The organism is Carnobacterium sp. 17-4 (genome assembly GCF_000195575.1).
Taxonomy (GTDB): Bacteria; Bacillota; Bacilli; order Lactobacillales; family Carnobacteriaceae; genus Carnobacterium_B.
Genome location: NC_015391.1, coordinates 900,858 through 958,528, shown reverse-complemented (window position 1 = coordinate 958,528; position 57,671 = coordinate 900,858). Strand labels below are relative to the sequence as shown.

Here is a 57,671-nt window from a genome sequence, read left to right as displayed (position 1 = left end):
TTCTAATTCCTTTGTTACGCTAATATTTTCTTTTATCGTTTTGATGGCTAGAGAATCTCGGTCAATTAATACGGCACTATCCATACCGCGGGAAACTGCTTCAATAGCTAATCCTCCACTTCCAGCGAATAAATCTAAACAATTTCCACCGTCAAAATAAGGTCCTATGATATTGAAGATAGATTCTTTTACTTTATCTGTTGTGGGTCTTGTATTGTTACCTGGGACAGCTTTTAATTTTCTGCCTCCATATTCTCCTGTAATGATACGCATACTTACAACTTCCTTTCAGTTTAACTTCACGTTTGAGAAACCCTTTTACACTATAAAATGCTAAATAAGCCGATGAATTTATGGTATCGACTTATTTAGCATTTATGATTAGAATACAGTCTCTCTAGACCCTTTTTCTTCTATTTGTTCTTTAGTAGCGTCTCTTTTTTCTTTTCCAAAAAAATCTTTAAAATCTAAATTAATAAACGGTCTATAGGATAACTCTACTTTTCGAACAAAATGTAAGTCAGCTAATTTTTTTTGCGTCATTTCTACGTCAGATTGATTGATGTACATCACAACATATTTCATTCGTCTAGAAGCATAATGAATCAACCCAAAACGCTTAAGTGTTTTAAAATGTCTTAAACTATAAACCCAAACAATGATTCCTTGTCTCTCATTTGTGGTTAATTCCATATCTTCCCTCCTTAATTTAGTAATTTCAACCGTATTGTTTCTTATTATTTAAAAAATGTCTTACTTATTTAATGGAGGATAAGCAACATATCATTAGCACGATAAAATAATCCTATTTCTGTCATACTAGCATCCATTAAGAAATTTCGTTCAATTTCAAGACTGAACCAATTGGTTGCAAGCCATGCGACATCTGTTTCTTGAATCGAATACAGCACTCGGACTTCATTTAACTCCAGCTCGGTTTCTTGTAAGGTACGCTCTATTTGCTCACTTGTTAATGTTTGATAGGGTTGATTTGTCTGTTCATCAATAGAGTCAGAGTTGTCATCCAAAATAAACGTTTCAATGGAAGAATTTTGATTCTTAATTGCATTGTCGGAGGTTTCCGTTTCTGAAAAACTACTTTCCTTATCGGCTTGACGATCTGCAATAATTTGTTCTCCTTGATTTGTAAAAATAGTTTCAGCTACTCCAGTTAAAGCATCACTCGGAGTTAGCGCAGAAAGTTCATATCGTTGTCGTAAGATATTTAATATCTCATACGCTTGTTTTTGATTAGCTTCGTTAATGGCATCTTGTCTTATTTCATCTACCTCAAAAGAGGGAATTAAGTGTTTTTTTGAACCATCATCATAAACTCCCAAACGAATCAGCGATGGTGAGTCTAGATAACGAACAGCAATAATTTGATTTGTTGAACGATCCATCATTAATACAGCAAATGTTTGGTTGTCAAAAGCAATTAAAGGGCGGTAGTTTAAATCACTTTCTGTTAATTCTAAGGTAAGTTGTTCCCCTTGATTCTCTACAGAATAAGTTGGATAAAAACTTGCCAATTGAAATACCTCAGTAATGGACATGCCAATTTTAAATGGAGCTACATCTAATTCAGACCCCAATACAAATAAGTCTGTGATTATGCCATTTTTTACTATTAACTGTGCATAATCTGTTTCATCTTTTCCAAATATCCAACTCTCTTCTTCATAAACAGTTGGATCGATTCGCTTTGGATTGCCAAATTTTTCGGTGAAATTTTCAATTTTTTGACCGACATAACTGCCTAAACCTGCAACCGGAAGCTTTTCAGGCTCTAAATCTGTTGTTTGATAATCAAAAGATTCAGATTGAATAATTTCACTTTCTTCTTTTGGCGTGATGATGTCTGCCGGATTTCTTGAAATGACTTCCGGCAACCAATAAGTAGCCAGAAGCATAATGAAAATCAGCGGCAAAGATCTTAAAAATGTCTTCACTCATTTAGCCTCCTCAATTTGGTAGCTAAATCATTTTAATTGAACCTTAGTGCTAGTTATCATCATTAAAATGAGTATTAATTTGTCCTTTAATCTATTCTGTTCTAGTTAGCTTTCACTTCAATTAGTAAATCTCCTGTTTCAATAACATCCTCATCTGCAACATAAATCTGATCAATTATACCTTCGACATTGGCTTTAATCGTTGTTTCCATTTTCATTGCTTCTGTGATAATAATAGGCTGGCCTTGAACTACACGATCACCCTTTTGTACCAATACTTCAAGTACAGATCCTGGCATAGTAGCTCCAATATGCTCTTTATTTGTAGGTTCTGCTTTTTTACGTACAGCTTTTGTACTTGTGATGCTGTAATCTTTTACAACTACTTCTCTTCCTTGACCGTTTAGATCAAAGTATAAAATACGCATCCCTTCAGAATTGGGTTCACCTATTTGATTTAATTTTATAATCAATGTTTTCCCTTTTTCAATCTGAACTTCGATAGATTCTCCAGTTCGCATACCATGGAAGAATGTCATCGTATCTAAAAGAGTTACTTCTCCAAAAGTTTCTAGATTATTACGGTAATCTAAAAATACTTGAGGGTACATAATGTAGCTAAGAACATCTTCTTGAGTAGGCTCTGCTTGAATTTTTTCAGCTAGCTCTTTTTTGACTTCGTTAAAATCAACTGGTGCTGCTAAGCTACCTGGGCGAACGGTAATTGGCTCTTTGCCTTTTAACACAATACGTTGAAGTTCTTTAGGGAAACCACCAGTCGGTTGTCCTAAATCCCCCATAAAGAAACTGATAACAGACTCAGGAAAATCGATATCCATTCCTTTTTCATATACATCTTCTTCAGATAATTTATTTTGTATCATAAATAAAGCCATATCTCCAACTACTTTTGATGAAGGTGTTACTTTTACAATGTCTCCAAACATTCGGTTAACTGTTGCATACATTACTTTGACTTCATCCCATTGCTCAGCTAATCCAATTGCTTTAGCTTGTTGTTGCAAATTGGTGTATTGTCCACCTGGCATCTCATGTTGATACACTTCGGTAGAAGGTGCGCTGATCCCTACTTCAAAGTCACTATAATGTGCACGAATATCTTCCCAATAATGATTAATTTGTTGCACGTTCTCAATAGTAATATCAGGAGCTCTATCTGCATTTAACAACGCATAATACAGACTGTTCATACTTGGTTGACTAGTCGCTCCACTCATTGCGCTCATAGCCACATCCACAATGTCCACACCAGCTTTTACAGCTGCAGCATAGGTAAAGATCCCATTACCGCTTGTATCGTGTGTATGCAAGTGAATTGGAACATTTACTGTTTCCTTTAATTCACTAATTAAGCGATAAGCAGCTTGCGGCATCAATATGCCAGACATATCTTTAACGGCAATAATGTGTGCACCTTGGTTTTCTAATTCTTTAGCCATATCTTTATAGTAGTCGACTGTATATTTATCTCTCTTCGGATCATTGATATCTCCAGTATAACAAATAGTTGCTTCTGCAATTTTACCAGCATCACGTACACTTTGAATGCTCTTTTCCATTTGTTGGATCCAGTTCAAACTATCAAAAATACGGAACACATCAATACCATTTTTAGCCGCTTGCTGAATAAATGCTTCAATAACATTATCCGGATAATTTTGATATCCTACAGCATTAGAGCCTCTAAATAACATCTGGAATAATGTATCTGGCATTTTTTTACGTAATTTCTCTAATCTTTCCCAAGGGTCTTCATTCAAAAAGCGATAAGCTACGTCAAATGTAGCTCCTCCCCACATTTCAGAAGAAAATAACTGTGGAATACCTTTTTGAGTTTCTTCAGCAATATTTAAGAAGTCTTGTGTTCTCACGCGAGTAGCTAATAAACTTTGGTGTGCATCTCTAAAAGTTGTATCTGTCAGCAACACTTCATTTTTATTTTTGATCCATTCTACCACAGCATCGGCACCACTATTGTCTAGGACATTTTTTGCACTTACATAGTCATTATCTAATGTTAGTAATTTTGCAGGCTTTCTTGCAGGTTCAAAGAATTTTTTCTCTCTTTGTTCAATGCCAGGAAATCCATTGACCGTAATGTTTCCGATATAATGCATCGTTTTATTTCCACGGTCTCTAACTTTTGAAAATTTAAACAATTCAGGTGTAGTATCAATGAACGTTGTTTTAGCTTCACCAGATAGAAAAACTGGATGTGAAATAACGTTTTGCATAAAGGGAATGTTAGTTTTTACTCCTCGTATACGAAACTCTTTTAACGAGCGAGCCATTTTTTGTACCGCCAACTCAAATGTTGTGGCATGGACACAAGCTTTAACCAACAATGAATCAAAGAAAGGTGTAACTACAGTTCCTTGGAATCCATTTCCTGCATCAAGACGAATACCAAATCCACCTGGAGAACGGTAAGTATTGATTTTACCTGTATCAGGCAAGAAATTATTCATTGGATCTTCAGTAGTGATACGGCATTGAATGGCAGCACCAATCAACGGAATATCTTTTTGTTGTGGAATCTGAATATCTTTGTGCAAATCTTTCCCTTGAGCAATTAGAATTTGAGCTTGAACAATATCTATACCAGTAATCATTTCAGTTATGGTATGTTCAACTTGTACACGAGGATTTACTTCGATAAAGTAAAAATTCTCGCCTTCTAATAAGAATTCAACTGTCCCAGCATTTACATAACCAACATGTTCCATCAATTGAACAGCAGATAGACACATTTCAGCTCTCAACTCTTCTGAAATAGACACACACGGTGCAACTTCTACAACTTTTTGGTGACGACGTTGAACAGAGCAATCTCTTTCATATAAATGAACGATATTTCCATGAGTATCCCCTAAAATTTGTACTTCGATGTGTTTTGGATCTTGGATATAACGCTCTACATAAATCTCGTCGCTACCAAATGCTGCTCTAGCTTCACTTTGTGCACGTTCAAAACTATCTTTTACATCTGCTTCGCTATTGGCTACACGCATTCCACGTCCGCCTCCACCAAGAGCAGCTTTAATAATAATTGGATATCCATATAGGTTTCCGAACTCTTTTACGCCTTCTAAATCCGCAACTGGACCATCTGATCCTGGAATAGACTGAATACCCGCCGCGATTGCAGCTTCTTTTGCTTTTATCTTATCTCCAAAAATATCTAAATGGTGTAGTTTAGGTCCAATAAAAATGATTCCTTCTTCTTCACAACGTCTAGCAAAATCAATATTTTCAGATAAAAAACCGTATCCCGGATGAATGGCATCTGCTTCCGAATCTTTAGCGATACGAATCAAGTCTTCAATATCTAAATAAGCATCGATAGGTTTTTTTCCTTTTCCTACTAAATAAGCTTCATCAGCTTTAAAACGATGAACAGATCCCTCGTCTTCTTGTGCATAAACAGCTACTGTTTCAATAGATAACTCTGTTAGAGCTCTAAAAATACGAATGGCTATTTCACCGCGATTTGCTACTAATACTTTTTTCATCATATCACTCCTAATCTTCGTATTCTTTTCTTCCTATCTAATAGGTAGGATGCAACTTATTTTTAAAAAAGACAGCACTGTAAACAAGTTGTTTACTACATCCAGTAAACTCATTTAATTTTTGTTGTTTTTTTCTAAAATTTGTTGATTGTGCTTTTTATCTGTTGCACTAACATTTAATACCAAGCCAATAGAAATCGTTAAAACAATCGTGCTGGAACCTCCATAACTAATAAATGGAAAGGTTACTCCTGTGATAGGCATTAATCCAATAACCCCACCTAAATTAACAAGTCCTTGTACTAATAACATTGTTGCGATTCCGATGCAAATTAATGATCCAAATGAATCTTTTGTTCGAATACCGACTAAGTAAATACGTAAAATCAATAAACTAAAGAGTGCAACAATAACCAGTATACCAACCAATCCCATTTCTTCACCAATAATAGACATAATAAAGTCTGTATAAGGTTCAGGTAAATAACCAGTTTTTTGAATACTTTCACCAATTCCTACTCCAAAAACCCCTCCACGTCGTAGCGCATAATAGGAATTCACTAATTGAAGCCCGGCACTTTCAGATACAGCAAAAGGATCCCAAAAAGCTAAGAATCGATCGTATTGGTATTTTTCTAAAAAAGGCAGACTCATACCAAATACACGCACAAGCGCAAGTATACCTCCTATTAAAGCAACTCCCACTGCTCCAACAGCCGCCGTTAATTTTGTCGAAACTCCACTTGCTAAGATCATGATGGTTCCTGTAACAAGTAAAATGGCAGCACCACCGACATCGGGTTGCAAAAGGATCAACACTAAATAAAAACCAAAGAGTGTTAGTGGTGGAGTAACTGTTTCCTTAAAATTATGCACGAGTTGATTTTGTTTTTTTGAAAAAATATAAGCAAAGTACCAAATAACTACTATTTTTGCAAACTCTGCAGGTTGAAAACCAAAACCAAAAATGAATAGCCAACCTTTTGCTCCGTTTGTAATTTTACCAAAAAAGAATAAGTAAACAAGTAAGATTGCAACAAACCCACTTGCACCTACTAAAAAGCGCTTGTTTTTTAATAGTTTATATTTGAATAAAAAAACAATCATACTTGTAATTAAGCCCAAAATAACAAAGGCGGCTTGTCTGGTAAAATAAAATTGAGAATTGTTGTACTGACTAATAGCAACATAACTACTAGCACTATAAACCATTAGGATCCCTATTATAGATAAAACTAAATAAGGGATAAAGATATAGTAATCAAGATATTTAAATTTTCTCATGTTTACGGCTAAAAGAAGCCTTTAGCCTCCCTATTCTATAATTTTAATCCTGTATTGATTAGATTTCAATCCAGTCTTAATCCATCGTTCTTTAGTTGCAAATTACGCAACACTTTTATTATAGCAACAAACTATCCATCCAACAATAACAAAGGACACTAATTTGGTTCAATTCCTCTTTTGGTGAGAATGAGCTATAAAAAAAGACAGTTCCCTAAAAATGAACCAATCATTTTTTTGGGAACTGTCTCTTTAGTTTTAGTTTTGTGAAGCTTTGTTTTTCTTAGCTGATTTTTCACGTTCGTTTTTATTTAAGACTTGTTTACGTAAACGCACACTCAATGGAGTGATTTCACAGTACTCATCATCACCTAAGAACTCTAATGATTCTTCAAGTGTTAAATGACGAGGCGCTTTGATTACGTTAGTTTGGTCTTTATTAGCAGAACGTACGTTAGTTTTTTGTTTAGCTTTCGTGATATTAACAGTGATGTCATTTTCACGAGAGTTTTCCCCAACGATCATTCCTTCATAAATTTCAGTAGTTGGTTCAATAAAGATTGTTCCACGGTCTTCAACACCCATGATACCATAAGTTGTTGCTTTACCCGTTTCAGTTGAAACTAATGCACCATTACGACGTCCACCAATTTTAGTTTTTAGACGAGGCAAGTATTGATCAAAAGTGTGGTTCATAATTCCATATCCACGAGTCATTGAAAGGAATTCTGTAGAATAACCGATCAAACCACGAGCTGGAGCTAAGAAAGTCAATTTAACTTGACCATTTCCATTATTGATCATATCTGTCATTTCACCTTTACGAGCACTTAAAGATTCAATAATTGAACCCATGTACTCTTCTGGTGTGTCAATTTGAACTAATTCAAATGGTTCACATTGAACACCATTAAAGTCTTTTAAGATAACTTCTGGACGAGAAACTTGTAATTCATAACCTTCACGACGCATGTTTTCAATAAGAATTGACAAATGCAATTCTCCACGTCCTGAAACGACCCATGCATCTGGAGAATCAGTAGGATCAATACGTAATGAAACATCAGTATGCAATTCAGACATTAAGCGTTCTTCAATTTTACGTGAAGTAACCCATTTACCTTCGCGACCTGCGAAAGGAGAATTGTTAACTAAGAATGTCATTTGCAATGTTGGTTCGTCAATATGAAGAATTGGTAATGGGTCAACATGATTAACTGGTGTAACTGTTTCTCCAACGAAAATATCTTCCATACCTGATACTGCAATTAAATCTCCTGCTTTAGCTTCTTCGATTTCTAAACGTTCTAGACCAAAGAATCCAAAAAGTTTTGTTACACGGAAATTTTTAGTTGATCCGTCTAATTTACTTAAAGTTACAGAATCTCCAACTTTAATTGTTCCACGGAATACACGTCCGATACCAATACGACCAACATAATCGTTGTAATCCAATAATGATACTTGGAATTGTAAAGGTTCATCAGAATTATCAATTGGAGCAGGGATCTTTTCAAGAATTGTATCAAAGATATGAGCCATTGTTGGTTCTTGATCATTTTTGTCATCTGATAAACTAGACGTACCGTTCATAGCAGAAGCATAAATGACTGGGAAGTCCAATTGATCGTCATCTGCACCTAATTCAATAAATAATTCAAGTACTTCGTCAACTACTTCTGCAGGACGAGCTGAATCTTTATCAATTTTATTTACTACAACAATAGGAACAACTTTTTGTTCCAAAGCTTTTTTCAATACAAAACGAGTTTGTGGCATTGTTCCTTCATAAGAGTCGACAACTAAAACTACACCATCAACCATTTTCATAATACGTTCAACTTCTCCACCGAAGTCAGCATGGCCTGGTGTGTCCATGATGTTGATGTGAGTATCTTTGTATTTTACGGCTGTATTTTTTGCTAAGATTGTAATTCCACGTTCTTGTTCTAATGCATTTGAATCCATTGCACGTTCCGCCAATTGGCTACGCGCGCCTAATGTGTCTGATTGCTTTAATAATTCATCAACTAAGGTTGTTTTACCGTGGTCGACATGGGCAATTATGGCAACATTTCTAAGATTTTCTCTATTTTTCATTAATGTATTCCTCCAAGATTCTTCTTGTTATTTCAATGCTACTGAATCGCTATCTACGAATAAAAAAATTGTTCAATACATTTTTCGCACTTGAACTATTCATAAGTTTTTTGCAATTCTTTAATGAAAACGCATTGAAAACTTATGAAGACAACTATCAACTTATCCATTCTAACACTTATATAAGGAATTGAAAAGAAAAAAGATAGGTTATTTTTAACTTTTTCGTTGTAAGCGATTTATTTATTAGACGATTCACAGATAACTTTTTGATTGGACAGTCAATGATTACTTATTAAAGGAAAGTGATCATTTTTTGATCCTCAAACTTTGTTTTCGGCACTCAAAAGACTAATAATTTCTTTGTGAGCTAGAGGTGCGGCCACAAGAGAAGCATTTTTTTTCAACAAATCAATGCTATCTCCATTTAACTTGGTATAGACTAGACCTACTTCTTCAGCAATCACTTTACCAGCTGCGATGTCCCATGGTGCAAGCGATGCGGCAAGGTACCCTATCAGCCTTCCAGAAACAACATGAGCGGTTTCAATGCCTGCTGATCCAATTAAACGAACGCCAGAACTTGCTCTACCAACTATCCTTGCCAAACCTTCTTCTTTAGACATCAATGCACTACTTATAGCCACGAGACCTTCTTTTAATGGTTTATCATCAACTACCGGGATAAGGGTTTGATTGCAATAGGCGCCGCTACCCTTTTGAGCAGAATACAGTTTATCCTGCATTACATCATAGATATAACCCATTTGACCCTTTCCATTTTCATAAATAGCTACCATAATCGCAAAATCAGACTGTTGTTTAATAAAATTTAATGTTCCATCGATTGGATCTATAATCCAGACCACACCATCTAAATTTTGAACGTCATCTCCAAAACCTTCTTCTCCCAAAATACGCTCTCCAGGAAAATACTGCTGAATTTTTTCAATAAACAGTTTTTCTATGGCTTTATCCATATTGGTGACTAAATCATTACGATTTGATTTTTGTTGGATATCTAATTCAACATTAAATGAAGTTTTTATTGTTTTAGCAGCATCATAAATCCATTCTTTAATTAACTGGTCTCTTTCTATAAACTGATTCAAAAAATTCACTTCCTTTCAAGAAATAATTTAATATAATTTATCAAAAAAGACAACTAAAATACAAAGTATTTATTTCTCAGTTAAGTGAATCATTTTTCTAGTAGAGGTCTGTGCTTCCTTTACCACACGATAAAGAGAATAATTTGAAATTTCTTCAAATTTTTTACCCCATCTTTTTTCCTCACCAATAGCAGGAATAACTTTTTTAAACTTTTTGTATTTCATTAAAAACTCTTCACGATCGATTCCCTTTTCATAGGCCAGCTCTACCATTCGCCATACATTCACTACATCTTCCATTTGCTCTTTGGTCCAATCGTAATCAATTGGGTAACTATAACTTTTTTCCATTAGTTTGACCTCCATAATTATCCTTGCTCAACCCAATCCAGTTGGATTCTTATTTCATTAGCACTGATTAATAAACTTTTTTGTTCTGTTTCAGAAAAATTCAATCCAGCAATTTGTCTTATACCGCTCTCTCCTAATATAACAGGTATGGATAGAGGTATATCTTTCAATTCACCTATATCCATAAGGTGAACAAGTGGTACGATGGCTTTTTTATTTGTTAAAATATACTGGATCAGTTCAAGTAAAGCTGTTGCAGTTGTTAATGTCAATTCTTTATTTTCGTTCATTCGATTCCGTTTAGCTATCTTTTCTTCTATTATGCTCATATTATCTTGGTTAAAATTAGTATTTGGATCCATTGTTAAACCTAATACTGAATTTCCTCCCATACTTGAACGGCTCCATGCAACTGTTTTTTGCAAAGGGCTGCTTCCTCCGATAATATACCCTTTAACTTCATTAAAAGAAACATCTAACGCTTCACTTAATAATTTTTGGAAATAAATTGTGTCAATGTATGTTCCTAACCCGATAATTTTATTTTTTGGCAAGCCAGAAAATTTCCAAACTAAGTATGTAAACAAATCATCTAATTTATTCGCGACAACAATTAATCCACTAAAACCTGAAGCCATTGCTTGGTTAATAATTTTACGTACCAATAAAATATTCCTTCTAAGGTATTCTGAATCTGGTTCATTTTCTAGTCGATTCTCTCTTGCGGTTAAAATTAAAACATCAGCATCTGCATAATCTTTTTCATTGCCTATTTTTATTTTGCTCATAGGGAATAGCTCGGAAGCATACTGCAAATCATTCGTTTTATCTTCTTGTGGAATTGGAAATGGATACAGATAAACTTCTTTTAAATTTAATGTTGTCATGCTTAAAAAACAAAAATGATAGGCGATATCGTCTGATCCAACGACTATAATTTTTTTATCACTTTTCATTTAATCTCCCCCAACTTTATATATGCGATTCCCTTTATTTATTATGATAAACCCTAACTCTAACATGCTTAGTATACCAAACTAAATAGTTAAAGTGGGTATAATGAACTTTCAACTAGTTAAAAAAGTAAAAAGAGCTTCTCATTCCAAATCAGAATGAGAAGCTCTTTTTCAGTATGGACACGTCTTAATTGGAACAATTAGGACGACTACAAAAACAGTAGATTTTTTAATAATTACGCGTGAATTGGTAAACCTAAAGCTAATTCAGCAGCATCCATAGATACTTCAGCTAAAGATGGGTGAGCATGAATGGTTGAAGCAATATCTTCTGCAACCATTCCTGATTCAACTGCTAAAGCAAGTTCAGCAATTACATCACTAGCACTAACACCAGCAATTTGAGCTCCTACAATAACACCTTCATCTTTAGTTGTAACTAAGCGAACAAAACCTTCAGTAGCATTTAAAGACAATGCACGTCCGTTACCAGCTAATGGGAATTTAGAAGTTTTTACATCTAATCCTTTTTCTTTAGCTTCTGCAGCTGTATAACCAACAACCGCTAGTTCAGGATCTGTAAAGGCAACAGCAGGCATAGCTCTGTAATCAATAGCTACTTTTTTACCAGAAATTGCTTCTGCAGCAATTTTTGCTTCATAACTAGCTTTGTGAGCTAAAGCTGCTCCTGGAGTGATATCTCCGATTGCATAAATGTTTTTCACATTTGTGCGACCTTGAGCGTCAACTTTAACAAGTCCACGTTCATTCATTTCAACACCAGTTGATTCTAAACCTAGTTCATCTGTATTTGGACGACGACCAACTGTTACCATTACATAATCAGCTTCAATTGTTTTTTCTTCGCCTTTCACTTCATAAGTGACAGATACGCCATTTTCAGTTTCAACGGCTTCTTTAGCCATTGCATTGTTTTCAATCGTAACATTTTTCTTTTTAAAGTTATCTGTTACTAATTTAACCATGTCTTTTTCGAATGTTGGTAAAATAGATGGTGCAAATTCAAGAATTGTTACTTCAGCTCCTAAGTTTGCATAAGCTCCAGCTAATTCACTACCAATATATCCGCCACCAACTACAACAAGTTTTTTAGGAACTTCTGGTAAAGCCAATCCACCAGTTGAGTCGATTACACGTTTGCCGAATTTGAACCCTTTGATTTCAATTGGACGGCTACCAGTTGCAACGATTGCATTCTTAAATGAATACGTTTGTGCAGCTGTTTCAGTCATCACACGTAAAGTATGTTCATCGTTGAAGTAAGCTTCACCTCGAAGAATTTCCACTTTGTTTTTTTTCAATAAACCTTCAACACCTTTAGTTAAAGATGCTACAACTTTATTGTTTTTCCACTCTTGAGTTTTGGCAAAATCTAGAACCACGTTTTCAGCAGTTACCCCAAAAACAGATGAATCTAATGCATCTTGATAGTGGTGTCCAGCACTGATTAGTGCTTTAGAAGGAATACATCCAACGTTAAGACAAACCCCACCGATATATTCTTTTTCCACGATTGCAACTTTTTGTCCCATTTGAGCAGCGCGAATGGCTGCTACATATCCTCCTGGGCCAGAACCGATGACAACTGTGTCTAACTCTATTGCGAAATCTCCTACTACCATTTTGAATTCACCTTACCCTTCCATTAATAATAATTCTGGATCAGCAAGCAATGTTTTCAATTCATTCATTGCTTTTTGTGCAGTTGCTCCATCAATGATACGGTGGTCAAAGCTTAATGACAATTGCATAACTGGTGCTACAACGATTTCGTCGTCTGCGTTAACAACTGCTTTTTTAGCGATACGGCCTACACCTAAAATAGCAACTTCAGGGTAGTTGATTACTGGAGTGAACCAGCCGCCGCCGATTGAACCAATGTTACTGATTGAGATTGAACCATTACTCATTTCATTAGCTGCCAATTTACCTTCTGTAGCTTTACCAGAAAGTTCAGTGATTTCGCCAGCGATAGAGAAAATGCTCTTAGCATCAGCATCTTTGATAACTGGAACAAACAATCCACGATCAGTATCAGTAGCAATACCAATGTTGAAGTAATGTTTGTAAACAATTTCGTTTGTTAAATCATCAATTGATGCATTCAATGCTGGATATTTACGTAATACTGAAACGATAGCTTTAACAACGTAAGGCAAGAATGTTAATTTAACGCCTTTGCCTGCTGCGATATCTTTAAAGTGTTTACGGTGAGCCATCAATTTAGTTGAGTCTACTTCATCAAACAATGTAACATGTGGAGCAGTCGCTTTGCTGTTTACCATTGCTTTAGCGATAGCTTTACGCATTGGAGTCATTGCTTCACGAGTTTCAAGTTCAGCTTGGTTAGATTTGAATGCTTTAGCTGGAGCAGCTTCTTTCTTAGCTGCTGGAGCTTTAGCTTCAGTTGCTTTTTCAGCTGGTGCTGCAACTTCAGTTGCTTTTCCACCATTTTTCTTGAAGTTTTCAATATCTTCTTTAGTTGTGCGACCATTTTTACCAGAAGCAGCAACTAAAGTGATGTCAACATCGTTTTCACGAGCAAATTGACGTACAGATGGCATAGCTAAAACATTTTTATTTGAAGCTGATGCTTCTGTTGAAGTTGATGTTACAGCTGGTGCAGCTGTAGCTTCTTGAGCAGCTGGTGCTGAACCTTCAGGGTTGTGCTCTGGAGAGTCAATTTCGATTAATACTTGACCTACCATTGCTACAGTTCCTTCTTCAACTAAAATCTTTTTGATTGTTCCAGAAACTGGAGTTGCAATCTCTTCTACAGATTTATCGTTTTGGATTTCTGCAACAGAATCTTCTTCATTAACGGTATCACCTTCAGCTACTAACCATTTTACGATTTCGCCTTCAGCCATTCCTTCTCCAACGTCTGGCATTTTGAATTGGAAGAATGAAGTTCCTGATGCAGCTGGTGCTGCTGCAGGTTCTGGAGCAGATGCAGCTGGTGCTTCTGGTGAAGTAGCTGGAACAGATTCCTCGTCTTCGTATCCAGGAGCGTCAATTTCGATAATAACTTGTCCAACTGTTGCTACAGTTCCTTCTTCAACCATAATTTTTTTAACGGTTCCAGAAACTGGTGTTGCAATTTCTTCTACAGATTTGTCGTTTTGGATTTCTACGATTGAATCTTCTTCTTCAATTGTATCGCCTTCAGCTACTAACCATTTTACGATTTCGCCTTCAGCCATTCCTTCTCCAACGTCTGGTAATTTAAATTTAAATGACATGTTATTTTTCTTCCCTTCTATGTTTAGCTATTCTTTTAGAAATATTATTTTAGTTTTTTAATACTAGAACAGACAAATGCAATAGACTTTATAAGCTTTATCGCATTTATCATTTCACATATGAATAGATTAGAAATTGTAAATTTCTTTAACTTTATCAGCAATATCAGTTGCATTTGGTAACCATGCATTTTCAGCTAAACCAAACGGGAAAACTGTATCTGGTGCTGCTACACGTCCGATTGGAGCTTGTAGTGAAAGGATAGCACGTTCAGAAATTTCAGACATAACCATTGCGCCTACACCTGCTTGACGTTGTGCTTCTTGAACTACTACAACGCGTCCAGTTTTTTCAACTGAAGCTACGATTGTTTCAATATCTAATGGAGAAATAGTTCTTAAATCAACGATTTCTACAGAGATACCTTCTTTTTCTAGTTCATCAGCAGCTTTGATAGCTTCACGTACCATAGCTCCGTAAGTGATAACAGAAACATCTTTACCTTCACGAGTGATAGCAGCTTTTCCTAGAGGAACAGTATAAATTTCTTCTGGAACTTCATCACGGAATGAACGGTATAACTTCATGTGTTCCATGAATACTACTGGGTCATTGTCACGCAATGCAGAGATCAACAAACCTTTTGCATCGTATGGGTTTGATGGAATAACTACTTTGATACCTGGAGATTGAGTAAGCAGACCTTCAAGGTTATCTGAGTGCATTTCTGGAGTATGAACTCCACCACCAAATGGCGTACGGATAGTAATAGGCATGTTACGAGTGCTACTCATACGGTAACGAGTACGTGCAGCTTGTCCTACGATTGAATCTAATACTTCAAATAAGAATCCAATAAATTGGATTTCTGGAACAGGACGGAAACCTTGAAATGCAAGTCCAATAGCTAATCCACCAATACCTGATTCAGCAAGTGGCGTATCTGAAACACGTTCTTCGCCGTATTTTTCTTGAAGACCAGCAGTTGCACGGAATACTCCGCCGTTTTTACCTACATCTTCACCGAAAATCAAAATATCTTGATCGCGTTCCATTTCTTGGTCAAGCGCTTCAGTGATCGCTTGAATCATTGTTTTTTGTGCCATGTTTATTTACTCTCCTTTGCTTCGAAAGTTGCAATTTGTTCAGCGATAACTTGAGTTGGTGTTTCATACATATTTTTCAAGAAATCAGAAACTTTTTGTTTTGGTGCTTGGTCAGCTTCTTTAACAGATGCTTTAACTTCTTCTTTAGTTTTTTCAATTATTTCATTTTCTTTTTCTTCAGACCATAAACCTTTTTCAGTTAAGAAGTTACGGAAACGAATCAATGGATCGCGTTGTTCCCAGTAATCAAAACTATCTTGGTCACGGTAACGTGTTGGGTCATCTCCAGATGTTGAGTGAGGACCAAAACGTGAAGTGATTGTTTCAATTAAGACAGGACCATTTCCAGCTACAGCCCATTCTCTTGCTTGTTTAGTAACAGCGTAAACTGCTAATGGATCCATACCATCTACTTGGACTCCTGGGATTCCAGCTGCTACAGCTTTTTGAGCTAATGTAGTTGCTGCAGTTTGTTTATGACGAGGAGTTGAGATTGCGTATCCGTTGTTTTGAACAAAGAATACTACAGGAGCTTTATAAGCACCAGCAAAGTTCAATCCTTCATAGAAATCTCCTTGAGATGAACCGCCATCACCAGTGTAAGTGAACGCCACGTTTTGTTTGCCACGTTTTTTAAGACCGATACCAGCACCCATAGCTTGGATGATTTGAGCACCAATAATAATTTGTGGTGGTACAGCATGTAAATCTTCAGGATATTCGTTTCCTACTGAATGTCCACGAGACCATAAGAATGCTTTTGATATTGGCAATCCATGTTGGATCAATTGAGGGATATCACGGTATCCTGGGTATAATTCATCTTCTTTTTCAAATGCATAATGACTTGCTAATTGAGAAGCCTCTTGTCCAGCTGTAGGAGCGTAGAAACCTAGGCGTCCTTGACGAGCTAAAGCCATTGAACGTTCGTGTAAGATTCTAGACCAAACCATTTTTTCCATTAATTCAACAAGTTGGTCGTCAGACAAATCAGGCATAATATCTTTATTTACGACTTTACCGTCCTTATCTAAGATTTGTACCATTGGGAAAGCAGCATCAATTGTGCTTAACAATGCTTCAAAATCTACTGGTTGTTTCTTGTTAACCATGTATAACCCATTCCTCTCTCGTTTACAATATTGTTTTTCAAAATTCTGTTTTATACCATTAAAGAAACTGTATTACTCAGAATTTTTTACAGTTTAAATTTAACACGCTTTCAACTTAGATGCAAGTAAACATACTGTTGCTTCCTTATAAAACAAGTTATTCCATTAAAATTCTGCTCTTTTTGATCTATTGTAACATTCCGTAAGTGAATTCATTCACTAATGCTTTCGTCACTCTTTTGTTATATAGCATATAAGTTGTACATTCGTTGACGGTTTAGATTACTATCTACCTTTATTAAACTGTTATATAATTCATTTTAAACTGTATTACTTTTTTATAAATTTTAACGCTATTTCTTTTTTTGCGCTTTTTTCACAAAAAAATGATAATTTGATTAGAATTAGTTAAAATTTACCTTTTTCGTTTTATCAGCTTACTTTTCTTTCAATTTTTTAAATTTTCTAATTTGTTTTCCTCAATAAACACAAAAATGTTTTTTATAAACCAAAAAAAAGAACCCAATTAAAATTGGATTCTTTTTTTATCTTAGATGACACCTTGACTTAACATTGCTTTTGCAACTTTTGTAAAACCAGCAATATTCGCTCCAGCTACAAAATCTCCATCTAAATTATAAGACTTAGCTGTATCTTTTATTTCTTTATAGATGTTTTTCATAATTTTTTTCAATTCATCATCTACTTCTTCAAAACTCCAATTTAGTCTTTGACTGTTTTGGCTCATTTCTAATGCTGAAACTGCTACACCACCAGCATTGGCTGCTTTAGCTGGACCATATACGATTCCAGCTTTTTGAAACTCTTTAACAGCCTCTAAATTACATGGCATGTTGGCTCCTTCAGCAACAGCACCAACTCCTTGGCTAATCATTTTTTGGGCTGTTGGTCCATCAATCTCATTTTGTGTTGCACATGGAAGTGCGACCGTATATCTTTCATCTAGGTCCCAAATATTGCCGTTTTCATAGGTTGCGTTAGGACGTTCCGTTAGATATTCAGAAATTCTTTCTCTTTTTTCTTCTTTGATTTTTTTAACAAGTGCTAAATCAATTCCTTCTGGATCAAAAATATAACCATCTGAATCCGAACAAGCAATAACCGTTCCGCCAAATTCTTGAACTTTTTCAATTGCATAGATGGCTACATTTCCACTTCCAGAAACAACGACCTTTTGATTTTTGAAAGATTTTCCAATATCATCTAACATTTCTTTAGTAAAGTAAACTAATCCGTAGCCGGTAGCTTCTGTTCGTGCTAAACTACCACCTAAGAAAATTGGTTTTCCAGTTAGAATTCCCGCTTGAAAGCCATTCAACTTTTTATATTGGCCAAATAAAAATCCGATTTCACGTGCACCTACTCCGATATCACCAGCTGGTACATCGATATCTGGTCCTATATGACGTTGCAGTTCTGTCATAAAACTTTGACAAAAACGCATAACTTCATTGTCAGATTTCCCTTTTGGATCAAAGTCACTACCACCTTTACCGCCACCAATAGGCAATCCAGTTAGACTATTTTTGAAAATTTGCTCAAATCCTAAAAACTTCACAATACTTTGTGTAACAGATGGATGGAAACGTAGTCCACCTTTATAAGGTCCTATAGCAGAATTGTATTGCACTCTGTATCCACGGTTTACATTTACTGCCCCTTGATCATCAACCCAGGGAACTCTAAATTGTAGAATTCTTTCTGGTTCCACTAAACGTTCTAATATATTTTTTTCAATTAATTCTGGATGAGCTGCGAAGACTGGTTCGATAGTACCAAAAAATTCTTTTACTGCTTGCAAATATTCCGGTTGATCCGGATCCCGTTCTGAAACTTTAGTATAGACTTCATTAACATAACTTTTTGCATCTATCATATTTTAATCTCCTCTAACTTTTGATTTAAAAACACTTTCTCTTTTCATGTTCACCATTATCCCATAATCTATTTATGAAAAATAGTTTTTTTTCAACTTTTTATACATCGTGCAAAATGTTGAGTTTACTGATAAAATAAATAAGATGAAATTGATAAGGATTTTCCCTATGTGGAAAATGACTATTATGAAACATATATTAGGAGTGAACATTTATGATTACAATGGAAGACATTATTAGAGAAGGCCATCCTACACTAAGAATGGTTGCTAAAGAATTAACATTACCTATTAGTGAAGAAGAAAAGCAATTAGGTAACGACATGCTTCAATTTCTAAAAAACAGCCAAGACCCTGAAATTGCTGAAAAATACAACTTACGTGCAGGAGTAGGACTTGCAGCACCTCAATTAGACATTTCAAAACGTTTGATAGCTGTGCACATCCCTGGAATTGAAGAAGGAATTGACGAGCCTATCATTAGCACTGTAATGGTCAATCCAAAGATTATCAGTCATTCAGTTCAAAGCGCTTGTTTAACTGAAGGTGAAGGTTGCTTATCTGTGGATCGTGAAGTTCCAGGTTACGTGCCTCGCCACAGCCGTATTACATTAACTTACTTTGACTTAGAAGGAGAACTTCACAAAACGCGTTTGAAAAACTATCCAGCGATTGTTATTCAACATGAAATTGACCATATCAATGGCATCATGTTTTATGATCACATCAATAAAGAACATCCTTTTAAAATCGATGACGATGTAAAAGTTATTTCTTAATCCTGAAAAAGCAGAGGCCAGAATCTATCGATATGCTCCCCCTAAAGTAGACTCTAAAAAATCAAACTACTTTAGGGGGATTTTTTGCGTTCGAATAGTAAACATACAAATACAGAACTAGAACAATATATTCAACTGTATCTCAACGAAGGTTTAGAAAAAGACATTGAGAGATATATTAAGTTTTATAATATCAAAAAAAGTAACATTAAAAATAGGTTTAACCATTCCAACATAAAAAGCCCTGCATGATTTTTATCATACATGGCTTTTTATGTTTATTTACCTGTCTACTTGACAGAGGCAGTTCAATTTAAGTCTCAAGCTATCTTTTTAACTATCTTATAGGTCTTTTCCATTCGATTCAATGACTTTTTTGTACCAGTCAAAGGAATCTTTCTTACTGCGTTCCATTGTTCCGTTACCTTCATTATCACGGTCGACATAAATCATACCATAACGTTTTTTCATTTCTCCAGTAGTGAACGAAACGATATCAATGATGCCCCAAGGTGTATACCCCATCAATTCAACACCGTCGCGATCTATCGCAATGCCCATTTGTTTGATGTGTTCACGCAAATAAGAGATACGAGCTTCATCATGGATGCTGCCGTCTTCTTCAACAGTATCAATCGCACCAAACCCATTTTCCACAATGAATAGCGGAATTTGATAACGATCCCAAAAACGATTCAACGTGTAACGTAACCCTACAGGATCAATCGTCCAACCCCAGTCACTAGCTTTTAGATATGGGTTATCTACTTGATAAGGAATCTTACCATGCACGTTAGCAGCTTCATCATCATTATTTTCATCTTTATGATCCACCACATTAGACATATAGTAACTGAACCCTAGATAGTCCACTTTACCTTGTGCTAATATTTCAGCGTCGCCCTCTCGAATAGGAATATTCAAGCCATCGCGCTCAAATTCTTTCAGCGTATAGTTTGGATAATACCCACGTACTTGTACATCCGGGAAGAAATAACGCAAATGCATGGATTCTTCAGCCAACATAGCATCTTCTGGATGAGCCGTTAATGGGTAGATCGGTACATGAGACACCATCGCCCCAATTTGGAAATCAGGGTTGATTTGGCGACCAACTTTCACTGATAGAGCACTTGCCAATAACACATGGTGTGCTGCAGTATACATCACTTCTTTAGCGTTTTCGCCTTCTTCAACTCGTACTCCTACGTTTGTCCATAAGAAGATTGGGTTTGTGTAGTCCATCATATTGTTGATTTCGTTAAACGTCATCCAGTATTTCACTTTATTTTTGTAACGTTCGAAAACTACTTCGGCAAATTTAACAAAGAAATCGACTACTTTACGGTTTCTAAATCCACCATAAGTTTGTGCTAAGTGAAGCGGCATTTCAAAGTGAGTTAGCGTAATGACCGGCTCAATACCATTTTTCAATAATTCATCAAATAAATCATCGTAAAATTGAAGTCCAGCTTCATTTGGTTCAGCTTCGTCACCTTTCGGGAAAATACGTGTCCAGTTGACAGATGTACGTAAACTGTTCAATCCCATTTCAGCGAACAACGCCACATCTTCTTTATAACGATTGTAAAAATCAATAGCTTCGTGATTCGGATAAAATTTACCCTCTTCAACAGTTTTGGTGATTTCGCGTGGCTTACCAGCTGCACCAGCTGTCATCACATCAGCGACGCTCGGTCCTTTACCACCTTGGTCCCAGCCACCTTCGAATTGGTGTGCGGCTAAAGCTCCGCCCCATAAGAAATCTTTTGGAAATTTAGACATTTGACATCCTCCTATTTTTTAATGGTTACTATTGTGCCTAGTGCTTCTTTTAATTGAGAGACCAATACATCTGCGTAGTCATCATTATTCGTTACAATGACTATTGTAACAGTCGGCAGATTAGCTGCTTTGATTTGATTGATATCCAATTCTACTAGCAAATCGCCCTTCTCAATTGATTGTTCTGTTTTGACATGAACGCTAAAGGGTTATCTTCTAACTCAACGGTTTCCATTCAATATGGATCAACACTTCGATATCTTCGTCAGAAGTTAAACCAATACCATGTTCAGTGCCTACTACTAATATCACTTTACATTAAATAGTGCGATTACTCTAGCTTCTACAGGTTTAATTGTTACTCCTTTGCTTATTGCTCCTGATGAAAACACAGGACCTGGTACTTCATCTAACGGTACAAGCGCTCCGTTGATTGGAGATTGAGTCTCAATTTTTGAAGTACTATTTACAGTTTAGTTGTTGCCTTCAGCATCCAATTCTGTTGTACTCAATGGTACATCAGCTGCTTCTTCTACAGCGTCATCCCCATAACCAAAGATTTGAACCAATACGATTGGCAAGATAAGAGCAATAACCGTTCCAGTTAACACTCCCCAGAAAGAAGATGGATGATCAGCACTGTACGTATTGATGATGGTTAGAGGCCCTGGTAATCCTGTATATACAAATGAGAAAGAATTAAAGAAACTAGTTACCAATGAAGCAACTGCTCCCGTAACAATTCCAATAATAAATGGTTTCTTGAAACGTAAGTTAACCCCATAAATTGCTGGCTCAGTAATTCCGAATAAACCAGTAATCGCTGCAGATAAACTGACACTGCGAACTTCTTTTTTCTTTGTTTTTAAGAAAACGGCTAAAGCGGCTCCTACTTGAGAGATAACCGCAATCGTTTGATACACTTGGAAAGTGTCCATTCCATATTGTTCATGGTTTGCTAGAATGACTGGTGTAATTCCCCAGTGGACTCCCAGCAATACAAACAACTGCCATGCTCCCCCAATAATGATACCAGCTAAGGCTGGGAAAGAAACCGCTAAGGCTGTATAGCCTGCTGCCACTACATTTGCTCCGGCTGCAGACAACGGTCCTATGACGATAATGGTTAACGGAACCGCAATCAAAATACTAAATAATGGCGTAAACAAGCGCGTTACAGCCTCTGGTAAAATGCGTTCTAAGATACGTTCCAAATACGATAACAACCATACCAGCAAAATAGCTGGGATAACCGTTGAAGTATAAACGGTTTCACTTAATGGCATACCGAAGAAAGAAATGGCTTCTCCTGCACCTGCGCGTTGCGCCAATTCTGAAAATCCTGGCGCTACCAAGGCAGCGTTTGCAAAAATTGCCGTATACGTATTTGTTTTAAAATGTTTAGACGCTGTTACCGCAATAAAAATCGGTAAGAATGTAAATGGTGACCAAGATACCACATCAAATACTTGATAAGTGCCTGTTTCTACAATGCTTGGCCAAATCTGAGACAAAATGATCAAAGCCCCTTGAATCGTTCCGGCAGCTGCCAATACATAAACAAATGGTGCAAAAACAGCTGACATTGTCGCGATCATCCGGCTAAAGATATTGCCTTTCTTCGTATCTTCTGTCGCTTCTTTCTTCTCTCCTCCAGTTAGTTCACTAAATTCAATGTAAACTTTATCTACTGTGTTTCCAATAACAACTTGGAATTGTCCACCTTTACGAACTACGTCAATAACCCCTGGTAGTTTTTTCACAGACTGAACCATCTCTTCGTTTTCTTCTTTCAGCACCAACCGTAAGCGTGTGGCACAGTGAGTCGAATTGGATATGTTTTTTTCTCCACCAATCTCTTCCAAAATCCGTTCAGCTAAAACGCGGTTTTTATTTTCTTTCATGTTCTTCCTCCTTTTCACTTAAAAAGCGTATGGGTATAATTTCGGTTGTATGACTACATCATAAATTATACCCATACACTTTGTCAATACCCTTACAATTTAAAATATGATATAATTATAAACAAAGGAGCCAAAGTGATGAATAAATACCATGAAGTCGCCAATAAAATCAATATCTACATTCAAGAAAATAATTTAACACGCGGCCATAAATTGCCTACTCTCACTGAATTAGAAGGTATATATGAAGTCAGTAAAAACACGATTATTAAAGCATTGGAAGTTTTAGAGACAAATGGTGTGATTTACCAAGTAAGAGGCAGCGGTACATATGTACGTGGTCGTCACCGCAAAGGATTTGTGAATTTAACTGATGTTCAAGGATTCCATAGCATTTTTAGAGAATTCAATTTGTCTTCTGAAGTCATTGAATTAAAAGAAATCGAAGCACCTTCAAATGTCGCAGAGATACTTGAACTCACAAACCAAGAAACGATCTATTACATTAAACGCGTCCGCTACATTGAATCACGTCCCTTTTGTGTGGAAGAATCCTATTACCTCAAGACGGTCGTGCCTTATTTGAATGAAGAAATTGCCAGTCAGTCTATTTTCAACTATTTAACTGAGGACCTAAAAATAAATATTCGTTTTTCAGATTTATTTATGCGTATTGGAAAATTAACTCAAGAAGAAGCGGCATATTTACAGTTGGAAGCACACGACCCTTCTTTAACAATCGAAAGTATCTATTATTTAAGCAGCGGGCATCCATTTAACTATTCCAATATCAAATACCATTACGAAGAAGCTCAATTCTTTGTGCAAGGGAATAATTTTTAAATCAAGTATTAGTTCAGATGAATTCATTAAAATTAAAAAAATGTCAGATTAAAGCAAACAGCTTTGTTAGCTGAATTGTTTTGAACTGACATTTTCTCTTTGTTACATATTATTTGATACTTACTTAAATTGTTTTTATAAAAGTAATATTCGCAAGCATATCTCCTCTGCAGTGGATAAGTTGCTACTAAACATAGGAATCTTACTATTTGATTTTTGTGATTCCAATTGAATTTACTTTTAAGTAATTCGTTTAATAATAAATTCTTAGCGTCTGTCACTTTATTTAGTGCGTTATGCACCAAAGTTTCTTCTGATTCATAATTTTTAGCAAGCATGGTCATTTCATTCTTTTCTTTTGCATGCTGAACTTCAGCGTATCGGTTTAAATCGAAATTTCTATTTACACGATCTATTTTTTCACCCATTACGTCTAGTTGTCGGGTGATTTCTTCTACCTAACAAAAAAAAGGTGAGTCGCTATAACACAGCGACTCACCTTTTTATTAAACTATAACTTATCTATCAGAAAATTATTTAGATACTTTAGATTCAAGACCTTCAGCTTTTAAGAATTCACTAAATGGTACCAATTCTTCAGCTTCATATTTTTCTTTGTAAGCTTTAATTTCTTCTGCACTATACAATTTAGAATCTAATTTCAATGTTTCCACTGGAATTGGACGTTCTTTTGTAATTTTAGCATCAATGACTACTGTTTTACCTTCTTTAGAAGCTTTAACAGCATCAGCCATTACTTGGTCCATATCTTCAATACGGCTTACTGTGAAACCAACTGCACCTTGTGCGTCTGCAATTTTTGCGTAGTCTACATCAGTAAATTCAGTACCAAAAGTATTTTTGTTTGTATCTTCATATTTGTTCTTGATGAATCCATATTCAGTGTTTGTGAATACTACGTTGATAACAGGCATGTTGTAACGTACGTTAGTAACAACATCTGGGTAGTTCATTGAAAACGCACCATCACCCATTAAGTTAAATGCTTGACGATCAGGATATACGTTCTTAGCAGCAATACCACCAGGAAGTGCAATACCCATAGAAGCAAACAATGGAGAAGTTCTCCACATATTCTTAGGAGTCATGTGTAAATGACGGATAGATGTTTGAGTTGAGTTACCAACATCAATTGAATAGATTGCATCTTCGTCAGCGTGATTGTTGATAGCATTGTATACTTGATAAAGTTGTAATGGACCATTTTCTTTTGTTTCCAACTTAGTCATGTAGTCACGCCAGTTTTGAATGTTTTTCAAGTTAGCATTCCACCAAGCTGATTCTTCAACAGGTGCTACTTTTTCAAGTAATGAATGAACTGCTTCACCAGCATCTCCAAGAATAGCAACATCTGCATTATGGCGTTTACCAAGCATTGTTGGGTTGTTGTCGATTTGGATGAAGTTTTCAACATTTGCGAAAGTATTTTCTACTTCAGCAAATGGGAAGTTTGAACCAACGAAAAGAACGGTATCTGCTTCTTTAACAGCTTCGTTAGCTGGTTTCCAACCAACACGGTATGTTGAACCAGTTAATCCTTCAAAGTTGTAATCGAAAGTTTCAAAGTTTTTACCAGTTGTAATAACTGGAGCTTTAAGTTTACGAGATAATTCTTGAACCGCTGGACCATGTCCCATAGTTCCGATACCTGCATAAATAACAGCACGTTTAGAATTGTTTAATACTTCAACAGCTGCGTCAATATCTGCTTCGTTGATTGCAGAAGAAACGTAGTCACGGAAGCTGTGGCCTGAAGAGTAGAATGCATCGTTATCGATTTCATGGTAACCGAAATCACCAGGTACTTCTAATACAGCTACTCCACGTTTAGAGATAGCTGTACGAATTGCGTCGTCTATCAATTTTGGTAATTGTTCAGCGTAAGCAACACGACGGTTGTATACTGCGATATGATCAAACATTGGATTTTGGTTTAATTCTTGGAACGCATCCATGTTAAGTTCTCTTTGAGGGCGAGAACCTAAAATAGCTAATACAGGTGTATTATCCATCGCTGCATCATAAAGACCATTGATTAAGTGAGAAGCACCAGGGCCACCTGATCCAACACAAACACCCAATTTTCCACCGAATTTCCATTGCATTACAGCTGCCATTGCTCCAACTTCTTCATGTTTTACTTGAAGGAATTTGATATCTGTTTCTTGTTGATCACCTAAAGCTTCCATTAAAGGGGCTAAAGTTCCTGAAGGGATTCCATAAATTGTATCTATTCCCCATCCTGCCATCACTTTTAGTGAAGCTGTACTAATATTAGTTTTACCTTTTGTCATTTTGATAATCCTCCTAGATAAATTTCACAATATTAAATGCAAATCCAATTCTATCACGTTTAAATTAAGAATCAAGTTTTATTTCCCATTAAATTACATTTCTGTGAAAAAATGCACAGATTTTTTAATGTAATCTAACTAACCATTCAAAAACCCTTCATTTCTTCTACATATTTACAAATAAAAATAATAACTCAGTCAATTTTCGTAGTTAGAAATTAGTACCTAATCTGTAGAACGAAAAAAGTTATGCTTATTTTCTTATTACACAATTACATGGACTTTATCGCTCTTTATGACTAATGAAGTAGTTTTATTGTTTAAATGAAGACTAAATAAGTTCCCACTTTACTAATAAAATACTTTTATTAGTCAAACGGATTCCAAAACAAGATTCATTTGATTAATAATGCAAATCTATCTATTAAGAAAGTCCTAAATTACAAACTGAAAAGCATCACAAGCAAAAGGCATTGATATAAATCTTTTATATCAATGCTTTAACAAACAACTATTAAATTTAAGTATGGAGTCTACGGGTTTATAAAGGCAATATACAATAGAAGAAAATAGCTTAAAAAGTATAGCAATATCAACACTTTCAGCTTTTTCTAATAAAATGATATCTAATAGAATTCATGTAAAGGGTATTAATGAGGGTATTAATTTTAAGAATATAATTTGCTAGGTCAGGGGAAATTTTAAATAAACTATTTAATAATTAATCTACTTTCTTAAAGTTCTCTTTTTGTTTTTCAATTTCTCTTTCTTCAGCAGAGCGTTGGAAAACAGCAAAAACTTTATCTGAAAATTCTTTTGGAAGCACAAAACCTTCCATAGAATCTAAACGAGTACCATCTTGTAAAATGTTGATCACTTTGTAGTAAGCCATTATTTGAATTCCTCCAGGGTATCGTGTTTTGCGACCCCCTTATTATAACAACTTTTCAAATAGTTATCATTAATTAATATGTTTTTTATATTTGTCGACCTATTCTTAACATAGACCCTTTCACCAGGAGCATTCTAAGCTCATTTCAATTTAGTTTGCTATACCTTATACGTTAAACTGTTTTCACACAGAGGTGAGTAAAGGAATAGATCAGCCGAATTTTCAGCAACCCCTAAATAAAACATCTCTCCAAAATTGGAGACTTCTGTCTAATTGGATGGACGACTAATGGGGTAGCGATTCGCTAGGTCGGCCTTTTTTTCGGCTGACCTACATACTTTTATTTTAAATATAAAATTGCTACATTTTAGGTGTAGAGCATTTACCCCTATACTTTTCAGACAGCGCACAATTGCGCCCTCCTATTCCAAGCGCATTGTTGCTCTCGGCTATTCATAAAACATCTCCTCAAAATTGAGGACATCTTCTTAAACTAACTATAATTCACAAATTATTATATACTTCAACAAGGAAGGAGGGTAAGATTATAATTCACTTGGATGATGAACTGGTAAAAAAAGAAATTCGAGATCAGCTTCATAATATCTTAAAAGATACTCATGAGCTATGGCTTTGGGATGTTGATATGTTATCAAAGAAAACTTGTATGTCTCAAACGTTTCTTGAAGAAGAGTTTCTAACTGATCCTCGCATGAAGAAAATCGAGATTAGAAAAAGTCGAAAACGCTGGTATCCAGTTGATGCTGCTAAAGAAGTTTTAATGAATATTATGAGTGAATGGTAAAAAAATTCGAAAGGATAGTCTGGTGGGCTACTTATATATAAAAAAAGAAAGGTCTCCAATTTAATTGGGTCCTTTCTTTTTAGTTCTATCACATACTTTCATAATTGATATTTATAATAAAAAAAGCAATCTCTATGTAAAAATCATTTTAATAGAGAAATTCCAGAAATTAATAATCCTACAAATGTTATTATAATACTTAACCTATCTTTACTATCGGGTATTGTTTTTACATAAATAAAAATAATTGCTTGGAAAAATTTAATTATTTCATCTAATACAATTGATACTGAAAGAAAGTTAAATAATAATACTATTACAAATAAACGATCATCATTCAAAAAATGTTCGATAATTAAGAAACCGTTTAAGTAAAAAGCTAAAAATATTCCAGTAATTAAAAATTTGACCAAAAAGTTTACTAGTCTAGTCTTTCTGTCTTTATGAGGCTTCTTATTCAATCGATCTAGACTCTGCCTAAAAGCTATAGCACCTTCTAAAATAAAAAAAATTCCCGAAACAAAGAAGTATGAGTATATTTCACTTAAATTTAAATACAAAGGAACTAATATATCCAAATTGTTTTGTAAAAACATCGTAAAAACCGCAGATATAATTAAACTAATTCCTATTCTTAAAGTTTTTCTATATATTCTAGTATCCTTTTTATCTTCCAATATTTGACCTCTTTTCTAATATGGAAATATAATATTTATGTTAACAAAAGTATTTTTAATCAAGGCGACTTACATCTCTACAATAGTTCCATGAGCTTCTAGTTTTATTCTAAACTTATTGTACTAAAAATAAAATATTTCAATTCACTATTTGTTTCTATCTAGCCCAAGTGCATTTTCGCTTCGGCTCTATAACGTAAAAGAAACAGCACTCTATTATGAGGCTGTTTCTTTATTTACTTTAGATAAAGATCTATTAAGGCTAAGTAATTCTATTTCGTTCATTAACTCATAAAAAAAAGAATCATGTTTTATTTTTAATGAGATCTCTTCATAGAGTTCCTCACAAACATCTCTTCTTTTTCTAGCAAGTAAACTACGATCAACATGGATGTCTTTCATCTCAAATGCATAATCACAACCAATTAACGTTGGCCACGTAAATGGATTTCGATTAATATTATTACTTTCTTCAATGTATATGTATGGCGGGACATCTTTAAGAATATTTGTAGGTTTTCTAGTTTGACAAGATAGAAATTTCTTATCAGTCCCGTCCTCGATACAAATATACATATGAGGTCTTAGTGCCAAGTTCCCTGTAATATTAGGAAAAGGAACTTTCATAGTGATAACATCTTTTACCCTAGTCAACTAATAACTCCCCTTCATCGCCAATTGATATATAAACTGGATTATCTAATTCTTCATTAGATAATAATTCTAGAGTATCTTTTTGAATGCTATTTAACTTATAAAAATCTTCTTTGCTTACTACAAAACTCTTATCTGCTATATTTATAACATTTACTGAATTTATAAATTCATTAGAATACAAATCTTTCAAATTCTTTGTAATATACTCATCGTTATCGTTGAAGTCTTCTTCATCCAAAGGAACATTCTTTATCCCTTTTTCAATATCCTTCTCTTTGGCTTTCCATATATTCATTTCATGAGTCAGATTTGACAACTCTTTTTTTGTCAAAATTTGAGCTAAGAAGCTTGCTTTTTGAGCAATATCTTTTTCAATTTCTAGATTACCATTAACATCAACATTGGGTTCAAATTCATCAATGCGATATGTGTAATCCCCATAAACCTCACTAAACACTGGACCATTTTCATATCCCTTAAGATAATCCAAAGAATAAGATTTCCCTTCTACTTTAGAAAACAATTCATAGAAAAACAAATATTTTTGTAATTTCAAAGGCTCATAGAATTCACTAGGATTATTATCTTTGAGCCACTTGCTAATAGATAGTCTTCGCTTACTAGTATTAAGCATACTCACCACCCCTTTAAAGTAATCATACTTGACACGATATCCTTTTTCAACTATTTTCTATTTTTTTTCTAATTTTCAAATAAAAGCCACTCGATTAAGTGTTTTAAATGTAATTTTCTATTTCTTTATACTCTTTTTTCGAATAGTCCTTAGCAGCTGCATCAAAATCATCCAATAAATTAGGCAATTCAAGCATATTTTCAGTATTAATTATATTTCCTTCAAATAAAATTAACGCTTGTATAAATTCTTTGGAATGCTTTTCTTCCCGGTACAATAAAGCATAGATTTCGTTTTTATGAATTGTGAATTTTTCCGGTATTTTTACCATATTTTGTCTTTTATTTGCAAAATCTTCCATATATTGAAGGTTATGTAATGAATTCACTATTTCACTTACATTTTTCCGCACTTCTTTTAATTCATCAATTCTTAGTGCAGCAAGACTGCTAGTTTTTCTATTTTTTTCTCCTTGTTTAATAGTTATGGATATAGATATAAGTGAAGTTACAAACGCTAATGACGATATCATAGCTGCAATGCTAGCCCATTGAAAATTTCCTAAATTATCAAAAAATATTTTTTCTATCATTTATAGTCTCCTTAGTCTTTACTAGATTATAACAATGATTAAGTTTTGTTTCTCTGTTTATTTTAAATGCTTTGTTTAAGTGATATAATCAGGATATTAAAATATAAGAAAAGAGGTAAAAGATGACTTACTATGTATGGTTACAAAATTATATTAATCACAAATCTCCAATTGGTGATTTGGCAAATGATGCTAAAAATGATTCTAGTTTTCCTATAGACCTTACCTCTCTTTCCGAACTAAAAAATCATCTTAGAAAAATGAATGCAGTTCCTGAAGCAATGAAAATTGCTGAAAGTTCATTTGAAAAATATAAAAAGGAAAACCCCATCTCTTAATTGAGATAGGGTTATTTTTTTGAGTTTATTATTAGTCGCCAAGCAGCATAGTTTGCTTTCTTATACCTTTGTGGTTTGCTGAAATTAAGTAAGTTATTTGATCATGGTTCTCAGAAGTGCCTTCTTCGATTACGAAATGATTAGCTCTCATTCCTAAAAAGTAATCATCGTTTTCTTCAAGCATGTGGACTTTTTCAGGATGAAAAGAATTAAGTTCGCTCATATCTTTTTCAGTCAATTCATCATAAGGCTTAGCTTCAAATAGTACTTTTAAATTTAATAAAGCATTTTTAATTCTTTCTTTCATTTTATGATCTCCTCCTTCTTGACTTAAATCTAAATCAAATCAATGTAAATAGATACATAAACTTTTTCTAAAACATAGTTTTCTTAAATGGCAGTCGCCTTCCTTTATAATCCCACAATTGACCCAAAAGAGTAGGTTGACTGTCAAGTTTATATTCTTGAATAATTAATTGCTTACGTTCGTTAATTGTACATTCAACCGTTAAACCAGTACCGTTTTCAATCTCGTAAACAAATTTAAAAGCTTTTCGTCCAGCAATCAAGCAGTTATGAATTTTTTCATTCACTTCTAAAGCAATGTAGCAAAACGGATAACCGTGTTTAGTATTAATCACCTTTACATCCGAAACTACTTTCCCAGTCATCATAGCAGCGTTCATGATCTTCATCCTCCTCATTTAGTAGTTCATCTAGTTTATCCTCAATAAGCAGCAGTGCCGATTCACTCAAACCCCAAATATCATCCATATCTATCACTTCATCACTATAGTAATGATGAAAGCATTGAATCCGTATGGAACGCCATCCAATCTATATCTGCCAATTTCGCCCATGCGAATTGTCTGTATCATAGCTGAATACTCAATGTTATATTCTTTAATTTCTGGATGGTCAACCTTATCCGTTATATAATCGAACTGTTCCTTTTCTGGATACTCATAAATAAATGTCATTTCTTTTTCATCTATCATCATATAGTCCTGATTAAATTCTTGAATCTTCATTTTTTTCATATCGTTCACCTCGTGTTTATTATACGAACGTATGTTTGTTTTGTAAAGAAATAAATACCCTCATAAAATGAAGGTATAATTTATTACATGTTATCAAACAACATATTTATATGCTCTATTCTTTGGCAGTATTCTGCTATAAAGATTGATGAAACTTTAACAGCCATCAGTTGATTACAACAAGGGTATATAGTTAAATCTTCTTCGTACGATATAACTACATAACTTTGATAAAGAATATCCGCGGATGGTCCAAAACTTATCACTTTAAAACCTTCATCTTCAAAATAAATCATCATTGTATCCTCTTGCATTTTCATTCTCCTCTAAACGTGATACTTATAATATATGCAAAGTATAGCTGTTAGATTTATTTACTTCTAAATATCTTTTGAACTTCATATTTCACACAAATAATTATCCTCTTCTATCTAAACGATTAAGACGTTCTAACAAAGCGATTTGTCTTTCAATTGGAATAACTACTTTTGATAAATCTTCAATAACTTTACCATTTCTGTCGTAATTTGTTACAATAAAATTTCTTTCTTTCTTTTTATTAACCAAAATTAATCATCTCCTGTATCTATTTTTTTCCAGCCATCTAAAGTAATCTTCAAAAGTATCTAAGTGTATTAAAACAATTTTATGCGTAGGATTAACAACACCATGCGCAAATTTAGGATTGTTTCTCATGTCCTTTAACCAAGTATTCAGAGTTGATTTGTTCATGCTGTACATTTTGCAGATCACTTCTTTATTTCCGTATTTAATTTTTGCACGTTCGGGATTTTGACTCACTTCGTTAATATTAATAGTTATTGGTTTTCCCAATGCGTTCACTCCTTTCATATCACTAACCTTTATCTTGTCCATCGATTGCCGATATTCTTCTTTAGTTAGAACAATAAAGTTTTCAGGTACATTAAATGTTATTTGTTGGACCATATTCACACCTCATTTTATTTCAATTATACTTTATAAAAATAATCCAAGTGTATTTTCCCTTCGGCTCTTAACCAAAAAAAACCATCTCAATTAAGAGATGGCTTTTGCTATTGTTTTATTCCGGTACTCCTCCTGTTGCAATCATGGCCATATCAGATGCTCGTTTCATTCGTCTATCTAGTTTAGCTAATTCGCTTGGACTATTTGTATTAATTTGACCGTAATGAACATGCATTTCAACATTCCGGCCACCTTTAGAAGCTCCAGAAATCCCTTTAGCTTTTTCATCACTAGATAATGGTGTAACTTTCGTTCTACCATTCATACTTGTCACTAATTCGGGACCTGCTTCACCAACGATTGCTTGGCCATTTAAGAAGCTACCTCCTTCAGCTAAGAATGGAATTTCAGAAATGCTGAATCCTTTTCCGCCTATTCCAGGAACCCATTTAGGTATTTTGATTCTACTCAAACCACGAATGAATCCATTAATTAAACCGATCATTGAGTTCAGTGGAGCTTTAGCCATAGCACCTAGTCCCTCGAATATTCCACCAAATATATTAGTCACGCCTTTCCAGGCTCTTGACCAATCTCCGGTAAAAGCTCCAGCGATAAAATCAGTGATTCCAGAAAAAATTCGTTTTCCAGCACTAGCAAAATTACTAAAGTTTTGTTTGATACCTTCAAAAATCCCACTAATGTAACCACCTAAAAATTTAAACGATTCAACTCCGACATCTTTGACACCTCTAAAGAATGCATTGACTCCGTTTCTAAACCACTCTACTTTTTTGTAAGCTACTACGAAAATAGCAATGAATGCGACAATTGCTAATACTGCCAAACCTATTGGAGTTCCTAATAATCCTAGTATAACTCCCAGCGCTTTAATACCTGATATAAGGAGTCTAGCTCCGTTGTATATCTTAGTCATGCTTCCCATCAGAGTTCCTAAAACGACTAATAAAGGGCCAATCGCAGCGGCTATCATAGCAGTTTTAACAATGAATTGTTGCTGTTCAGGACTCAAAGCAGTGAACCACTCTTTAAATTGGTTTAAAAGTTCCGTCAACTTCTCGAATGCTGGAAACAAGGTTATTTGAATTGCATCACCTAGACCAGCAAATGCAAAAGTTGCATTATTCATAGCTTCTTGAGCTTGATCAATAGGATCCCTAGTTTCATCAAATGTGTTACCAACTGCTCCAACACTGTTTTTGGCAATTTCTCCAAGCTCTGTTAAATCAAGAGTTCCTCTTTTAATGGCATCAAACATAGCATCTCCACCTCTAGAACCAAATACTTCACTGGCCATTGCAAGCGCCTCTGTATCACTGGTGGCATTCTTCATGTTTTCTTGTAGATCACCTAGACCCTGGGTTAAAGTCTTTCCATCTTTAGCAAATAGTACTGAAGCCTTGGACATAAAACCTAACATTTTCCCTGAATCAAGTCCGCTTTGTTCAAATTTACCAATCATTTCAACGCCATCTTCAAAAGAAAGACCTAGTGCTTTAATTTGTGGTGCACCTGTTATTGCTTTATCGAACAACATGTCAACAGACTGACCGGTATTTTGCGATACTTTAGTAGTAGCATCTAATACTTTGTTTAAATCATCATAGGACATTTCATATGCTTCAATTACTTTACGGGAATTAATAGCAGATTCAGATACATCAGTATTATTAATTTCAGCAAACTTAAGCATATAGTCAGTTGATTCTTCTAGCTTCTCGTCCATAAATCCAAATTGAGTATTCATTTCTCCTATTGCTTCACCAACTGTTTGTATTTCTAAATGAGTATTTCCAGCGACGTTTTCAAGAGATTGAGTCAAGCTGTCCGCTGCATTCCCAGTGGCTCCCGTCTTCATGATAATGGTATCCATCGCTTCATCAACTTCACCAAAGGATTTTATTGCAACTGCACCAATGGCCAATATTGGAGCTGTAACACCAACGGTCATTCCTTTACCTACGTTCTTGACTTTCTCGCCTGATTCTTCTAACTTAGCTAACTTATCAGCCGCTTCAATAGATAGGTTTCCTTGTTCCTTCAAAGAGTCGTTGGTAGCATCTAATGCACTTCGTAACTTGTTTTCACCTGTTTCAGACTGAAGCAACTGATCATATAGTTTTTTTGATTCATTTGAATACTCACCGGTTTCTTTTACGGACCGCTCGTATTCTTCTCTCAACATCTTAGAACGCTTTTCAGCACCCTCTAATTGAATTTCAAGTTTACCTTTAGCAGCTTGAAGTTTCTCGGTTTGAGTAGCATCTTTTTTCATTGCTGACACATGGTTGTTGTATTCTTTACCAGCAGTATTCATAACTCCGTTTATTTCTTTTATGGTCTGAGCATATTGCACTTGCCCATCCATTTTGAAATTCAGTACTACATTACTTTCTTCAGTTTTCGCCAAATAGTTTCACCTCCTATTATAAATATTTTTTTCTATACTTATCTAACAAATCGGACTTATATCCGCCTTTATATGCCCAGTCTAAAGACTCACTTACTAAGCTATTCCCTAGTTCAACTATTTTAGTGACTTCATTTAAACTATGGATTATGTGATCTGATAACTTGTTTTGCTTAATCATTGTCATAGCTTGTATTCTAGTATTGATAACAGCTGCAACAAGCTCAACATATTGTTTAAAGTCTGGATTCTCTCTCAACAGATCATTTACTAGGAGTGAATTTCTTAACCTCTGATATTTCCTAACGCCTTTATCAAAAGAATGAATCAATTCATGTTCATTTAATTGTCGTTTCATAGGTCGAACGTAATGCTTTTTCCAGATCCTGTCTATACTCCTATAGGAACCCTCAATTATTTTATCTGTTTCAGTTTTCATTTTAATCACCTCACTTATTAAAATAACGGGTTGATTAATCATATAAACCAATATTTCAAACCCGATATATTTATTTTATTTTTGATAAAAAACAGCCTGTTTTTAGCGTTTATTATAATTGATACAGTAAACACTCATAAACGTTGATCGGTGGCTATTCATATAGCATTAAATTAATATTTGCTTTTATTAGAAATTTTATAAATTGTTTTAAAACACTGCTATATTAGCTTTTTGAAATTATTTCCACTTTTTATTTTTACACCCCCCTTTCTTTTTTTATTTTTTTGTCCAGCGACGGCCGTGCCTCCCCCTAACCTATCCCCCGAAATAAAAATAAAAAAAATTTGGTAGGGGGGGCCTATCCAAAACTTTAACGATCCAACTCTTTTTTATCTTTATTCAAAACATCTTTTTAATTCTGTTTTAGAAAGATAATATATATTTGTGTATTAATCATCACTGAACTTATCTCGCCACCTTTCATCTGGTTAATAAAACTAGTTTGGCATTCCCCCCTTATAAATGGTGATTTAAAATTCAAATTTGTAAAGTTTTCAATCAACCACTCATTTGAATTCTGAATAAAATTCTAGTGTATTAAGGTTTGCAGTATTAATCTTGTCGATATGACTTTTTGAAATTCCTAAGTCATGAGATATGACTTTTGTTGTTTGATTTTTTATGTGTTTCCTAACAAAAACTTCATGATCTATATCTGTAAACATGGTAGATATTTCTTTGAGTGCCAGAAGCTGGTCTTCTTTTTTTATTAATGTTTTATTAGTTTCATTAAGCATCAGGTTTAATTCATCAACAATGGCTTGTTTAGCACAGTCTGTAGAGATGTTAATACCTTGCTTTATATGATAATCAAGTACGTCTATTTCATTTGTAATGCGCTGATAATCTTTAACCCACTCATGCAATGAATATCACACTCCATTTTTAATATTTTTTTATTTGTTTAGATCTTTTATATTCTCTGTTGTATTCCCTTTGTTTTTCTAGTGCACCCTGTTCTTCTTCTTGTTCTTTAGTGATTAAATACTCACTATAAAGAGGTGTTTTTTTATAAGGAAATTTATTTAACAAAATATCATTGTTCAATCTTTTCATAATGGAAGGATGTTTTTTAGCGACTACTCCATGATTAATGCTCAAAAGTGAAGCTATATTTTCTAATATCATTCCATCAAAATAATAATGTTTTAACAATTGGCTATCCGTATCTGCGAGTTCATCAACCCAGTCAAAAATTAAGTTTAAATGTTGTTTTTTTAATTGGAGTAGATCTTCATCTGTTTTTTTTTCATTATTTAAAAGTTTTAATTCTTCAGTTAAATAATTTTTTTTGAGAGTTAAGTAAGATGCTTCAATATTTGTTATCTGGTAATCAATAAATTCAATCAACAATCTCCACTCCTAAAATTAGATTTAAATCTATTCTTTCTTCTTCTTTTGGCTTCAATTCTTACTGCTTCATTTAGTTCTTCTTTAAGCTTTTTTTCATTTTCTAAAAAATATGGAATTAACTTAATTCCGATTGCATTCTCTTTTTCTTTGTACTTGTATAGTGAAACAGCTCTTAATGAAGCAGCCTCTTGAGCAGTTATCTTTTTTAACTCAGTAAACCTGTACCTCTCAGACAAAAATTTTATCTCGTCTTCATTTAAGTTTTTCAAGCTAGCATAAAGAATCTTCATTTGAATCTTTTCAATATCTGATAAATAAGCAATGTTAACGTCAAAATACTTCCATTTTCGTAAGTAAAAATTTAACAACTGCATCCCTCGATTGCTGTCATTCATTCGTATTCACACCTTTAACATTTCAGCTATTGCCTTAAAATCATCTAAAAAATTTCTTTGGTCGGATATGATAAACTTATTTTCTTCATCCGGAGGATAACCATATTTATAGCTGATAGCTTCATTTATTTCTAAAATTTCTGCATATAAGTTTATGTCCGTTTGTGTCGTGTTTCCTTGTACTCCTTGTAAAGAGTACCTGGTTAATAAATATTCTCTCTCTTGTGATTTAAGCTCTTTTAGATAGTCGTTTAAGTAACGCTGCTTATCCTTTAGCATTTCAATTACTTTTAAAGTAGCTCGCTCAATATCAATGTATTCAATAACGTTGTATTCAATATTAAAACCTCTAACTTTTAAATCTGAATTGTTTTTAGCATCAATATCCTTTTGTGAAGGGTATTCAGTATGTAAAAACATATTTTGAGAGTAAAAACTTTCTCTTCTGTAATCTAAGCGTTCATAAATTTGTTTAATTTTTTCATCTAACACGAAATACTTATGCATCTCTTGTTTTTCAAATATTCCTAATTCCATACTTCACACCCCTTCACTAAAAGAATTTACTTTAGTGCTCTTCTAATTATTTTTTTTACTTTTTTTGCTCTGCCATTGAACAAAATTAGATCTCTATACCTGTATTTATTAAAATAATCTTGTAGCAGTTCTGAAGAAAAGTGCTTACTGTCTTCATCAATGTCATATTCATCAAAGTAATCTATTACATCTTTTATAAATTTTTCTCGCTTTTTAGTTAGTCCTACATCCATCTGCTCTTCTTTTCCCATTGATCTTTCTCCTTTTAAATTCCTGCAATACGCTTATCGCTAGTGTTTTTAAACCTAAACATTAAACCGGTAGAATTATTCATCATTCTGGAAAGGATTCTTTCTCCATAGGCTTCTTTAATTTGAACTGACGTTAAGTTTGTATTGAATATAGTAGCCTTGTTTTCCCTCGCCTCAGTGATTGCTGTCAATGTATCTAGGTTATAAACGCTGCCTCTTGCCTCATCTTTAATGGTCCCTAACTCTGCACCTATATCATCCAGGACAATCAAGTCAGCTAGTTTTATTTCTTTCATAACGGTTCCTGTAATTTTCTTTCTTACCTCGGCATCATTCATAGCAAATTTAAGTTGTTCTAAAAGTTCACGATAATTAATGAAAAGACATTTTTTATCATAATTTGATTGAACTAACGCTTCTTGTAAAATCCCGACTGATAAACTCGACTTTCCTGTTCCAGTTGATCCGCTGAATATTACGTGTACTTCTTCACCGTTTTTAAATTTATCTAAAGCACTCATAGCAACTTGTTTAGCGTTAATGGTTTCTAAATCGATTTCTTTATACTGGTCTAATCTGAATTCGAGTAACTTTTTATTTGTAATGATTGATCCGTAATTTAAATAATTCATCGCTTTAGTTTTCATGCTTTCCTCAAATAACTTTTTAGTTGTGATGGCTTCTTTCTTTTGTAAAGACCTATAACCACAAGCCAAGCAAACTGTAGCACAACGCGGAGGATCTCCTTCTTTCTCCCTCCAAGCTCTCATATCACCGCGACATTCAGGACAAGGAGTTTCGACAATATAAGTTAATTTTGTCAATGTGAGTTGCATTGCCTTAGAAGTACTTTCCATTTAACTTCCCTCCTAAAAGAAATTATCATACTCACTAGTAGCCCGTTCATTGGTATCCTTATAGACTTGTTTTTGATTTAAATAACTTTCAAATTTAGTTCCGAACAGAGTTTCTGGACGTAAATACCTCACCATGTCTTTATTTTTTAGCCACTCATCACTTTTTATATCAATAACTTTTTTAAAATCATCAATTGAGTAGCTTTCATTTATTCTTGCTTTGATAAGTGTTTTAGTTTTTGAAGCTGATGGCCGGAAGTTAGTTCCTGCCTTTAGATTGAGATAATCAACAATTTCCTTATAAGGCACATTGTCGGGTGATTCTTGCCCGACTATATCTTTATTCTTTACATTTTTAACATTCTCAACATTCTTTACATTCTTGTCTGTGTTACTCTGTTGTTCTTCTGTTGTTCCTTTGTTGTTACTCTGTTGTTCCTTTGTTGTTATATCTCCTTGGTAAATCGCCCACCCGACAACAGATACAACAGTAAATTTGTTGTTACTCTTTAAAGAAATTGAATCTATTTTTTCTAAGAATTTGATATGCTTCCAAACGGTGCTTTCTTTCATGTTTAACTGCTGAGCTGCTTTCTTTCTCCCAAAAATAAATTGTCCTTTTTTTATATCTACAGTCTGTAACCCAACCACTGCTTCTCTATCTTGGTGACTGGATTTAAGCAGACAATACATAAAAACTTTTAGCAGCTTTTCATTTTCGAATATAGGACTATCTAATAATTTTCTATGAAGCTTTATCCAGCCTTCCATTTAATCACCTTCTTGATTTGCTAGGCCACTTCTAATTTTTGTAATATCATCTAAAACTTTTGAATTCTTCTCCTCTGTATCTTTAATTAGAGTAGTAAGCATAAAAAAAAGTGTCGCAGTTCTTTCTAATGTTCTATCGACTTCATAATGTGTTAAATGACCTGTAGCATCTCTTTTGTTGATACTTGAAATTCCCTCCCAGCTGTCATTCAAAACTGATGAGATTGCTTTTATTTGATTATTATTTTCACTAATTTCTTGCAATTGGTCTTCCAATCCATTCAATTCATTCAATTTATTTTTCAATTCCTAAACCCCACTTGTGTATTTTTTTGTTAATGAGTTATACTCAATGTAAGATTCTATGAGTTATACTCTGTTGCCCACTGTTGGATGGCCGTCCTTCAGTGGCTTTTTTTCGTCTTCTAATACCTTTATTAATTCTTTATATGCTGTACGGACACTGAAATGAGTTACGAACCCTAGGAACCAACCAACTATTAAAGACATTATTATTGCTGCATTCATCACTTTTCCCCTCCAATTAATTTATTTATATTCTCTAATTCGAGTTCTAATCCATGAATTTCTTGTGTAATTTCAACTAACTTTTCTGCTTTAGAAATACTGCTAGCTGTTACTCCATCAATTGAATCATGTGTATATGCAAAAAAGTGAAAACTTAATTGCTCCACCAACTCATCTATTCTTGTAAACCTGTCATTTTTCGCTTTATTAAAATTCATTATTTTTTCCTCCTATATATTAATTTTAGTTGTTAATTAGTCGTATTGAAATCCCCTAAAATACTGACTTTACAGCCTTTATGGCTACAAAATAGGTGTTTTTTCTTAAATTTCCGTATTTTTAACCTGTAAATTCGATTTGCTCTAAATTAGCCTCTGACCTGGCATTTTTTTATTGTTGATATTTTAAAACGAAAGCATCTATCTCTCTCTTATCAAATAGGATCACTCCGCCAATAATTGATAATTTCAATCCTCCTTGACGTACCCAGGTGTCTAAGGTTGGACCACTAATATGGATGTATTCTAAAACATCTTTTTTCCTTAACCAACGTTTATTTGTTTTGTCTAAAACCAATTGAGCTGCAGTCTCCATCACTATTTTTATGAAATCTTCTTTTAATTCTTGTTGTGCTTGGTCATTGAATATTGAGTTTGCCATTATTTCTCACCACCTTTAATTTCTGGTTGATATTCGATTAACTCACTCATTGGAATTTCCAAAAAATCACACAACTTCTTAACTGTCTCAAATTGAATCCCCTTAGTTCTTCTGTAATACAGAGCAGTTAATTGATTTCTACTTATTCCGGTAGCAACATGAATTTCACTAATTGTCAAAAGTCGTTCTCCAACTAACCTTGAAAAGTTATTTTCCATTTATATTCTCCTCCTTTAGTTGTAAACAAATAATTACAACTTTATCTCTTTTCTGTAATCATCATATTACAAACTGACATTATGTGCAAGCATTCAATACAAAAACTTTTATTTTTGCTAACTATAGTGTACAATTTAGAAAAAGGAGGTCACTAAGTGATTAGATGTAATTTGAAATCAATATTAGATAATAGAGAGATTAGTATAAATAAATTATCAAACGATACGGGTATATCAAGACAATCAATAACATCGCTAGTAAATAATGATAGTAAAGGAATTCAATTCAATACTTTAGATACTTTGATTGAATTCCTAGATATTGATTTAACGGATATTATTGAATACACAACTAGCTACCAGCAATTGTTTATAGAAATTGACATAGAGAAACAAAATGATACTTATGAATATGAGGTAGATATTTTGCCTTCAGGATTACTTAAAAATTATTATGGTAATTTTGTTTTGGTAGATGTATCAGAGGATAAAAAGTACTATTGTCCATTTCATTTAGCCGTTAGCTATGTGGGAGAAACTTTAAATTCATATGTTGCTTGTCATTTAAACTATTCTGATGATAATAATTTGTTTTTTAGAGAGAAAGGTATTGAATTTAATCCAGATAAAATTACTAAAACCTTATCTTCTTCAAAAAGCTTAATTGAAGTTGCTTACGAAATAATCAACAGTTTAATTGCTAATTCATTTAATGTTTATAAACGTTCATATAGTAATAAAAAGTTCGACTCAATACAAACTAACAAACAAGGTATATTTAATCTTGAATTTTCTTTACTAGGACGAAAAAGTAACCCTGTTTATGAATTCGAAACAAAATTTGATAAGAGCTATATTTATGTAGTTCCTGATATGTTTGAAGGTAATGATAATTTAGAAGTAATAATTAATGAGTTAGACATTTAATTGATTATCCTTTAAGCCCCTGACCTGGCAACAAAGGAGAAACTACAATGACAACAATCAATAAATATAAAACAAAAGACGGTAAGACAGCTTATAAATTTAATGCATATCTTGGAACGGATTCTATGACCGGTAAAAAGAAACGGACAACTAGACAAGGCTTTAAAACAAAAAAAGAAGCCACTCTAGCTCTTTCTAGATTAAAACTAGATATAGAGATGAATGGCTTTAAAAAGTCCAGCACAAGCAAATTTAAGGACGTCTATGAGCTGTGGATTGTTCAATACAAGAATACAGTTAAGGAAAGTACATTAAATAAAACATTAGAATTATTCAACAACCATATCTTGCCTATATTCGGTGACTTGTACATGGACAAAATAACTGTGGTCTTTTGTCAGGCAGCTTTGAATGACTGGTACAAACGTCTGCAAAAGTACAAAGCTATCAGCAACTATGCATCACGTATATTTGATTACGCTATTACTATCAGTGCAGTTGAAATCAATCCTTTTAAAAAGGTTAGTATGCCTATTAGAAAAGTGGATGTTGAAGAAGAAAAAGTTTTAAATTTTTACAATAAAGAAGAATTAACTCTTTTCTTCGATCACTTGAAACGTGAGAACAAACCTTTACAACTAGCTCTGTTCAGAACTTTAGCGTTCACTGGTGCACGTAAAGGAGAAATATTGGCTCTACAATGGCGTGATATTAATTTTACGGATAATACCATTAAAATTAATAAAACTGTTACATTTGGCCTAGATAACGTTCTAATCATACAAACACCTAAAACAAAAACGTCTGTCCGTTCTATCTCAATGGATCCTCAGACAATGAAAATTCTTAAATCTTGGAAGAAAACGCAAAAAGAAACCTATTTTAAATTAGGTTTCAATACACTTAATCCTACTCAATTAGTTTTTCCCAGCACTAAAAATACAGTTATGCAGCCACCTAAAGTTGGAAAATATCTTGACCGCCTGGTAAACCTTTACGAATTGAAGCGGATCACGCCACATGGTTTCCGCCACACTCATTGTTCCCTTCTTTTTGAAGCTGGTGCAAGTGTAAAAGAAGTCCAGGATCGTTTAGGTCATTCAAATATCCAAACTACTATGAATATCTATGCTCATGTAACAGAAAAGGCTAAAGAAAATACGGCTGATAAATTTGCAAAATATGTCAATTTTTAACAAAGGGTATTAATTTGGGTATTAATAAAAATAAAAAAGCCGTTAAAACGTCTTAAAGATACAGTTGTATCAACGTTTTAACGACTTATTAAAAATTATGTAATGGAGTCTACGGGAATTGAACCCGTATTAACTGGCTGCCAGCCAGTCGTAATCCCATTATACCAAGACCCCAGAGTAGAATGCTTCAGCAATTAATCCACTGATCCATCCCCTCAATATAAATAAACTGGAATTTATCTATTAATTATATCAAACCTAGTTCTTTCAATGCAATATAAATTCCATCTTCATTACAACTTTTTGTTACTTTATCGGCTCTCAACTTTACACTTTCTAAAGCATTTCCCATAGCTACTCCAGTTCCAACTTTTTCAATCATTTCTAAATCATTTAAGCCGTCACCAAATGCAATGATGTTTTCTACACTATATCCATTTTCTAAAGCTACTCTCAAAACTGTATTCGCTTTTGATCCATTATGCGGCAATACATCTACTCCAGAATCATGCCATCTGACAAAGCGGAATTTTGAAAACTGACCACTTTCATAAAATTGTTTTTCGTCTTCACGGTAAAACAGCAAACATTGTACTAAAGAGTTGTGTAAGTAAAAATCTCGGTCGTATTTAGGAACGCCATAACCTACAGATTTCATAGCTGTTGTAATTTTAACATCAGCTTCCTCATTTCTTCTTCTCAGCTTAGCTGGTGTTTCATAAATGATCTGATGGTTATTTGAATCCGCCACTTTAATAAGTTTCTCTAGTTGAGCCTGATCCAACGGATTTTCGTAAACTTGTTCCTTATGTAAGTATCCTGCTGCTCCATTACAAACAACGTAATGGCTAATTTCTAATTCATCTATGATATTTTGAGCCATAAATAAATTTCTTCCAGTAGCAATAGCTACTTCATGGCCTTTATTTTTTAGTTCTTTAATCGCTAATTTTGTGCTCTCTGGAATTATTTTTTGATCATTGACTAATGTTCCATCGATATCAAAAAAAATCATTTTCTTTTGCATGATTAATTTCTTCCCTTCTATTGCTTCTTATAAAACAATTGTACTCTTTTTTCTTCTAGACTACTAGGCTGAAAAAACAAAAATCATGAAAGTCCATTCATACTGGACTTCCATGATTTTTTCACTTGCTTTTTATTCTTCTTCACTAAATTGGCTGTTGTATAGATTTGCATAAAAAGCTCCTTTTTCAAGCAGTTCTTCATGCGTTCCTTGCTCAATGATTTCACCCTGATCCATAACTAAAATTAAATCAGAGTCTCGAATCGTGGACAAGCGATGGGCAATGACAAAGCTTGTTCTGCCTTCCATAACCTTTTTCATCGCTTTTTGGATCAAACTTTCTAAACGCGTGTCTACTGAACTAGTCGCTTCATCTAGAATCAGTATTTTCGGATTAGAAATTACTGCACGTGCAATGGTCAAAAGTTGTTTTTGTCCTAACGAAACATTGGAAGTTTCTTTGTTCAGTTTCATATTGTATCCATCAGGCAATGTTCGAATAAAATGATCTACATTCGCTGTTTTAGCTGCTTCCACCACTTCTTCATCGGTTGCATCTAACTTACCAAAGCGGATATTTTCGGCAATCGTCCCACTATAAACCCAAGCATCTTGTAAAACCATTCCAAACAACGAACGAACATCTTGTCTGGACATTGATTTTGTATCGATGCCATCAATTTTAATGGCGCCTTTATCAACATCGTAGAAGCGCATCAATAAATTAATCAAAGTTGTTTTCCCTGCCCCTGTAGGACCAACAACGGCTACCGTTTGCCCTTTTTTCACCGACACATTCAAATCAGTGATCAATGGTTTTTCTTTGTCGTAACCAAAAGCAACATGTTCAAAATCTACATTACCCTCTATAGTAGCTGGTAATACATAATCTTTTTCATTAATAATTTCTTCTGGTTCATCTAAAATTTCAAACACACGATTAACCGCTGCTGCCGCACTTTGTATAACACCAGACAATTGTGTAATTTGAGAGATAGGCTGGTTAACCTGCCAGATATACTGAGTAAAAGCTTGTAAGTTCCCTAAAGACAAGCTCCCCATAATAACCAAATATCCGCCGCCGACCGCGATCCCAAAATAAGCTAGATTGGATACAAATCCTACTAAAGGACTCATTATCCCAGAGATAACCGCAGCTTTGAAACCGTAGTTATTTAATGTTGCATTGATTTCTTTAAATTCTTCTAATTTGTCTTTTTCTTTTCCATAAAGTTTGATTTCGGTAAATCCACTAAAACTTTCTTGCACATGTCCATTCATCGCTCCTAATGACTCTTGTTGCCCTTTAAAATAAGGTTGCGATTTTTTAATGATGGCTTTTGAAATAATAAAAGAAAGTGGAATAGTCACCATGATCACTATCGCTAACGGAACAGAGATGTACAACATCATCGTTATAGCGAACGCAATCCCCATGAACGAATTAACCATTTGAATTAGACTTTGTTGCATAGCATTACTTATTGAATCAACGTCGTTTGTGACACGGCTCAATATATTCCCTTGTTGATTTCGATCAAAGTAAGAGACTGGAAGTCGATTGATCTTTAGTTCAATTTCATTTCTTAAATCACGCATAGTGTTCTGAACAACATTTGTCATAATATACGAAGATAAATATAAGGTAATTTGATAAATAGCTGCCATCCCTAAGATAATGATTACAATGTTACGAATATATGGGAAATTAACTCCTGCATTTGGCACATTGTTTAACATATCGGAAACATTTTTACCTAACTCTGTCATAGCTAATCCAATGATGTAAGGCTGTAGAGCATTTACGATCATGCAGACAACAGTTAGTGCGATAGCAGATAGGAAACCAATTTTATACGGTTTGATATACTGCCAAATTCGGCGTAATGAACCTTTCATATGACTCATTCTAACTCCTCCTTCGACAATTGTGATGAGGCAATATCATAATAGACATCAGATTTTTTTAATAGTTCTGCATGTGTTCCTTGAGCAACTACCACACCTTTATTTAATACAATAATGTTATCTGCATGCATAATGGTACCCACTCGTTGTGCAACAATTAAGACTGCTGCATTTTTAGTTTCCATTTTTAAACGTGCTCTTAATTTCGCATCTGTTTGATAGTCCAATGCAGAAAAGCTATCGTCAAACACATAAATATCTGGCTTCTTAATGATCGCTCGCGCTATTGATAGTCGTTGTTTTTGACCACCAGACATATTGCTTCCACCTTCAGATAAAAATTCATCAAACTGATTCGGTTTTTTCAAAATAAAATCTTTGGATTGAGAAATATCTGAAGCTTCTTCAATTTCTTTATTGTCAGCATTCCATTTCCCATAACGCATATTGTCAGTGATTGTTCCGGTAAATAATAAAGCTTTTTGAGGAATGTAGCCGATTTTTTGGCGTAGTGCACTTAATTTATAGTCTCTAACATCTACTCCATCTACTAAAATACGACCTTTCGTAACATCATAAAAACGAGGAATCAACTGAATTAAACTTGATTTCCCACTACCTGTACTTCCAATAAATGCAGCTGTTTCACCAGGTCTCACTGTGAAGCTCACATTTTCGATAACCGGCTCTTCCGTATTTCCTGGATAAGCGAACGTCACATCTTCAAAAGTTAAGTAACCATGTGTTTCAGTTTCCGTTACGCCATTTTCATTTTCTGTGATAGAAGGTACAGTATTCAATATTTCTTCGATCCTTCTAGCAGAAACGGCTGCTCTTGGGTACATAGTAAAAATATTAGCAAACATCATAAATGAAAAGAGAGCATGAAAAATATATTCTATAAATGCAACTAAACTCCCTACTTGAAGATCCCCTGTATTTATTTCTATAGCTCCTAACCAAATAACAACTACAAAAATACAGTTAAAGATAATCGAAAAAGTTGGCATTGCTAAAGCCATCAGCTTAAATAATTTTTTAGAAACAATCATATAATTATCGTTAACTTGATAAAATCTGCTTTCTTGAAATTTTTCTTTTACAAAGGCACGAATAACTCTTAAGCCTGTTAAATTTTCGCGTAAGTTTAGATTGATTTCGTCTAAATTAATTTGTTGTCTATTTGATAATGGTGCGGAATGCTTTCCAATGAAATAAACGATTCCAATTAAAAAAGGTACTGCAATCAACACGACATAGGACAATGATGGACTAGTTCGAATGATCATGATAAAACTAGAAATGAACATTAATGGTGTCATCATTCCTATTCGTAAAACCATCTGCATAAATACCATAATTTGAAATGCATCATTTGTTGTACGTGTAACTAACGATGAGACGCCAAATTCATTGTATTCTTTGTGGGAAAAAGACTGCACTTTTTCAAAGATATCATTACGGATATCACGAACAATTCTAGTAGTGATTTTGCTAACGGTATACGCTAGACCGATTAACCCAATCAATCCAATAATAGAAATGACAAACATCCATTTCCCATAATAGGTTACAACGTCAAAATCATTAAACATCAACCCTTTATTGATTAACTGTGCCAATAAAGTGGGCAATCCTAGTTCGATCAAGATAAAACCAAAAACGCACAAAAAATTTAACAATACTAACTTTTTATACTTCATTGTATATCTCCACATTAAATTCATTTTCTCATCTCCTTAAAAAATTAGTATACAGCTGATAATATTTATTTATATCCTATGTATCCAAAAAACATCTATTACAATATAGCATATTTTCTTCTGAGTACGTATAGCCAATTTCTATTATTTTTCACACCAACTAACTTTCTATACTTAATTAACGAATTATGGTAAAATAAATTTAGCTGTTGTGTACTTACCACAACCACTAGTTCGGGAAAAAACTAAACTGAATAAAAGAAGAATCAGAATTTTTTTCTAGCAGCTTTACATTCATGTTAAGGAATTAAACTGACGTGGTTTTCGTTTAATCACCTTTGATTAGACTTCATAGGTTGATTTTTTCGTAATGCAAAACACTTCACCAATTTTTTTATAAAAAAAGACTAACGTTCTACCTATCTAGAGAGGACGTATACAGAGGAGAGAAATAAATGATTTTTAAAGTCAATTATCAAGAAACAAAATTAAGAAACCCAAAAAGAGAAGACACTCAAACACTTTATTTAGAAGCAGGAAGTGTTGTGGAAGCACGTGAATTGGTTGAACAAAATACCCCCTATAATATTGAACTCGTTCAACTAATTGATGGAAAGTATCTTGAATACGAACAAAATAGCCCAGATTTCAAGTTAGTGGAGTTTAACTAATGAAACCTTCTATAAAAAATAATGAAGCTGCTGTCTTTGCCATTGGGGGTTTAGGGGAAATTGGTAAAAATACGTATGGTGTTCAATTTCAAGATGAAATCATCATTATTGACGCTGGTATTAAATTTCCTGAAGACGACTTATTAGGAATCGATTATGTTATTCCTGATTACAGTTACATCGTTCAAAATATCCATAAAGTTAAAGCTTTAGTTATCACACATGGACATGAGGATCATATTGGAGGTATTCCTTTCTTATTAAGACAAGCCAATATTCCAATTTATGCCGGACCATTAGCTTCTGCTTTAATTCGTAACAAGTTAACTGAACACGGCTTATTGCGTGATACAGTATTGCATGAAATTGGTGAAGATGACGTTATAAAATTCCGTAAAACAAGTGTTAGTTTTTTTAGAACGACACACAGTATTCCCGAAGCTTTTGGTATTGTCGTTAAGACACCACCCGGCAACATCGTTCTAACTGGAGATTACAAATTTGATTTTACTCCAGTGGGCAAACCAGCAAACTTGCACAGAATGGCTAAAATAGGCGATGAAGGTGTACTAGCTCTTTTATCTGATAGTACAAATGCTGAAATTCCTACTTTCACTAAATCTGAACAAGTCGTTGGAGAATCGATCACAAGTATCATGCAAAAAGTAGAAGGCCGTATCATTTTTGCGACTTTTGCTTCTAACATTTCTCGTTTGCAACAAGTTGCAAATGCAGCAATCAAAACAGGTCGCAAAATAGCTGTTTTTGGTCGTAGTATGGAATCATCTGTTGCAACTGGTCGTCAATTAGGCTATATTACTGCTCCAGAAGAAACATTTATTGAACCAAGAGATATTAATCGTCTTCCTGCAAAAGAAAGTATTATTTTATGTACTGGATCACAAGGTGAGCCAATGGCAGCCTTGAGTCGTATCGCTAATGGTACCCATCGTCAAATTTCTATTCAACCTGGCGATACAGTAATTTTTTCTAGCTCTCCTATCCCAGGAAATACTTCAAGTGTAAATCGTGTCATTAATTTACTCTCTGAAGCTGGTGCAGACGTTATTCATGGAAGAGTAAATAATGTTCATACTTCTGGACATGGTGGTCAACAAGAACAAAAATTGATGCTTCGTTTAATGAAACCTAAATACTTTATTCCTGTTCATGGTGAGTACAGAATGCAAAAAATTCATGCGGGACTTGCTGAATTAGTAGGAATCCCTAAAGAAAATTCTTTCATCTTAGACAATGGAGATGTTATAGCTTTAACGGCTGATTCAGCCAGAGAAGCTGGACACTTTGAAGCTGGGGATGTTTATGTAGATGGTAAAGGAATCGGAGATATCGGAAACGTTGTTTTACGTGACCGGAAATTGCTATCTGAAGAAGGTTTAGTTGTCGTCGTTGTAACGATTGATTACAAGTCTAAAGAAGTGTTAGCAGGTCCTGACATCTTATCTCGCGGATTTATTTATATGCGTGAATCTGGAGAATTAATTAATGATGCACAACAAGTTATGACTAAAAGTTTAAATAAAAGTTTAGCAAACGATAAAGTTACCGAACAATCTTTAAAAAATACAATTATCGAGAGTTTAAAACCATTTTTATTTGAACGTACTGAAAGACACCCTATGATTTACCGGTTATTATGCCTGTTTAATCAATATAAAAAGGCTCGCCCAACATTCTATAGAGTGTTGGGCGAGCCTTTTTTATTAGTGTTCAATAAAGTGGTAGATTGGTTCTTCCCGTTCTTTATCATAATTAACTTGTAAATCGTATCCACTAAAAAACCATTCATCATTTTTATCAATAAAGTAAGTGACCCCATTAACCATGGTCTCCGCTAAGACGTCAACTGGCTGAGTTACTTCCATTCCGACCGAGAATCCTTCATGGACTTCAGTACTTCCATATACTTTTCCCAGAAAACGAACTCCATTTCCCTTTTCAAGACCTACCTCATTTTCAAACCATTCTTTAGCACTATCTGTTATTTCAATTTTCATAGTAAGTTTCACAGTAAGATTTCTCTGTGATTCCTCCTCTCATAAGAACTTATTATCCTTATTAATAGTACCATAATTAAAGATGCACCAACATCTTTTGGTTTTTATTGAACGTATCTCTATGGCATTTGATTTTCTAACCAATCAATTTCTTTAATACCGCCAACAATCATGAGTGTATCATTCACCTGAATAAACGCATCAGCTGCAGGAGAAATAATCATCTCTTGCCCTCTTCGAATTCCAATAACATTTAATCCATAACGTTGTCTAAAATTTAATTCTAGAAGTGTCTTATTAAAAAATTTTGGGTTGGTTACTTTTAATTCAACTAATGAATACTTATCCGATAATTCTAAATAATCTACTACATTTCGTGAAACTAAATGATGACCGATTCGAATGCCCATATCTCTTTCAGGATGGATAACATGATCGGCTCCTATTTTTTCTAGTACTTTTCCATGGTATTCATTTTGAGCTTTAGCTGTAATATATGGATTGCCCATTTCTTTAATCATTAAGGTAATTAATATACTTGCTTGAATATCCTCACCAATAGCTATAATGACATGATCAAAGTTTCTAATACCTAGTGATCTCAAAACACTCTCATCTTGAGCATTTGCGACAACTGCATGAGTTGCTATATTCATATATTCATTTACTTTATCTTCACTAGAATCAATCGCCAATACATCATGCCCACTTTCTACAAGTGTTCGACAAATACTGCTCCCAAAACGACCTAAACCAATAACTGCAAAGTTTTTTTTCATTTGTTCACCAACTTTCTTATCCTTAACTCTATCATAATTCCTATCAACTTGATTGTACTTGTTTACCTTACTTTACTCAATAAGGTGATGTTTAAAAGCATAAATAGCTGCTTGCGTCCGATCTTCTACTTCTAACTTAGCTAATATATTAGAAACGTGCGTTTTAACGGTTTTAAGTGTTATGAAAAGTGCGTCAGCAATTTCTTGGTTAGAATTGCCTTGAGCAATCAACATTAGAATTTCTTGTTCACGATTCGTTAGATCCTCATGTAATTGGTGAACATGTTTTTTAGTTAGACGTTCCATCATTTTTCCGGTTACTTCCGGTTCCAGAATCGTTTCACCCTTGTATGTAGAGCGAATCGCATTCGCAATTGTACTCGCTGTCGACGTCTTTAAAATATAGCTGGAAGCTCCTGCTTCCAATGCAGGATAAACTTTTTCGTCATCAATAAAACTGGTTACAATGACAATTTTTGCTTCAGGCCATTCTTTCATTATAGCTTTTGTTGACTCGATGCCATCCATTATATCCATCACTAAATCCATCAAGATAACATCTGGACGAAGCTCCATTGCCTTTTCAAATCCAACTTTCCCATTTTCAGCTTCTCCTATAACCTCTATATCACTTTGAATAGATAAATAAGAAGAAACACCTAATCGAACCATTTCATGATCGTCCACTAATAATACTTTAATCATATCATCCCTGCCCCTTTTTCGATTTTATTCATAAGCGGTATTTTTATTTCAACACTTGTGCCCTTATTTCTAAAGCTGATAATTTTACATGTTCCACCCATTCCGATTACTCGTTCATTAATATTCTGCAACCCATAATTTCCAGCCTTATTTTCAGTGGTATTGAATCCAATTCCATCGTCAATGACTCTCAATAAGACAGATTGATCAATTACATGTAGGTAAACTTCTAACTCTTTTGCTTTTGAATGGCGCAGTGTATTTGAAAGAAGCTCTTGAACAATACGAAAAAGATGATCTTCTATTCCATTTGTTAGTGAAACATCCTCAATATCCCATTTTAATTCAATTTGAATTTTGGTACGGAGCTCATTTAACAGTTGCTCGATCCCTTTTTTCAATGACTTTCCTTCTAAATTAACGGGCCTTAAATGAAGCAATAAGGCTCGCATTTCAGCTTGAGCTTCATTTACAATGGATTCTATTAATTTCACTTGTTTTTGTAAGGCTCCGCTTGACTCATCCATTTGCTCATTTAAAGCAGACAACATCATCATCGCTGCAAACAGTTGTTGGCTGACTGAATCGTGTAATTCTCGTGCCAAACGACTACGTTCAGACACCAAAATTTCTTCTTTCGTCTGTCCATTAATAGAATTGGCTGAATTGCTATTGATTTGTACTTCATTAGCTAAAGTCACTAGTTTTTCACGAATATCTACGAGCGCTCTTTTCAATTCATCAGAAAAAAAATAATCCTCTTCATTTTTAGCAAGTAGTTGATCAAATGTCTCTTTTGAATAGTCTCCCTTCACAAGAGTGTGAAGAGTCTCTTCTATTTGCTCCCACTGGCGTTTGTTCAGATAATAAACACCCAGTGTAACACCTAGACCAATCGCTGCTGATACAGCCAGTAAATACCCAATAAAAGGGATGTAAAAAAAACGTGTTGTAAAAATATCCAAATACCAACTTTCAGGAGAATAAGCAAAGCTGTAACTGGCTATAATAACAAAAAACAACATAAATATAATGATACTACTAGAGAAAAAAAGGGATCGAATGACTTTTTGCTTCATATTGCGATCACCTCTAAATCTCCAACTAAAACGTTTGTTACAATCTTTAATGTCCTAGCTTGGTCTTCATAATATTTACTGTACATTTTAATAGATTCATTCTCCAAAACATACTGTTGTTCCTCAAATGCAATTTTCCCTTTAATGGCACTGTGTTCAATCATTATACCAATACCATTTGGAACCAAAACACGTGTTTTCCCAAACCCTTTTCGAATAACAATGTAACTTTCATTTTTAGGGAGAATAGTGTTTCCTAGATCAATAATAGTGTCTCCCATAAAAATAGAAAAATTAATATCATCCCATTCATATATTGAGTTGCCTATTCTTTCGTTTCCTAACCAATTTCGTTTAAAGCGCTTGGCATTCTTTGGCAAACTATCAGTTGTTTCAACAACTACAATTTCTTTTTCATTCCATGGAGCTTGCTGAAAATTAAAAGAATCCATTTTCGAAAATACTTTTCCGTAATTTAGATAAAGGAAGATAACCGCTACAATTAACATATACCAAAAACCGGCTAACGACATTAACGCAAAAGCTGTTAAAAAGATTCCAACAACTAAAGGCATTCTTCTTTTTCTTTTTTGTTGATTACGGCTTAAAAAAATCAACCAGCAGCCAACTGCAAAGAGCCCTAAGATAAATAGATTATGAATCAGCTGGTATAAAGATACTATCAATAAGAGTGATTCAATTAGTAAGAACCATTTCCAATTATTTTTCATACCCATTAAGTCTCCTTTGCTATGTTTCTTTTATCCAGTATACCGTTTTTAGCTCATTATGTAATGTTCTTTAGCATGAACTCTGACTAAGACTAAAGACGTATATTCCAAAAAAAATAAAAGCTGCTCAATGAGTAGCTTTTATTAAAAAAGATAATTGATTTAACTAATTTCTACAATTCTAACGAACATATCTCCACCTGGTGTCCCAAAAGTAACTTCACTACCTACTTTTTTGCCCATTAAAGCTTTGGCAATAGGTGAGTCATTTGAAATCAATCCATTAAAAGGATCAGCTTCTGCGCTACCAACAATCGTATATTCTTCTTCATCACCATCAGGCAATTCGATAAATGTTACTTTTCTACCTAATGAAACTTCATCAGTTGCGGTATTTGAGTTATCAATAATCTCAGAAAAACGCAACATATTTTCAATAGTTGTTACTCTTCCCTCAACAAAAGCTTGTTCATCTTTCGCTGATTCATACTCAGAGTTTTCAGATAAATCTCCAAAACTACGAGCGATCTTGATTCTTTCTACAATATCTTTACGTTTAACCGTTTTAAGATATTCTAATTCTTCTTCTAACTTTTGTTTGCCATCTAATGTCATTGGATATACTTTTTCAATCATTTTAATGCGATCTCCTTTATATAGAATCATATCTGATTCTTGCTTTCACTATTTAGTTGAAAGCGTAATTATATTTTCAATATTGACAAGATACCATGTTGAATTCCATTTGTAAACCTAAAAACCCTAATTTGTTTAAACTTTTAATTCAACTATCATCTTTTAAATGAATCTACTATTGTCTTTATACCTTCAATTCTTCAACTAATATGCTTCTAATTTTTGTCGTCATTAAATCTATCGCTACTTGGTTGGTTCCGCCTTCTGGAATAATAATATCTGCGTATTTTTTAGAAGGTTCCACAAATTGATGATGCATCGGTTTCACGACAGTTAAGTATTGTTCAATCACTGAATTAAGTGTACGGCCTCGTTCTTCTATATCTCGTTTGATCCGGCGAATAATACGTATATCGTCATCGGTATCTACGTATACTTTTATATCCATTAATTTTCTTAATCGTGGGTCTTCCAAAATTAAGATTCCTTCAAGGATGATAACTTCTTTAGGTTCTTGGATGATAATATCTTTACTTCTAGTATGCGCAGCATAGTCATAGACTGGCTTTTCAATTGATTTGTAGTGAATTAAATCTTCTAAGTGCTGAATAAGCAAATCTGTATCAAATGCAAACGGGTGGTCATAATTTGTTTTTAAACGTTCTTCAAAGGATAAGTCATCTTGATTTTTATAATAAAAATCTTGTTCCAACATTAAAATAGAATGACCTGTAAATTGATTGTAGATTGCACGACTTACACTAGTTTTTCCGCTACCAGATCCTCCAGTAACTCCAATCACTATTGGTCTCTTTTTGTTCGTCATACTTATTCCTCTTCCCTTATGAAAAGCATTGAATCAACTGATCCAATGCTTTTTTTAATTCTTTTTTATAGTTCATTCAAGCCAATTAATCAACATATTCAGCTTTAAATTCTAGATGCTGTTCATATGTTTCAGCATAGTAAATTTTCCCTGTTTCCATATCTGCTAAAAAGTACATATACTCTGATTCAGTCGGCTGTAACGTTGCTTTTATAGCATCTGCACTTGGACTGTTAACCGGTCCAGGACCAAATCCAGGGTGCACATATAAATTATAAGGGGAGTCTACTGAAACATCTTTATTTGATATATATTCCTTATGCTCATCTAATGCATACAAAACCGCAATATCGGTTTGTAAAGGCATTTCGATTGCTAAGCGGTTATAAAAAACTCCAGCAATCATTTTCCGATCTTCTAACGTAAACCCTTCACGTTCAACTAGGGAAGCAATCGTTAAAATATCTTGTACTGTTCTATTGGATTCTGTAATTTCAGGATAAAAACCTGTCATTTCTTCATCCATTCTGCTAATCATATTTTCAATCAGTTCTTCTAATGACATTTCTTCCGGAAAATCATAGGTAGCAGGGAAAAGATAGCCTTCTAATCGATACCGTGTATCCTCTGCTTCTAGAGCTGAAGATAATAATTCAGGATACTTGGTCTGCATACCCGTTAAAAATACCTCATTTTGAATAGCCGTTAAAAAATTTTCTTTAGTATAATCTGTATTTTCAGCAATAGTATCTCCAATTTGATCAATCGAAGTACCTTCTTTAACTAATATTTTAACTCCTTGATAACTTTCGGCTGTTCCACCTTCTTGAAGTTGATCGATAATCGAATCAAGAGCCATTGACGGAGAAAAAGCATAGTTTCCAGCTTGAAAATCTGTTTCATTATTCATACGGACATAGTAGCTAAACACCATTGCACTTTTTATAATGCCGTTATCTTGTAAAATTTGTGCGATATCTTTTGAACTCGAACCTGTAGGAATTTCTACAACTACCTCAGTTTTATTTTCTTTATCTAATGGTTCTAACGATGTCGTTACATACTGATAACCTATTAATCCAAAAAGAATCAACAGAATTATAAATGCTGTTAAAATGCTAAGTACTATTTTCTTAACCAATGATTTTTCTTTTTGTCTTTCACTTACATTACCAGTTAAATCAGTTTTTACTTCTTTAGTATTCTTTGTTTGGTTGTTCTTATTTCGTTTTGACAAAAAGTGACCCTCCTAAACTATAATAAGGTTTCATTGATTTTTCACTTTGGCTATGACACTAACTTGTATCATTATACATGATATCTTACTTCATGAGAACAAAAAAAAGCTAACAAATCAAATTTGTCAGCTTTTCCACACATTTTACTCATAGTGCATTATTAAATTTAACGAATTATTCTTCTTCGTCTGCTAAGAATGTGTTTAATACTTCTTCGATCATGTCCCATTCTTCTTCAGTTTCAATTGGTTTTAATTCGCCTTGTTCTCCAGTTTCTGTTTCAATGAATGAGTAAACTTCAAGTTCAACTTCTTCTCCTTCACTTGCTCCAGCAGGATATACAAAAACGTAAGATTTGCCATAATCATCTGAGTCAAATGTAAATAAAATTTCGTATAATTGTTCGTTACCTTGTTCATCCACTAAGGTAATATGTTCATGATCGTGGTCATGTTCGTGATCGTGGTCATGTGACATTGGTCAACACTCCTTTAATTATGAGATAAGTTTCTTTTCTATTTTAGCGCACTATTCATCGAATTGCTAGTTTTGATTTTGATTCAAATAATTCTGAAGAATCATGACTGCTGCTACTTTATCAATAACTTTTTTTCTTTTTGCTCTAGAAGTATTTCCTTCTTCAATCAACATTCTTTCAGCCTGAACAGTCGTTAAACGTTCATCCTGTAAAATTACTGGTAAATTAAATGTTTCTTTAATTAATTCAGCATATCGAAGAGAAGCTTCTGCTCGAGGACCGATAGAATTATTCATATTCTTTGGCAGACCGATCACTACCTTTGTGACTTCATGAATCTTAATCAATTCGCCAATGCGCTCTATGC

At 34.1% G+C, this 57,671-nt stretch carries 63 protein-coding genes, 1 tRNA gene and 2 pseudogenes (2 of these 66 cut by a window edge); 8 read left to right on the top strand and 58 right to left on the bottom strand.

Features of this window, described 5'->3' with window-relative positions; all coding sequences use genetic code 11:
- The 14 genes from rsmD to gdhA all read right to left on the bottom strand — a co-directional run.
- Positions 1–273 carry the 5' end (the start) of a 16S rRNA (guanine(966)-N(2))-methyltransferase RsmD gene (rsmD, locus tag CAR_RS04695; RefSeq protein WP_013710565.1) on the bottom strand. Its footprint begins 300 nt before the window's first position, so only the first 273 of its 573 coding nucleotides appear in the window; its start codon is at positions 271–273; the stop codon falls past the left edge of the window.
- Between the two features lie 108 nt (positions 274–381).
- A complete protein-coding gene (locus CAR_RS04690) occupies positions 382–693 on the bottom strand; it encodes a YlbG family protein (protein WP_013710564.1) in 312 nt (103 codons plus the stop codon).
- Between the two features lie 68 nt (positions 694–761).
- The gene (locus CAR_RS04685) at positions 762–1,952 is read right to left on the bottom strand and encodes a CAP-associated domain-containing protein (RefSeq protein WP_041556209.1); all 1,191 of its coding nucleotides are present in this window, start codon (positions 1,950–1,952) and stop codon (positions 762–764) included.
- 104 nt (positions 1,953–2,056) lie between these two features.
- A complete protein-coding gene (locus tag CAR_RS04680) occupies positions 2,057–5,488 on the bottom strand; it encodes a pyruvate carboxylase (protein ID WP_041556207.1) in 3,432 nt (1,143 codons plus the stop codon).
- Between the two features lie 114 nt (positions 5,489–5,602).
- Complete coding sequence (locus tag CAR_RS04675) at positions 5,603–6,772, bottom strand: FtsW/RodA/SpoVE family cell cycle protein (protein WP_041556205.1); 1,170 nt, start codon at positions 6,770–6,772, stop codon at positions 5,603–5,605.
- 258 nt (positions 6,773–7,030) lie between these two features.
- Complete coding sequence (gene typA / locus CAR_RS04670) at positions 7,031–8,872, bottom strand: translational GTPase TypA (RefSeq protein ID WP_013710560.1); 1,842 nt, start codon at positions 8,870–8,872, stop codon at positions 7,031–7,033.
- Positions 8,873–9,195: 323 nt separating this feature from the next.
- The gene (locus tag CAR_RS04665) at positions 9,196–9,993 is read right to left on the bottom strand and encodes an inositol monophosphatase family protein (RefSeq protein WP_013710559.1); all 798 of its coding nucleotides are present in this window, start codon (positions 9,991–9,993) and stop codon (positions 9,196–9,198) included.
- A 60-nt stretch (positions 9,994–10,053) separates the two neighbouring features.
- Complete coding sequence (locus CAR_RS04660; RefSeq protein ID WP_013710558.1) at positions 10,054–10,335, bottom strand: UPF0223 family protein; 282 nt, start codon at positions 10,333–10,335, stop codon at positions 10,054–10,056.
- Between the two features lie 17 nt (positions 10,336–10,352).
- On the bottom strand, positions 10,353–11,291 hold the full coding sequence (locus CAR_RS04655) for a lactate/malate family dehydrogenase (RefSeq protein ID WP_013710557.1): 939 nt from the start codon (positions 11,289–11,291) through the stop codon (positions 10,353–10,355).
- 236 nt (positions 11,292–11,527) lie between these two features.
- The gene (lpdA, locus tag CAR_RS04650) at positions 11,528–12,934 is read right to left on the bottom strand and encodes a dihydrolipoyl dehydrogenase (RefSeq protein WP_013710556.1); all 1,407 of its coding nucleotides are present in this window, start codon (positions 12,932–12,934) and stop codon (positions 11,528–11,530) included.
- A gap of 12 nt (positions 12,935–12,946) precedes the next feature.
- Entirely contained in the window at positions 12,947–14,554 is a 1,608-nt protein-coding gene (locus CAR_RS04645) for a 2-oxo acid dehydrogenase subunit E2 (RefSeq protein ID WP_013710555.1), read from the bottom strand.
- 129 nt (positions 14,555–14,683) lie between these two features.
- Positions 14,684–15,661, bottom strand: coding sequence for an alpha-ketoacid dehydrogenase subunit beta (locus tag CAR_RS04640; protein WP_013710554.1), 978 nt, complete (start codon positions 15,659–15,661; stop codon positions 14,684–14,686).
- Between the two features lie 2 nt (positions 15,662–15,663).
- Positions 15,664–16,773: a pyruvate dehydrogenase (acetyl-transferring) E1 component subunit alpha gene (gene pdhA / locus CAR_RS04635; protein WP_013710553.1), complete on the bottom strand. Its 1,110-nt coding sequence runs from the start codon at positions 16,771–16,773 to the stop codon at positions 15,664–15,666.
- A gap of 550 nt (positions 16,774–17,323) precedes the next feature.
- A complete protein-coding gene (gdhA, locus tag CAR_RS04630; protein WP_013710552.1) occupies positions 17,324–18,670 on the bottom strand; it encodes an NADP-specific glutamate dehydrogenase in 1,347 nt (448 codons plus the stop codon).
- A gap of 215 nt (positions 18,671–18,885) precedes the next feature.
- On the opposite strand from gdhA, the gene def reads away from it, so the two are divergent.
- Positions 18,886–19,449, top strand: coding sequence for a peptide deformylase (def, locus tag CAR_RS04625; RefSeq protein WP_013710551.1), 564 nt, complete (start codon positions 18,886–18,888; stop codon positions 19,447–19,449).
- A gap of 342 nt (positions 19,450–19,791) precedes the next feature.
- On the opposite strand, the gene CAR_RS04620 is transcribed toward def, so the two are convergent.
- The 3 genes and pseudogenes from CAR_RS04620 to CAR_RS04615 all read right to left on the bottom strand — a co-directional run bounded on the left by CAR_RS04620 (position 19,792) and on the right by CAR_RS04615 (position 23,138).
- Complete coding sequence (locus CAR_RS04620; protein ID WP_013710550.1) at positions 19,792–21,234, bottom strand: 6-phospho-beta-glucosidase; 1,443 nt, start codon at positions 21,232–21,234, stop codon at positions 19,792–19,794.
- 11 nt (positions 21,235–21,245) lie between these two features.
- A pseudogene (locus CAR_RS13310) lies at positions 21,246–21,668 on the bottom strand (PTS glucose transporter subunit IIA).
- 39 nt (positions 21,669–21,707) lie between these two features.
- Positions 21,708–23,138: a PTS transporter subunit EIIC gene (locus tag CAR_RS04615; RefSeq protein WP_013710549.1), complete on the bottom strand. Its 1,431-nt coding sequence runs from the start codon at positions 23,136–23,138 to the stop codon at positions 21,708–21,710.
- A 138-nt stretch (positions 23,139–23,276) separates the two neighbouring features.
- On the opposite strand from CAR_RS04615, the gene CAR_RS04610 reads away from it, so the two are divergent.
- On the top strand, positions 23,277–23,981 hold the full coding sequence (locus tag CAR_RS04610) for a GntR family transcriptional regulator (RefSeq protein ID WP_041556201.1): 705 nt from the start codon (positions 23,277–23,279) through the stop codon (positions 23,979–23,981).
- A gap of 32 nt (positions 23,982–24,013) precedes the next feature.
- On the opposite strand, the gene CAR_RS04605 is transcribed toward CAR_RS04610, so the two are convergent.
- The 3 genes from CAR_RS04605 to CAR_RS13220 form a co-directional block, all read right to left on the bottom strand.
- Positions 24,014–24,409 carry a hypothetical protein gene (locus CAR_RS04605; RefSeq protein ID WP_041556199.1) on the bottom strand — a complete coding sequence of 132 codons (396 nt, stop codon included), beginning with the start codon at positions 24,407–24,409 and terminating at the stop codon, positions 24,014–24,016.
- Between the two features lie 105 nt (positions 24,410–24,514).
- Complete coding sequence (gene spxB / locus CAR_RS04600) at positions 24,515–26,296, bottom strand: pyruvate oxidase (RefSeq protein ID WP_013710547.1); 1,782 nt, start codon at positions 26,294–26,296, stop codon at positions 24,515–24,517.
- Between the two features lie 721 nt (positions 26,297–27,017).
- Positions 27,018–27,188: a BOW99_gp33 family protein gene (locus tag CAR_RS13220; protein WP_013710546.1), complete on the bottom strand. Its 171-nt coding sequence runs from the start codon at positions 27,186–27,188 to the stop codon at positions 27,018–27,020.
- 556 nt (positions 27,189–27,744) lie between these two features.
- Between CAR_RS13220 and CAR_RS04595 the strand changes: the two genes are divergently transcribed.
- Positions 27,745–27,993 carry a hypothetical protein gene (locus tag CAR_RS04595; protein WP_013710545.1) on the top strand — a complete coding sequence of 83 codons (249 nt, stop codon included), beginning with the start codon at positions 27,745–27,747 and terminating at the stop codon, positions 27,991–27,993.
- A 143-nt stretch (positions 27,994–28,136) separates the two neighbouring features.
- Here the strand turns inward: CAR_RS04595 and CAR_RS04590 are convergent, their stop codons facing one another.
- From CAR_RS04590 to CAR_RS04575, 4 genes are all read right to left on the bottom strand, one after another.
- On the bottom strand, positions 28,137–28,670 hold the full coding sequence (locus CAR_RS04590) for a hypothetical protein (RefSeq protein ID WP_013710544.1): 534 nt from the start codon (positions 28,668–28,670) through the stop codon (positions 28,137–28,139).
- A 216-nt stretch (positions 28,671–28,886) separates the two neighbouring features.
- The gene (locus tag CAR_RS04585; protein ID WP_052303134.1) at positions 28,887–29,324 is read right to left on the bottom strand and encodes a hypothetical protein; all 438 of its coding nucleotides are present in this window, start codon (positions 29,322–29,324) and stop codon (positions 28,887–28,889) included.
- On the bottom strand, positions 29,317–29,961 hold the full coding sequence (locus tag CAR_RS04580) for a hypothetical protein (RefSeq protein WP_041556195.1): 645 nt from the start codon (positions 29,959–29,961) through the stop codon (positions 29,317–29,319). Before CAR_RS04580 ends, CAR_RS04585 begins: the two co-directional genes overlap by 8 nt.
- A gap of 103 nt (positions 29,962–30,064) precedes the next feature.
- A complete protein-coding gene (locus CAR_RS04575) occupies positions 30,065–30,553 on the bottom strand; it encodes a hypothetical protein (RefSeq protein ID WP_013710541.1) in 489 nt (162 codons plus the stop codon).
- Between the two features lie 122 nt (positions 30,554–30,675).
- Here CAR_RS04575 and CAR_RS04570 point away from each other — a divergent pair, with 122 nt between their 5' ends.
- Positions 30,676–30,891, top strand: coding sequence for a YozE family protein (locus CAR_RS04570; RefSeq protein WP_013710540.1), 216 nt, complete (start codon positions 30,676–30,678; stop codon positions 30,889–30,891).
- Positions 30,892–30,922: 31 nt separating this feature from the next.
- Here CAR_RS04570 and CAR_RS04565 read toward each other — a convergent pair whose 3' ends face one another.
- From CAR_RS04565 to CAR_RS04475, 20 genes are all read right to left on the bottom strand, one after another.
- Positions 30,923–31,198 carry a hypothetical protein gene (locus tag CAR_RS04565; protein WP_013710539.1) on the bottom strand — a complete coding sequence of 92 codons (276 nt, stop codon included), beginning with the start codon at positions 31,196–31,198 and terminating at the stop codon, positions 30,923–30,925.
- A 67-nt stretch (positions 31,199–31,265) separates the two neighbouring features.
- On the bottom strand, positions 31,266–31,577 hold the full coding sequence (locus CAR_RS04560) for a hypothetical protein (RefSeq protein WP_041556193.1): 312 nt from the start codon (positions 31,575–31,577) through the stop codon (positions 31,266–31,268).
- A 93-nt stretch (positions 31,578–31,670) separates the two neighbouring features.
- Entirely contained in the window at positions 31,671–31,931 is a 261-nt protein-coding gene (locus CAR_RS04555; protein WP_041556191.1) for a hypothetical protein, read from the bottom strand.
- Positions 31,932–32,014: 83 nt separating this feature from the next.
- Positions 32,015–32,245: a hypothetical protein gene (locus CAR_RS04550; protein ID WP_041556190.1), complete on the bottom strand. Its 231-nt coding sequence runs from the start codon at positions 32,243–32,245 to the stop codon at positions 32,015–32,017.
- A 103-nt stretch (positions 32,246–32,348) separates the two neighbouring features.
- Positions 32,349–32,498, bottom strand: a complete 150-nt coding sequence (locus CAR_RS13145) for a hypothetical protein (RefSeq protein WP_013710536.1) — start codon at positions 32,496–32,498, stop codon at positions 32,349–32,351.
- A 6-nt stretch (positions 32,499–32,504) separates the two neighbouring features.
- Positions 32,505–32,879, bottom strand: a complete 375-nt coding sequence (locus CAR_RS04545) for a hypothetical protein (RefSeq protein WP_013710535.1) — start codon at positions 32,877–32,879, stop codon at positions 32,505–32,507.
- 115 nt (positions 32,880–32,994) lie between these two features.
- A complete protein-coding gene (locus CAR_RS04540; protein ID WP_013710534.1) occupies positions 32,995–35,268 on the bottom strand; it encodes a phage tail tape measure protein in 2,274 nt (757 codons plus the stop codon).
- 58 nt (positions 35,269–35,326) lie between these two features.
- Positions 35,327–35,749 (bottom strand): hypothetical protein, encoded by a 423-nt coding sequence (locus CAR_RS04535; RefSeq protein WP_013710533.1) that lies wholly within the window; start codon positions 35,747–35,749, stop codon positions 35,327–35,329.
- A 569-nt stretch (positions 35,750–36,318) separates the two neighbouring features.
- Positions 36,319–36,678, bottom strand: a complete 360-nt coding sequence (locus CAR_RS04530) for a hypothetical protein (RefSeq protein ID WP_013710532.1) — start codon at positions 36,676–36,678, stop codon at positions 36,319–36,321.
- Between the two features lie 19 nt (positions 36,679–36,697).
- Complete coding sequence (locus CAR_RS04525; RefSeq protein WP_041556186.1) at positions 36,698–37,162, bottom strand: hypothetical protein; 465 nt, start codon at positions 37,160–37,162, stop codon at positions 36,698–36,700.
- Complete coding sequence (locus tag CAR_RS04520) at positions 37,159–37,560, bottom strand: hypothetical protein (protein WP_013710530.1); 402 nt, start codon at positions 37,558–37,560, stop codon at positions 37,159–37,161. The genes CAR_RS04525 and CAR_RS04520 overlap by 4 nt, the downstream gene beginning before the upstream one ends.
- Before the next feature lie 6 nt (positions 37,561–37,566).
- Positions 37,567–38,097, bottom strand: coding sequence for a hypothetical protein (locus tag CAR_RS04515; RefSeq protein ID WP_013710529.1), 531 nt, complete (start codon positions 38,095–38,097; stop codon positions 37,567–37,569).
- Positions 38,098–38,123: 26 nt separating this feature from the next.
- A complete protein-coding gene (locus tag CAR_RS04510; protein ID WP_013710528.1) occupies positions 38,124–38,348 on the bottom strand; it encodes a hypothetical protein in 225 nt (74 codons plus the stop codon).
- A 14-nt stretch (positions 38,349–38,362) separates the two neighbouring features.
- Positions 38,363–39,205, bottom strand: coding sequence for an ATP-binding protein (locus tag CAR_RS04505; RefSeq protein WP_013710527.1), 843 nt, complete (start codon positions 39,203–39,205; stop codon positions 38,363–38,365).
- A 12-nt stretch (positions 39,206–39,217) separates the two neighbouring features.
- Positions 39,218–39,976 (bottom strand): conserved phage C-terminal domain-containing protein, encoded by a 759-nt coding sequence (locus CAR_RS12830; protein WP_052303133.1) that lies wholly within the window; start codon positions 39,974–39,976, stop codon positions 39,218–39,220.
- On the bottom strand, positions 39,977–40,282 hold the full coding sequence (locus CAR_RS04490) for a hypothetical protein (protein ID WP_041556185.1): 306 nt from the start codon (positions 40,280–40,282) through the stop codon (positions 39,977–39,979).
- A gap of 63 nt (positions 40,283–40,345) precedes the next feature.
- Positions 40,346–40,504 carry a hypothetical protein gene (locus CAR_RS13140; protein ID WP_158305241.1) on the bottom strand — a complete coding sequence of 53 codons (159 nt, stop codon included), beginning with the start codon at positions 40,502–40,504 and terminating at the stop codon, positions 40,346–40,348.
- Positions 40,504–40,722 (bottom strand): hypothetical protein, encoded by a 219-nt coding sequence (locus CAR_RS04485; RefSeq protein WP_013710524.1) that lies wholly within the window; start codon positions 40,720–40,722, stop codon positions 40,504–40,506. The genes CAR_RS13140 and CAR_RS04485 overlap by 1 nt, the downstream gene beginning before the upstream one ends.
- Before the next feature lie 172 nt (positions 40,723–40,894).
- On the bottom strand, positions 40,895–41,164 hold the full coding sequence (locus CAR_RS04480) for a helix-turn-helix transcriptional regulator (RefSeq protein ID WP_013710523.1): 270 nt from the start codon (positions 41,162–41,164) through the stop codon (positions 40,895–40,897).
- On the bottom strand, positions 41,164–41,382 hold the full coding sequence (locus CAR_RS04475; RefSeq protein ID WP_013710522.1) for a helix-turn-helix domain-containing protein: 219 nt from the start codon (positions 41,380–41,382) through the stop codon (positions 41,164–41,166). The genes CAR_RS04480 and CAR_RS04475 overlap by 1 nt, the downstream gene beginning before the upstream one ends.
- Before the next feature lie 156 nt (positions 41,383–41,538).
- On the opposite strand from CAR_RS04475, the gene CAR_RS12825 reads away from it, so the two are divergent.
- Positions 41,539–42,309 (top strand): helix-turn-helix domain-containing protein, encoded by a 771-nt coding sequence (locus CAR_RS12825; RefSeq protein WP_013710521.1) that lies wholly within the window; start codon positions 41,539–41,541, stop codon positions 42,307–42,309.
- 47 nt (positions 42,310–42,356) lie between these two features.
- On the top strand, positions 42,357–43,505 hold the full coding sequence (locus tag CAR_RS04465) for a site-specific integrase (protein ID WP_013710520.1): 1,149 nt from the start codon (positions 42,357–42,359) through the stop codon (positions 43,503–43,505).
- A 103-nt stretch (positions 43,506–43,608) separates the two neighbouring features.
- Here the strand turns inward: CAR_RS04465 and CAR_RS04460 are convergent.
- The 4 genes from CAR_RS04460 to CAR_RS04445 all read right to left on the bottom strand — a co-directional run bounded on the left by CAR_RS04460 (position 43,609) and on the right by CAR_RS04445 (position 48,167).
- Positions 43,609–43,679: transfer RNA gene (locus CAR_RS04460), tRNA-Ala, on the bottom strand.
- A 73-nt stretch (positions 43,680–43,752) separates the two neighbouring features.
- Positions 43,753–44,532, bottom strand: a complete 780-nt coding sequence (locus tag CAR_RS04455; RefSeq protein WP_013710519.1) for a Cof-type HAD-IIB family hydrolase — start codon at positions 44,530–44,532, stop codon at positions 43,753–43,755.
- A 132-nt stretch (positions 44,533–44,664) separates the two neighbouring features.
- The gene (locus CAR_RS04450; protein ID WP_041556182.1) at positions 44,665–46,440 is read right to left on the bottom strand and encodes an ABC transporter ATP-binding protein; all 1,776 of its coding nucleotides are present in this window, start codon (positions 46,438–46,440) and stop codon (positions 44,665–44,667) included.
- Positions 46,437–48,167, bottom strand: coding sequence for an ABC transporter ATP-binding protein (locus CAR_RS04445; RefSeq protein ID WP_041556181.1), 1,731 nt, complete (start codon positions 48,165–48,167; stop codon positions 46,437–46,439). The genes CAR_RS04450 and CAR_RS04445 overlap by 4 nt, the downstream gene beginning before the upstream one ends.
- A gap of 431 nt (positions 48,168–48,598) precedes the next feature.
- Here CAR_RS04445 and CAR_RS04440 point away from each other — a divergent pair, with 431 nt between their 5' ends.
- Together CAR_RS04440 and rnjA are read left to right on the top strand one after the other, a co-directional pair.
- Positions 48,599–48,814 (top strand): DNA-directed RNA polymerase subunit epsilon, encoded by a 216-nt coding sequence (locus tag CAR_RS04440; protein ID WP_013710516.1) that lies wholly within the window; start codon positions 48,599–48,601, stop codon positions 48,812–48,814.
- Positions 48,814–50,460: pseudogene (rnjA, locus tag CAR_RS04435) on the top strand (ribonuclease J1); the annotation flags it as partial. The gene CAR_RS04440 and the pseudogene rnjA, both read left to right, overlap by 1 nt.
- Positions 50,461–50,538: 78 nt before the next feature.
- On the opposite strand, the gene CAR_RS04430 reads toward rnjA, so the two are convergent.
- From CAR_RS04430 to ruvX, 10 genes are all read right to left on the bottom strand, one after another.
- Positions 50,539–50,832 carry a HesB/YadR/YfhF family protein gene (locus tag CAR_RS04430; RefSeq protein ID WP_041556179.1) on the bottom strand — a complete coding sequence of 98 codons (294 nt, stop codon included), beginning with the start codon at positions 50,830–50,832 and terminating at the stop codon, positions 50,539–50,541.
- A gap of 119 nt (positions 50,833–50,951) precedes the next feature.
- On the bottom strand, positions 50,952–51,611 hold the full coding sequence (locus tag CAR_RS04425) for a potassium channel family protein (RefSeq protein ID WP_013710514.1): 660 nt from the start codon (positions 51,609–51,611) through the stop codon (positions 50,952–50,954).
- Positions 51,612–51,683: 72 nt separating this feature from the next.
- Positions 51,684–52,316, bottom strand: a complete 633-nt coding sequence (locus tag CAR_RS04420; protein ID WP_013710513.1) for a response regulator transcription factor — start codon at positions 52,314–52,316, stop codon at positions 51,684–51,686.
- A complete protein-coding gene (locus tag CAR_RS04415) occupies positions 52,313–53,395 on the bottom strand; it encodes a sensor histidine kinase (protein WP_041556177.1) in 1,083 nt (360 codons plus the stop codon). The genes CAR_RS04420 and CAR_RS04415 overlap by 4 nt, the downstream gene beginning before the upstream one ends.
- On the bottom strand, positions 53,392–54,126 hold the full coding sequence (gene liaF / locus CAR_RS04410) for a cell wall-active antibiotics response protein LiaF (RefSeq protein WP_041556821.1): 735 nt from the start codon (positions 54,124–54,126) through the stop codon (positions 53,392–53,394). The genes CAR_RS04415 and liaF overlap by 4 nt, the downstream gene beginning before the upstream one ends.
- A 162-nt stretch (positions 54,127–54,288) precedes the next feature.
- A complete protein-coding gene (gene greA / locus CAR_RS04405) occupies positions 54,289–54,762 on the bottom strand; it encodes a transcription elongation factor GreA (RefSeq protein WP_013710510.1) in 474 nt (157 codons plus the stop codon).
- A 184-nt stretch (positions 54,763–54,946) separates the two neighbouring features.
- On the bottom strand, positions 54,947–55,588 hold the full coding sequence (gene udk, locus CAR_RS04400) for a uridine kinase (RefSeq protein ID WP_041556175.1): 642 nt from the start codon (positions 55,586–55,588) through the stop codon (positions 54,947–54,949).
- An 85-nt stretch (positions 55,589–55,673) separates the two neighbouring features.
- Complete coding sequence (gene mltG, locus CAR_RS04395; RefSeq protein WP_013710508.1) at positions 55,674–56,825, bottom strand: endolytic transglycosylase MltG; 1,152 nt, start codon at positions 56,823–56,825, stop codon at positions 55,674–55,676.
- 175 nt (positions 56,826–57,000) lie between these two features.
- The gene (locus tag CAR_RS04390) at positions 57,001–57,303 is read right to left on the bottom strand and encodes a DUF1292 domain-containing protein (RefSeq protein WP_041556173.1); all 303 of its coding nucleotides are present in this window, start codon (positions 57,301–57,303) and stop codon (positions 57,001–57,003) included.
- 66 nt (positions 57,304–57,369) lie between these two features.
- Positions 57,370–57,671, bottom strand: partial view of a Holliday junction resolvase RuvX gene (ruvX, locus tag CAR_RS04385; protein WP_013710506.1) — the 3' portion only. The gene runs 121 nt beyond the window's last position; only the last 302 of its 423 coding nucleotides appear in the window; its start codon lies off the right edge, out of view — the gene reads right to left on this strand; the stop codon is at positions 57,370–57,372.

Excerpts from the sequence above, each read along its gene's own strand:
- CAR_RS04515 (WP_013710529.1), bottom strand. The coding sequence starts at position 38,097 with ATGGAATTAGGAATATTTGAAAAACAAGAGATGCATAAGTATTTCGTG.
- CAR_RS04560 (WP_041556193.1), bottom strand. The coding sequence starts at position 31,577 with ATGAACGCTGCTATGATGACTGGGAAAGTAGTTTCGGATGTAAAGGTG.
- udk (WP_041556175.1), bottom strand. The coding sequence starts at position 55,588 with ATGACGAACAAAAAGAGACCAATAGTGATTGGAGTTACTGGAGGATCT.
- liaF (WP_041556821.1), bottom strand. The coding sequence starts at position 54,126 with ATGAAAAATAATTGGAAATGGTTCTTACTAATTGAATCACTCTTATTG.
- CAR_RS04555 (WP_041556191.1), bottom strand. The coding sequence starts at position 31,931 with ATGAAAAAAATGAAGATTCAAGAATTTAATCAGGACTATATGATGATA.
- CAR_RS04645 (WP_013710555.1), bottom strand. The coding sequence starts at position 14,554 with ATGTCATTTAAATTTAAATTACCAGACGTTGGAGAAGGAATGGCTGAA.
- CAR_RS04605 (WP_041556199.1), bottom strand. The coding sequence starts at position 24,409 with ATGGGTGAAAAAATAGATCGTGTAAATAGAAATTTCGATTTAAACCGA.
- CAR_RS04510 (WP_013710528.1), bottom strand. The coding sequence starts at position 38,348 with ATGGGAAAAGAAGAGCAGATGGATGTAGGACTAACTAAAAAGCGAGAA.
- CAR_RS04640 (WP_013710554.1), bottom strand. The coding sequence starts at position 15,661 with ATGGCACAAAAAACAATGATTCAAGCGATCACTGAAGCGCTTGACCAA.
- CAR_RS04615 (WP_013710549.1), bottom strand. The coding sequence starts at position 23,138 with ATGAAAGAAAATAAAAACCGCGTTTTAGCTGAACGGATTTTGGAAGAG.
- CAR_RS04450 (WP_041556182.1), bottom strand. The coding sequence starts at position 46,440 with ATGAGTCATATGAAAGGTTCATTACGCCGAATTTGGCAGTATATCAAA.
- CAR_RS04505 (WP_013710527.1), bottom strand. The coding sequence starts at position 39,205 with ATGGAAAGTACTTCTAAGGCAATGCAACTCACATTGACAAAATTAACT.
- CAR_RS13220 (WP_013710546.1), bottom strand. The coding sequence starts at position 27,188 with ATGGCTTACTACAAAGTGATCAACATTTTACAAGATGGTACTCGTTTA.
- gdhA (WP_013710552.1), bottom strand. The coding sequence starts at position 18,670 with ATGATAGATGCAAAAAGTTATGTTAATGAAGTCTATACTAAAGTTTCA.
- CAR_RS04545 (WP_013710535.1), bottom strand. The coding sequence starts at position 32,879 with ATGGTCCAACAAATAACATTTAATGTACCTGAAAACTTTATTGTTCTA.
- CAR_RS04690 (WP_013710564.1), bottom strand. The coding sequence starts at position 693 with ATGGAATTAACCACAAATGAGAGACAAGGAATCATTGTTTGGGTTTAT.
- CAR_RS04520 (WP_013710530.1), bottom strand. The coding sequence starts at position 37,560 with ATGAATGACAGCAATCGAGGGATGCAGTTGTTAAATTTTTACTTACGA.
- def (WP_013710551.1), top strand. The coding sequence starts at position 18,886 with ATGATTACAATGGAAGACATTATTAGAGAAGGCCATCCTACACTAAGA.
- pdhA (WP_013710553.1), bottom strand. The coding sequence starts at position 16,773 with ATGGTTAACAAGAAACAACCAGTAGATTTTGAAGCATTGTTAAGCACA.
- CAR_RS04415 (WP_041556177.1), bottom strand. The coding sequence starts at position 53,395 with ATGAAGCAAAAAGTCATTCGATCCCTTTTTTTCTCTAGTAGTATCATT.
- CAR_RS04475 (WP_013710522.1), bottom strand. The coding sequence starts at position 41,382 with ATGGAAAATAACTTTTCAAGGTTAGTTGGAGAACGACTTTTGACAATT.
- spxB (WP_013710547.1), bottom strand. The coding sequence starts at position 26,296 with ATGACAAAAGGTAAAACTAATATTAGTACAGCTTCACTAAAAGTGATG.
- CAR_RS04465 (WP_013710520.1), top strand. The coding sequence starts at position 42,357 with ATGACAACAATCAATAAATATAAAACAAAAGACGGTAAGACAGCTTAT.
- CAR_RS04675 (WP_041556205.1), bottom strand. The coding sequence starts at position 6,772 with ATGAGAAAATTTAAATATCTTGATTACTATATCTTTATCCCTTATTTA.
- typA (WP_013710560.1), bottom strand. The coding sequence starts at position 8,872 with ATGAAAAATAGAGAAAATCTTAGAAATGTTGCCATAATTGCCCATGTC.
- lpdA (WP_013710556.1), bottom strand. The coding sequence starts at position 12,934 with ATGGTAGTAGGAGATTTCGCAATAGAGTTAGACACAGTTGTCATCGGT.
- CAR_RS12830 (WP_052303133.1), bottom strand. The coding sequence starts at position 39,976 with ATGGAAGGCTGGATAAAGCTTCATAGAAAATTATTAGATAGTCCTATA.
- CAR_RS04575 (WP_013710541.1), bottom strand. The coding sequence starts at position 30,553 with ATGATAGAAAAAATATTTTTTGATAATTTAGGAAATTTTCAATGGGCT.
- CAR_RS04570 (WP_013710540.1), top strand. The coding sequence starts at position 30,676 with ATGACTTACTATGTATGGTTACAAAATTATATTAATCACAAATCTCCA.
- CAR_RS04455 (WP_013710519.1), bottom strand. The coding sequence starts at position 44,532 with ATGCAAAAGAAAATGATTTTTTTTGATATCGATGGAACATTAGTCAAT.
- CAR_RS04445 (WP_041556181.1), bottom strand. The coding sequence starts at position 48,167 with ATGAATTTAATGTGGAGATATACAATGAAGTATAAAAAGTTAGTATTG.
- CAR_RS04540 (WP_013710534.1), bottom strand. The coding sequence starts at position 35,268 with ATGGATGGGCAAGTGCAATATGCTCAGACCATAAAAGAAATAAACGGA.
- CAR_RS04420 (WP_013710513.1), bottom strand. The coding sequence starts at position 52,316 with ATGATTAAAGTATTATTAGTGGACGATCATGAAATGGTTCGATTAGGT.
- CAR_RS04580 (WP_041556195.1), bottom strand. The coding sequence starts at position 29,961 with ATGCTTAATACTAGTAAGCGAAGACTATCTATTAGCAAGTGGCTCAAA.
- CAR_RS04425 (WP_013710514.1), bottom strand. The coding sequence starts at position 51,611 with ATGAAAAAAAACTTTGCAGTTATTGGTTTAGGTCGTTTTGGGAGCAGT.
- CAR_RS04680 (WP_041556207.1), bottom strand. The coding sequence starts at position 5,488 with ATGAAAAAAGTATTAGTAGCAAATCGCGGTGAAATAGCCATTCGTATT.
- greA (WP_013710510.1), bottom strand. The coding sequence starts at position 54,762 with ATGATTGAAAAAGTATATCCAATGACATTAGATGGCAAACAAAAGTTA.
- CAR_RS04610 (WP_041556201.1), top strand. The coding sequence starts at position 23,277 with ATGAATAAATACCATGAAGTCGCCAATAAAATCAATATCTACATTCAA.
- CAR_RS04620 (WP_013710550.1), bottom strand. The coding sequence starts at position 21,234 with ATGTCTAAATTTCCAAAAGATTTCTTATGGGGCGGAGCTTTAGCCGCA.
- CAR_RS04430 (WP_041556179.1), bottom strand. The coding sequence starts at position 50,832 with ATGAAAATTGAAATAACAGATAGTGCTAAAGAATGGTTTGAAAATGAG.
- CAR_RS04485 (WP_013710524.1), bottom strand. The coding sequence starts at position 40,722 with ATGAATTTTAATAAAGCGAAAAATGACAGGTTTACAAGAATAGATGAG.
- CAR_RS04440 (WP_013710516.1), top strand. The coding sequence starts at position 48,599 with ATGATTTTTAAAGTCAATTATCAAGAAACAAAATTAAGAAACCCAAAA.
- CAR_RS04660 (WP_013710558.1), bottom strand. The coding sequence starts at position 10,335 with ATGGAAAAAAGTTATAGTTACCCAATTGATTACGATTGGACCAAAGAG.
- CAR_RS04655 (WP_013710557.1), bottom strand. The coding sequence starts at position 11,291 with ATGAAAAGTGATAAAAAAATTATAGTCGTTGGATCAGACGATATCGCC.
- CAR_RS13140 (WP_158305241.1), bottom strand. The coding sequence starts at position 40,504 with ATGAATGCAGCAATAATAATGTCTTTAATAGTTGGTTGGTTCCTAGGG.
- CAR_RS04565 (WP_013710539.1), bottom strand. The coding sequence starts at position 31,198 with ATGAAAGAAAGAATTAAAAATGCTTTATTAAATTTAAAAGTACTATTT.
- CAR_RS04550 (WP_041556190.1), bottom strand. The coding sequence starts at position 32,245 with ATGCAAGAGGATACAATGATGATTTATTTTGAAGATGAAGGTTTTAAA.
- CAR_RS04480 (WP_013710523.1), bottom strand. The coding sequence starts at position 41,164 with ATGGCAAACTCAATATTCAATGACCAAGCACAACAAGAATTAAAAGAA.
- CAR_RS04390 (WP_041556173.1), bottom strand. The coding sequence starts at position 57,303 with ATGTCACATGACCACGATCACGAACATGACCACGATCATGAACATATT.
- CAR_RS04535 (WP_013710533.1), bottom strand. The coding sequence starts at position 35,749 with ATGAAAACTGAAACAGATAAAATAATTGAGGGTTCCTATAGGAGTATA.